The sequence below is a fragment of the Gluconobacter sp. ESL1110 genome (assembly GCF_058107395.1).
This window is the reverse complement of the sequence record NZ_JBYLUK010000001.1, coordinates 1-57,191: the sequence shown is the minus strand read 5'-3', so window position 1 is coordinate 57,191 and position 57,191 is coordinate 1. Positions and strand designations below refer to the sequence as shown.

Here is a 57,191-nt window from a genome sequence, read left to right as displayed (position 1 = left end):
CCTTTAGCGCCTGGTCAACATTATTGTCACGAACGAGTACCTGCACGGTGCCGTCAACTCCTTCTGGGCCCGCCTTTAGCGTCACCCGTGATATGGCAATCCAATTGGGATGGAGCCCTTAACACACTCTTTTGGCGGTGTGCAATTCATTCGATGGTTCTTGTGCGGATTTTTATCTGTGCGCAATCTGCCCGCGACTTATGCGTTAATAAGCTGTCACAGAGAAAGGAAGCTCATGGCTCTGCTTAAAATTGCCCGTATGGGTCACCCTGTCCTGCATCAGGTGGCCGAGCCCGTCAGTGATCCAAAATCGCCGGAAATCCGCCGTCTTGTAAGCGATATGCTGGAAACGATGGCAGATGCACGAGGTGCTGGACTGGCTGCCCCGCAGGTTCATGTTCCTTTGCGGGTGTTCGTTTATCACGTTCCTGCAAACAGGGTATCGGACCCGGAACAGGCAATGCTGCCCCGCGTTCTCATCAATCCGGAAATTACCCCTGTCGGTGATGAAATGATGGTGTGCAGTGAGGGATGCCTCTCGATTCCTGGCCTCAGAGGCGACGTACCGCGATACGCAAAAGTCCGGTATCGGGGGCTGGATGAAAACGGTGATCCTGTGGACGGCGAGGCCGTGGGTTTTCATGCCAATGTTCTTCAGCATGAGAATGACCATCTTGATGGCGTGCTGTATCCGCAGCGCATCCAGGACTTCACCCGCTTTGGTTATGTGGAGGAAATGGTTCGGTGACAGCGCGGCCGCCTGAAGGGCCTTCCTCTACCACAGCGCATCTTTACCTTCGTGAAGAACAAATCCGTCAGTCTTATGAATCACTCATGCTGGCCTGGCGGAGCCTGAATTCTGAATGTGAGGCTTTCCTGAGGGAAAATGGCCTTGGTGCCGCGCATCACAGAATTCTTTTTCTCGTTGCAGCACATCCTGGCATTACGCCGAGTGTTCTGCTCACCAGTCTTGGGATTACCAAACAGTCTCTTGGGCGCGCTTTGGGTGATCTGCGGGAGCGCAATCTTCTCATTCAGGAAGAAGACCGCCATGATCGACGTAAACGCCCTCTGAAACTGACACCTCACGGAGAGGCGATCGAGCGCCAGCTTTTCCAACTGATTCGTGAAGCCATGACGCGGGCTTACCGGGAGGCTGGAGTGACAGCCGTGGAAGGGTTCAAGCGCGTCCTCTCTCCTCTGCAGATGGCTCCAGGAGGGGGCTTCCGATGAGCGATGAACATATCCTCGTTGTCGATGACGACCAGCGTCTTCTAAGGCTTCTCCAGCGATACCTCGCTGAGAACGGCTATCGGGTTACCACCGCACAGGATGCCGTACAGGCACGGGACGTCCTGAAACTCATCCAGCCGGATGCTCTTGTTCTCGACGTGACCATGCCAGGAGAGGACGGTTTGTCTCTTACGCAGTCTTTGAGAGAAGAGGGGCTGTCTTTACCCATTCTTCTGCTGACAGCCCGCGGCGAACCGGCTGACCGGATTGATGGTCTGGAGTCTGGGGCAGATGACTATCTTGGAAAGCCTTTTGAACCGCGCGAACTGCTCTTGCGCCTGAGAGCGCATCTCAGGCGTGTGGTGCCAGCCTTGTCGCCTGTTATGGAGGTCCCATCCGTTCTCAGGCTTGGCCCTCTGGAGTTTGACGTCGAGCGCGGATTGCTGACTGGACCAGACGGGCCGGTTCATCTCACGGGTGGCGAGGCAGCCCTGCTGGGCGTCCTTACCACCAGACCGGGTGTCGTGATGTCCCGTGAAGACATTGCGAAAGCTCTGGATATGGACGAGATCGGCGAGCGCGCCGTTGACGTGCAGGTTACGCGTCTGCGTCGTCGTATTGAAGCTGATCCCAAGGAGCCCAGGTTCCTGCATACTGTGCGCGGAAAGGGTTATGTTCTCAAACCCGGACTCTGAGGAGCGCTGGAGCAAGCTGGACCGGCCGTTCAGGCGTGTGTTGCCCCGCTCCCTGCTGGGGCGCTCCATGCTGATCGTGCTGATCCCGCTCCTTGTGACGCAGGCCATCGTGCTGGTGCTGTTTTATGGAACGTACCTGAATGTCGTCTCCCGGCGCCTTTCAGATGGCATTACCGGTGAGATCTCGCTCGTCATTTCGATGCTGGAGCGTACGCCTGAAACAGACCGTCGCGAAGAACTCCTGAAAGACGCAGCGGCACGTACCCAACTCCAGTTCGTCTTTCACCCTCACACGACGTTGAAGCGGGAAGGGACCAATCATGTTCTCGGCCCGATTGACGATGATTTTGAACGTGCGCTCAAGCAGGGCCTTGGTCGCCCGTTCTTTGTGGACTGGTCTGCCGCACCGGAGACGGTCCGCGTCTCTATCGGCCTGCCAGATGGGATGCTGGACGTTCTGACGCCGCACAAAAGGCTGAGCATCGGACCAATCTGGATGTTCCTCGCCTGGGCATTTAGCAGCTCAGCGTTTTTATTCCTGATCGCCGGACTGTTCATGCGCAATCAGGTCCGTGCCATTCGCAGACTGGCAGAAGCAGCCGAGTTGTTCGGTCTGGGGCGTGATGAGGGGGCAATCCGCCCTCAGGGAGCCCGTGAGGTGCGCCAGGCGGCTATTGCCTTCAATCGTATGCAGGAACGCGTCAATCGCTTCGTAGCGCAACGGACGGCCGTTCTGGCCGGTGTTTCCCACGACCTTAGAACGCCACTCACCCGTTTGCGTCTGAGTATGGCCATGCTGCCCACTAAAGGAATGATCCGCGCGGAGGACATTCAGCCGGATGTTCATGATATGGTGGCGGATATTGAGGACATGGAGCGCCTGATTGGCAGTTACCTGTCCTTCGCGCGCGGCGAGGGGGCTGAGAAACCGGTTTTGACTGATATTCGCGCCCTGATCGAGGACGTCGCTGTCGCAGCTCGGCGCGCGGGTGGCCGGGTGCTGAGTGTAGAAGGCAAAGAAGGCGTAGAGGTGCCGGTGCGCCCGGATGCGCTGAAACGGGCTCTGACAAATCTTGCAGACAACGCACGACGACACGGCGGAGCCATGCGGTTTTCGCTCTGGGAAGGGGAGCGCCGGATCGAGATTACGGTCGAAGATGACGGCGGTGGTATCCCGGCGGACCGTCGAAAGACGCTTCTTGAGATTGGTAGTTCAGGAAATAACGGCGGTACTGGTCTGGGGCTGACCATCGTCCGGGACATTATTCATGCCCATGGTGGCACCATCAGGCTGCTGGAAAGCCCTCTTGGCGGACTAAGCGTGCTGCTCAGCCTGCCAAAATAGCCAGTCAGATCAGGGCAGCGTATTGCCTGCGCCGCCATTGCCGGTACCCTGGTTGCCCAGCGGTCCCTGGCTGCCGCCAAAGGTGCTGCTCATGTTGCTCATCGGGTTGTAACGGCCAACGTTGCCCAACAGCTGCTGGATGACAGAGGTTTTTGTTCCTGGTGTCGGGGTCTTTTCCCCGACCATGCCAACACGGATGCCATCTTTGCGATTCAGCGTATCCAATTTTCGCAGAACCCCAGAGTTGTCGAAATTCAGAACAACGACCTGCTGTTTGTCGACCGAAGGGAAACCAAGAGGCGTCGGAGACGTGATCATGGATACGTAAATCCATGTGTTATCGTCAAATGTTGCATGCGCCGTTGGAGAGCCCATGGAATCCAGAACATCTGAACGTGTGCTGGTTCCCGGAACGAGCTGAGCGTAATCCGTCTTCTCGATCAGCGATCCACGAGGTTCGGGAATCGGGCTGAAGAAGGAGCATCCTCCCAGAAGAAGCGGAGCACAGGCCATGCCGGACAGGCTCAGGCGACGCAGAATAGGTGTTCTGCTTTTTGCCGTCGGAAAAGATGCGTTATTCATGGAACCGGAAACTATCCTGTGCAAGAGAACCGCTCAACCCAGCGCGTGCCTTAAACGGAACCTGTCTGTCAACGATTTCCCCCATGATCATCGGGGATGGAGTGCTCAAATGTCCAATACTCCCGAATTTTCCCGCCGTATTCCCCTGAGTCGGCTGGGATCGGGTCTGGAAGAAACGATTACGGCAACAGAGCAGGAGCGTGAGGCTCTGGCTCGACGTTTCGGTATTCCCGCCATCCAGCATCTGGAATGCCGCTTCCTCCTGACGCCTGAAGACAAGAAGCACATTCTTGCCGAGGGGCGTCTGTCCGCGAAAGTGACACAGGTCTGCGTCATTACGGCAGAAAAATTTGATGACGTTCTCGCAGAGACGTTCATTCTTCGCTTCATTCCTGAATCGGAAATGCCGGAAGACGAGTTCGATATCGATTCCATTGACCTTGAAGGCCCTGACGAACTTCCACATGACGGCCGTGGCCTCGATATTGGTGAAGCTGCTGCCGAACAACTGGCGCTGATGCTGGACCCCTATCCTCGCAAACCGGGCGCGGGTCTCGAAAATGCTGTTGACGTTACACCCGCAGAAGGGGAAGAAGAGGTCGGTCATTCTGATGACCTGCCAGAGTCAGAGCGTCGTCCGAGCCCGTTTGCGGCGCTGGCGACCCTGAAGAACGGGGATAAAAAAGAATAAAATCCCCAGCTTTGGCTTGCGGGTTTCCGTTTGCTCTGCTAGAGCCGCCCGCCTGAACTCGGCGTAAATACGAGACGACGAATAACGGGGCACCGCATGCCGCTGGGAGCGGAGAGGGTGCCGACACAGAAGCAGAAAGAGGCATAAAAGCCATGGCCGTCCCCAAAAGAAAGACCACGCCGTCCCGTGCCGGTATGCGTCGCAGCCACCATGCCCTGCAGGCTGAAGCACATGCTGAATGCGCGAACTGCGGTGAGCTGAAGCGCCCGCACCACGTCTGCAGCCATTGCGGCCACTACGATGGTCGTGAAGTTGTTGCAGCAGGCAAGAGCCTGAAGACGGCCGTCCGCGCCTGATCTCTTCTGCGGGCACCCTCAAGGCGTGCCCGCATCTGCGATGCTGTCCGGGAAACTGTCTTAATGTCTAAAGCGCCTGTCGCGTCTGATCGTGACGTCGCGGCCGCAAGGCCCTACGCCCTCGCCGTCGACGCAATGGGAGGAGACAGGGCACCGGATATCGTTCTTGCTGGCCTCGAACTGGCCGCAGACCGGCATCCGACAGCCAGAGTGCTCCTGATCGGAAATGAGGCGGTTCTAAAGCCGGCTCTGGCACGATACCCAAAAGCTGCCCGTATCTGTGACATCCGTCACGCCCCTGCTAGCATTTCCATGGAAATGAAGCCGACCGCAGCTCTGCGCGTCCGCGGTTCATCCATGCGCCTTGCAATGGAAGCTGTCGCATCTGGTGAAGCACTCGGAGTAGTCTCCGCTGGTAACAGTGGTGCCATGCTTGCTCTCGCCAAAATTATCGTGAAAGCTCTTCCAGGTATCTCCAGACCTGCCATGGTGGCTGTGCAGCCATCATCGCGCGGTGATACCGTGATGCTGGACCTCGGGGCGAATATCGCCTGCGATGCCCGCAATCTGGTTGAATTTGCGGTTATGGGCGAGGCCTTTGCGCAGGCAGCGCTTGGTCTTCCAAAACCCACGATTGGCCTTCTCAACGTCGGCTCCGAGGATCTGAAAGGCGACGAGCGTCTCCGTCAGGCCGCTGAACGTCTACGTGAAAGTGTGCTGGCAGAGCAGTTCCACGGTTTCGTGGAAGGGCATGATATTACAGCCGGGACAACGGATGTCGTTGTGACAGACGGCTTTACTGGAAACGTGGCTCTTAAGACCGGTGAAGGTGCGCTCAAGCTGGCTTTCGGTCTGCTGAAAAATGTTTTCCAGACCAATCTTCTGACGCGCATCGGATACCTTCTGGTTCGTCCTGGACTGGAGCGCATGCGGGAGTGGATCGATCCGCGGCGCTATAACGGCGCAGTCTTTGTCGGGTTGAACGGCATTGTCGTGAAGTCTCATGGTGGAGCTGATGGCGAAAGCTTTGCCTCTGCCATTGATGTCGCTATGGACGCTGTTACCCATAACCTGAACGACAAGATCCGCGCCCGTCTGGATCAGCTTGGCATGCTCGGCGCCGACACCGACGCAACACCTGCCAATGCGGTCGCTCCAGAACCTGTGAGCTGAAAACTATGTCTGGTCCTCTTCGTGCCCGTCTGACAGGCGTTGGTGGATATCTGCCCCGCACGGTTGTCACCAATGACGATCTTGCCCAGAAAATCGACACGTCCGACGAATGGATCCGGGCCCGGACAGGCATCACTCAGCGGCATATTGTTTCAGGCGACGAAACAACAGCATCCATGGCCGCAGAAGCAGCCCGTCAGGCTCTTGAGCAGGCTGGTGTGAATGCCGAAGAGGTTGATGCAATTCTGGTGGCGACCTCGACGCCGGATCAGGTGTTTCCGGCTGTTGCCACACAGGTGCAAGCCCTCCTTGGCATCACCAAGGGCTTCGGCTTTGATATCAGTGCCGCCTGTTCCGGGTTTGTGTATGCGCTCGCATCCGCCAATTCGTTCATCCAGTCGGGGCTGGCGAAGAAGGTTCTGGTCATTGGCAGCGAAGTGTTCTCGCGCCTGCTGGATTGGAATGATCGTACAACCTGCGTGCTTTTCGGAGACGGTGCAGGTGCTGTCCTTCTGGAGGCTGGAGCCGAAGACGGTGAGGGTGTTCTCTCAACCCATCTGCACTCCGATGGGCGATCGGGCGATATTCTTTATGTGGACGGCGCTGTAGGCTGTTCGGGTACGACGCAGCACCTCAAGATGATGGGGCGCGAAGTGTTCCGTCATGCGGTCGTCAAGCTTTCACAAGCTGTTGATGAAGCGCTGGAAGCCAATAACCTGACGGGTCAGGATATTCAGTGGCTCGTCCCGCATCAGGCCAATCTGCGTATCATTGACGGGATGGCCAAGAAGCTGGCCCTGCCGTCTGATCGGGTCGTGGTGACAGTAGATCGTCACGCCAATACCTCGGCTGCGTCCATTCCGCTGGCCCTTAATGAAGCTGTCCGTGACGGACGTATCCAGAAGGGCGATCTCGTTCTGATGGAAGCTCTGGGCGGTGGTCTGACCTGGGGATCTGCGCTCGTTCGCATGTGAGTGCCTCCCGGTCTTTCAAGGTTAACGATTGATTCCTTTGACTGTTCTGAACGTCATGATACGCATGTGTCATGAGTACAGTCACGCGCGCGAATCTTGTCGAGCACATCTATAGCCGTGTTGGGCTGTCCCGGCACGATTCCTCCATGATTCTGGAAAGTGTACTGGAGAAAATCTCCGGGACGCTCGAGACCGGAGAATCCGTGAAGCTGAGTGGCTTCGGGACATTCTCTGTTCGCCAGAAAGGGGAGCGTATCGGGAGAAATCCCAAAACCGGCGTAGAAGTCCCCATTCTTCCCAGAGCCGTACTGGTCTTCCGACCGTCCCAAATTCTCAGGGACCGGATGAACGGTATCGTTAATGAGGCTCACGGAGTGGACGACGCGGATGACTGAAAATTTGTCGACTTCAGTCAATGAGGCTGAGCAGGATCAGGAAAACCTGAATCCTTCCAAGGCAAAAAAAGGTCCGGAAGCATACCGCACCATTAGCGAAGTTGCAGAAGAGCTCCACATTCCACAGCACCGTTTGCGCTCATGGGAAACCATCTATCCCGGTGTAAAACCTTTCCGCGGGGAAAGCGGTCGGCGGTACTACAATCCGGAGCACGTCGAAACGCTTCGGCTGATTTCCGATCTCCTCTACGTTCAGGGCTACAAGGGACAAGGTGTTCTGCGTGTCCTGCGAGAGCGCAAAGCGAGAAAAGCTGCTGAACATCCCGTTGCGGTTCCGCATCCGGTGGCATCGGCTCCAATTGAGCATTTTCCAGCCGTTGACGATCTGCCTGTAGAAACGACTACGGAAGACATTTCGGCCACTCCAGTTTCATCTGTTGATGATATTGCGTTTCCGGAAGCTCCTTCGGACCGTCTTCATGTCTCTGACCCAGTTGTGGATGAGGTTGTGGTCCTGTCCTTTCATGAAGAGAAGCAAGACTTGAATGCCTCGGAACCGGAGATGTCTCCGGAAGAAGAAAAAGCATCTCATGTGCTTGACGAATGCCTGACAGGAATTACGCCGCCCGAAGCCGAAGCCGAAGCCGAAGCCGAAGCCGAAGCCGAAGCCGAAGCCGAAGCCGAAGCCGAAGCCGAAGCCGAAGCCGAAGCCGAAGCCGAAGCCGAAGCCGAAGCCGAAGCCGAAGCCGAAGCCGAAGCCGAAGCCGAAGCCGAAGCCGAAGCCGAAGCCGAAGCCGAAGCCGAAGCCGAAGCCGAAGCCGAAGCCGAAGCCGAAGCCTTCTCAATTCGCGATACGGAAGAGGTTCTGGCGCTTCAGGATGCGAATCAGCATCTCTGCGCGTCTGTGAAGCATCTGGATGCCGAGAACGAATTTCTACGCGCCGAGCTTAGAGAAATTCTCGAAGAACTTCAGCTTCTGAGAAATCTTCTGCCTGTCTGAATCAGAGGCCCTTGCGGTGATGGCGCTACGCTGCTAAACCACCGCCACCGCAGGACAAACGGGCAGTAGCGCAGCCTGGTAGCGCACCAGTCTGGGGGACTGGGGGTCGTGGGTTCGAATCCCGCCTGCCCGACCAGTCCTGCGGTAATTTCCAAAAAATTAAGTTTGTTAAAAGGCCTAAGAGGCATTTTTCCTGTCTGTGCGCTCTTCAGTCCAGAGCGTCCACAGCAGGTGAAGCGCCGCCATGATTGCTGGCCCCAAAAATAGACCCAGAAGCCCCCAGGTTTCTGCTCCCCCAAGGATACCGAGCAGAACCCACAGGAAAGGCATCTTCGTGCTGCCGCCAATTAAAACCGGGCGAACAAAGTGATCTGCCACGAAGATCACGACTGACCCCAAAGCCATCACGACAATAGCGCCAATCATGCTGCTCTTGGCGAGGAGCAGCAAGGCGACCAGCCCCACGGTAGGCCATGCCAGAAAGGGAATCATCGCTGCGACTGCCGTCAGCATGGCAAAAAGGAGCGGCTGGGGTGCGCCTGTCAACATGTAGGCTACACCCATAATCGCGCCTTCTCCCAGTCCAACAAGAACCAGCCCTGCAAGTGTTCCGTGAACGGAAGAGATCATCTGCTTGGCCAGACTTTCCCCTTGAGCCCCAAACAGTCGATGGGACCCAACAAGCCCTTTACGGATGACGTAGTCGCCGTCCTTGAGCAGGAAGAAAAGCGTCAGCAGTGAGAACGCAAAGAGCGTTCCTCGTCGAGCCACCTGAGATCCGACCTGCTTTGTCATCTGCATACCATGACTGACGTCCACAGAATGAAGCAGGTGAGACAGGCGTTGAGGGCTGGTCATGTGGTTCTGCCACCAGGTCGTTGCCTGAGAAGCAATGAACGGAAGATGTGGCACCCACTCGGGCATTGGGATGCCATTATTGCGCACATCTTCAATCCATTCGAGCGCGCTTCTGATTTCGTCTGCCAGCTTCACGCCCACGAGGGAGACGGGAACGAGAAAAATAAGTGCAACTACGAGGGTGAAAACCATCGGAAGCCAGTCGTTTCGGCCAAAGCGTCGTTCGGCCCGCTGGTAAAGAGGCCAGAGGGAAATGGCGAAAACGCAGCCCCAGAGCAAGGCTGGCAAAAAATTTTTGAGCGTATAGAGACCGATAGCGACAAAAAAGAGCGCCAGAAATCCGCGAGCCCGCCGCTGGATGGTTCCGGTAGAATCAGACGCTTCTACCGGGATGACTTCAGGGGAGCGAGGAGGGAGCTGGTCGATCATGGGGATCCTGAAAATGGAAGCCTGCAAAGAAGATAGCGATGGCTACCTGCGTCGGATAAGTCCGATTTGCAGGCTCCGGGAAACGCTATGGCTGTCAGTTGAACAGAGAGCATCCGGATTGAATGGTGAGCCCAACGGCCTGTTGGGAGAATTGTTGCCGGTAAGCAGCCTGAATTGCACGAAGATTGTGTTGCAGGTTCTTGTCGGCCGGAACGACGACCCAGAGAATACGGGAAGGCTCACGGCCAACAATATGCGTCACCGTGTTCATCCATTGACCGTCAGCATTGAAAACGGTCAGGCCGCTCGGAAAGCGTGGAGTGATTTCCTTCGTCACGAAGTCCTGCCATTCCGTATCTGTAATCGGGAGACCGCCTGGGCGGGTCTGCCCGAACATCATCCGAATTTGTAAAGTATCCTGAGCGCGCATTTCGCGGCAGAGGTCGGGTGTGACACTTACGGGCACAACGCATCCTCCCAGAAGAGGAAGCGCGAGGATGAGGGCGGCCAGGCCAAGTTTTTTCATAATGTTTTTCGTGTCAGAGCATTTTGAAGAATGAGAGCCTCATCAGGCGTAAAAAGCCCCCGTCTGATGAAAAGGTCTATCAGAACAAGATTGACGTTGAATTTGAAATCATCCGTGTCTCGAACGCGTGCAAAAACGTCTGTCAGCGGAAGTAGATGGAAGCTCTCGACTTCGCCATCTTCTGCGATGGGGGTAAAATCGCGTGGCAGAATCAGGTCGTAGCAGTGCAGGACATCTCGCCTGAGTCCCTCAGGGCGCTCCATGGCGTATTGGAGGCGGCTGACCGGCTGAGCATGGCTTGCCAGGCTTTCAGGGATCCCAGCCTCTTCCTTCGCTTCCTTGATGACGGTTGTGTTCGGATCCAGCCCTGCACTCATGCCGCCAGCCACAAGATGGTCGAGTTTCCCCGGATCCAGTCGTTTGGTCATGCTTCTGCGCGCAATCCAAAGCATGGGGCCGGAAGGGTGGTCTTCAACCAGACCATTCAGATGCACGCCCTCGGCAGCGACCCCGAGAACTGGAATGGCACCTCGATCTACCTGACCAACGACAACGCCAAGATCGTTCCTGACGTCAAACGGCTCGTTATGGGAGGCGTACACACCCTGTTGGGCCAATGTCTGGGAAAGAGGGAAAAGCTCCTGTCCCGAAGCAACTCCGAAGCCTGTCTCGTCTTTCAGGCCTAAACCTTCCAGCAGATCTGCGATTTCAGGAGAGATCCATCCGATCTGCTTCTGGGTGCAGAAAAACGGAAGTCGGTTTCCTGGCAAGCGGGCACTGTTACAGGCCTCGATATGGCGAAGAAAACGAGAAAGGGACGGGGATATGGATTTATCGAACACGATGGAAAGTTTCGCATGTGCAGTAGAGATTGCAAAGCGAAGCCTCTCTTTCTCATAGTCCGGCATGTCAAAGAAATACGATTCGACGTCGGAAATGCTGCCGCTAGGGCAACTCTGGAAAAAAATCCGCCCCGAAAATCCTGTGCGTACCTTCTTTTGGGTCGGCGTAGCTCTTGTTCTTCTCCTTGTTGAAAGCGGAACGACTGTTGCAACGCCCTGGGTCTTCAGTCGCATGGTTGCTGCCCTGTCAGAGCATCAGGCGCTTCTCGCAATTCCTGTCTGGCTGATCGCACAATATACGATCATTCGGGTGGTCGCGGGGATTTCAACTCCTCTCCGCGAAATGCTGATTGCCCCACTTGAGGCCGATCTTCAGCGTCGGGTGGCTCTGGTCGGGCTTGAGCATCTTCATGCCATGAGTGTGCGGTTTCATCTGGATCGCCAGACCGGAGCACTGACAAGAACGCTGGATCGGGGCTCCGATGCCGTCGGAACGCTACTCAGCCTCGTACTTTTTAACGTGCTGCCCAATACGATTGAGTTAGTGATGACGCTTTTCGTCATCCTGCGTGTGTTTGACTGGCGATATGTCGCGATTGTTGTTGCCGGGATCGGCGTTTATGCGGCTGTCTCCTACGTTTTTACGCGGATGCGCATGACAGCGCGGAGGGCACGGAACACAGCCAACAGTCAGGCGCAATATCAGCTTGTCGACAGTATGTTGAATTTCGAGACTGTTCGAAGCTTTGCAAACAGTCGTCAGGAAATTCTGCGGTATGACCGCTCCAGGCAGGCGCTGAAAAGTGCGGAAATCCGGCTAAAAAGACTTGTTGGCTTTTCCCAGATGGCACGTAGCCTGCTGATTGCCTGTGCAACGACGGCTCTTCTGGGGTTGGCCGCACATGATATTGTGCTGCACCGGATTGGTGTCGCTCAGTTTGTCCTGATCGGAAGTTATCTGCGTGGATTATATAGTTCAGTGGGCGCGCTGAATTATGTGAGTGCCGGATGGCGCAATGCCCGGGTTGATCTTGAAAACTATCTTGAGCTTCTGGGGACGCGTTCTGAAATCGTCGAGGCAGCAAATCCTGTCCATCTTCCGGTCAGGCTGGCAGATGGTGGCGCCGCAAGGATTACATTCGATCATGTGTCCTTCAGCTACGATCCTGCTCGTCAGATTCTTCACGATATTTCACTGGAAATCCCTGCAGGCACATCTCTGGCCATCGTTGGGCATACGGGGTCTGGCAAATCAACCATGGGGCGCCTTCTGACGCGGGCCTATGATCCGACGTCAGGTGCGATCCGGATTGATGGTCATGATTTGCGGGATGTCGCTGTGGAAGATCTTCAGCGCGTCATCGGGACTGTTCCGCAGGATACGGTTCTGTTTAATGCAGGGATTGGAGAAAATATCGCTTACGGAGATCCCTCGGCTCCGGAAGGAGAGGTTCATCAGGCAGCCCGGAAAGCGCAAATTCATGACTTTATCGATGAACTGCCAGAAAAATATGAAACGGTTGTTGGCGAACGTGGGTTGAAACTTTCTGGTGGCGAAAAACAGCGTGCGGCGATTGCCCGTGTGCTGCTCAAAGACCCACGGATTTTGTTGCTGGATGAAGCGACCAGTGCACTCGATACGTGGACGGAAGCCGCAATCCAGCAGGAGTTGCGCGAACTGGCCCAATCACGGACGACCGTCATCGTAGCGCATCGTCTTTCAACGATTCAGGATGCGGATCAGATCGTTGTTCTTGATGCCGGGCGGATCGTTGAGCGCGGTACCCATTTTGAATTGCTCCGTAAAAACGGGTATTATGCCCGAATGTGGTCGGTTCAGGCGGGCGAAACAGTCATGAGGGCTTGACGAAAGGCCGATCGTTCGCCATAAGCCGCGCCTGATTTACGGAACACGCCGGGCCTCGCTGTCCTGCGTCATCCAGCATCGAGGAAAGTGCTACCATGTCTCGCCGTTGCCAGGTCACGGGCAAGGGCGTGCTGACGGGCAATAACGTCAGCCACGCCAATAACAAGTCCCGCCGTCGTTTTCTCCCCAACCTGCAGGAGACCACGCTGATCTCCGATATTCTTGGTGCTTCGGTGCGTATGCGCCTTTCCACCAACGGTATCCGTACGATCGAGCACAATGGTGGGCTGGATTCGTTCCTGCTGGGAACGCCGAACCGCAAGCTTCCTGAAGAAGCTCAGGTCATCAAGCGTCGTATCCTGCGCGTTCAGGAACGTAAGGCTGCACAGACTGCCTGAGAAATCTTTCCGGCTTTGGTCGGTTCATAAAGATTACTCTTGAAAACCATGGCGGTCTGGGTCATTCAGCCGCCACTGGGACAAATCAGGTTCGGCTTTAACGAGCCGCAGCGGAGGTGTTTCAGTCCAGACTGAAACACCTTTTATTGTTTTTTGGAGGTTCTCCGTGTCTGAAAGCGTTCAGGAAGCCAAATCGGCTCTCTCGAAGATCCGCAACATCGGTATTACCGCACATATCGATGCTGGTAAGACCACCACGACCGAGCGCATCCTGTACTACACGGGTGTCTCCCATAAGATCGGTGAAGTCCACGACGGCAACACCACCACCGATTACATGGCGCAGGAGCGTGAGCGCGGCATCACCATCACGTCCGCTGCCGTGACGTGTGAGTGGAACGACCACCGCATCAACATCATCGACACCCCGGGCCACATTGACTTCAACATCGAAGTGAACCGTTCGCTCCGCGTGCTCGATGGCGCCATCTTCGTGATCGAAGGTGTTGCAGGCGTGCAGCCGCAGTCCGAGACCAACTGGCGTCTTGCTGACCGCTATAACGTCCCGCGCATCATCTTCATCAACAAGCTCGACCGTACGGGTGCAGACTTCTACTACGCTTTCAGCACGCTGAAAGAGAAGCTGGACATCGTTGCAGTTCCGCTGCAGCTGCCAATCGGTGCTGAAGAAAACTTCGTTGGTGTTGTCGATCTCGTTGAGATGCGTGCCATCATCTGGGAAGGCGGCGAACTTGGCGCCAAGTTCCACTACGAAGAAATCCCGGCTGACCTGAAGGAAAAGGCTGAGGAAGCTCGCCAGACGCTTCTGGACACGGCGCTCGCCATGGACAACGAGGCCATGGAAGAGTACTTCGAGAAGGGTGACGTTGACGTTGCTACGCTGAAGAAGTGCATCAAGAAGGGTGCGATCTCCGGTGAGTTCCGTCCGGTCATGTGTGGTACGGCGTTCAAGAACAAGGGCGTTCAGCCTCTGCTCGATGCCGTTATCGACTACCTGCCGGCTCCTGACGAAGTTGAAGGTATCCGCATCGCTCCGCCGGAAGGTGAAGAGGTTGACGAGAACTTCCTGCCTATCGTCCCGGTTGATCCAGACGGAAAGTTTGCTGGTCTTGCGTTCAAGATCATCTCCGACAAGTACGGCACGCTGACCTTCGTTCGCGTCTACCGTGGCGTTCTGAACGCTGGTGACACGATCCTGAACACGACGAAGGGTCACAAGGAACGCGTCGGCCGCATGTTCCAGATGCATGCTGACAAGCGTCAGGAAGTGAAGTCCGTTGGCGCGGGTGACATTGCTGCGTTCGTTGGTCTGAAAGACACGGTCACGGGTGACACGCTGGCTGATGCCGCTGATCCGGTGGTTCTGGAGCGTATGCAGTTCCCGGTTCCGGTTATCGACATCTCCGTCGAGCCGAAGACCAAGGACGCCGTCGAGAAGATGACGCTGGCGCTGCAGAAGCTGACGGCTGAAGATCCGTCCCTGCACCTCAAGACGGATCAGGAAACGGGTCAGACCATCCTGTCCGGCATGGGTGAGCTTCACCTGGACATCATTGTTGACCGTCTGCGTCGTGAATACGGCGTTGATGCTAACATCGGTGCGCCTCAGGTGGCTTATCGTGAGACGATCACGAAGCCGCACGTTGAGACCTACACCCACAAGAAGCAGTCTGGTGGTTCGGGTCAGTACGCTGAAGTCAAGATCGAGTTCGCTCCGTCTGACAAGCCGGACGAGATCATCTTCACGAACAAGATTGTCGGCGGTACGGTTCCGAAGGAATACATCCCGGCAGTCGAAAAGGGTATCCGGATGCAGAGCACCACGGGTGTTCTGGCTGGCTTCCCGACGGTGGACTTCCAGTTCACGCTGCTCGACGGTAAGTACCATGACGTTGACTCGTCGGCTCTGGCCTTCGAAATCGCCGCCAAGGCCTGCTTCCGTGAAGGCATGAAGAACGCCGGTCCGGTGATCCTTGAGCCGATCATGGACGTGGAAATCACGACGCCGAACGACCACGTCGGTGACGTCGTGGGCGATCTTAACCGTCGCCGTGGCATCATCCAGAGCCAGGAAACGTCGGGTTCGACCGTGATGATCCGCGCACAGGTGCCGCTGAAGGAAATGTTCGGCTACATTTCCCATCTGCGTTCTGCAACGAAGGGTCGTGCATCCTTCACCATGCAGTTCCATCATTACGATCCGGTGCCGCGCAACGTGGCAGAAGAGATCATGGCGAAGTCTGCCTGATCTTTTCACCTCCGGTGAACGACAAACCCCGTCAGAGCAATCTGGCGGGGTTTTTTATTGAATATCAGTGGGCTGTGGATGCAGCTTCACAATAGAACTAACACTCAGTCCGTCATTGGCGTTTTTTCGGTTAGCTATATGGAAGAAGCCGAGAGCTTTTTTTGCGCTACATTTGTGAGAGCCGCATGATAACGCGCAAAATTACCGGATTTTGGTTTGTTAATGGTGATGAGCACCATTTGACGCAGGCTATGCCTTGGATGGGCGGCCTGATGGCAAGCGCAATCTATTTTGCCTCTGTTTCCGTCGGGCAGATATAAATTGTTTGGCTTAGATTTTCAGTGTCCGGTGCTCTGAAAACAATATGCTGCCGCTGAAGTTATAGGGAATGCATCCATTTGCTCTCAGGGGTCCGAATCATGTGTTGATCCGGATCGGGTGGCTGGCCGGTTCTCGCCGAATAAAAGACGGTGTCTGTAGTGGGAAATAAAATATTCTCCCACTACAGAGTTGTTAATCAGTGCAGGTTATCAGTACGGCGGATAAAGGCTGCAACATTGTCATGTAACTGTTGAAGAGCAGTGGGGTCCACGTAAACCATGTGTCCCGAAGAATACTGGGCGTATTCGATATTCTTCTGAAGGTTCAGAGGCATCGGCAGGTGCTTCATCTCGTAAATGCCCTCATAATAAGGCGTTGCGAGATCGTAGTAGCCGCCATTCAGCATGACATGCAGATTGGGGTTCGTCTTGATGGCCATGGCGAGATCGCTCATGACGTTCGGAACGCCCTTCGGCTGATACCCGTGGCCTGGCTGCGTGTGCTTGTTGTCCCAGTGATCTTCCGGGTTGAACAGGCGATAGGTCTCGTCCGTGCCGTACTTCAGCGTATTGCGGACATAGTCGTTGAAAACCGACACATAGGCCGAACTGATAGCGCTGGACTGTGGATCGTAATCTACTTCTTTGGACATTGGATCAAGCGTTGGGCTCGAATAGCGTGTATCGAGACGACCCGTCGCCATGCCCGTCTTGGCCTGGAGCTGCTGCTCGAACTGGCCGCCATTTACGCGAAGGTCTGACCGCAGGATATAATCAGTCGGAAGACCCGTGTAATCATGGAGCTTTTCGGCAATTGCCTGACGCTCATTCTCGGGCAGGTCTGCTCCCTGACGCAGAGCTACGGTGTAGTCCGTTACTGCAAAATGTTCGACTTCCTTCAGGAAGGCTTTCAGATCAGCATGCTGCTGCGGCAGGCAGTGGTGATACCAGGCGGTCCCGGCGTAAGTTGGAAGTGCAAGAACGTAAGGGTCGTCGACGCCGGGATTGAATTGCGGGCCATCAGCGCTGTTGTCGTAGTTCAGGATCTGGGAAAGAAGAATGACACCGTTGAAGTCGATGTTTTCTTCCTGCTCAAGATCATTGATGACGACTGCTGAGCGCATTGTACCGTAGCTTTCACCGAACAGATATTTCGGTGAGTTATAGCGATGGTACTTCGCTAAAAACTTGGAAATGAAGTGCGTGAAGGCTTCACCGTCTCCGTCGACGCCCAGAAATTCCTTGGCAGCATCTTTGCCTGCGATCCGGGAAAAGCCTGTCCCCGGTGCATCCACGAACACCACATCCGAAACATCAAGTAAGGACTGTGGGTTGTTGATCAGAGCGTATGGGGCGGCGGGAAGATGCTGGTCGCCCGGCGTATTTACGCGGCGTGGTCCGAACGTGCCCATATGAACCCAGACGGATGCTGAACCAGGACCGCCATTATACAGGAAGGTGATCGGGCGCTTGGCTGAGGGAACGCCTTCCTTGAAATAGGCTGTGTAGAACATGGAAGCGACAGGAGGATTTTTATCCTCATCATCCTTCCCGGCTTCAACCTTGACCCCGCGTTTGTTCAGAACGTCGTTTGAATCATTATAGCCAGCACCATGAACCAGAATGGTTCCCGCAACAGCCTGATAAGGGATGGTCATGCCATCAACGACGACCGTCGCGCGCGTGACGCTATCGGCATTCGGCGCGGGTATATCCTTCGCTGTCTCAGCGGCGAAAACAGGTGTTGCCATCATGGCAACACCGAGAAGAAGAGCCTTGCGTAGCATTCAGAAAGGGCTTTCTGCTGATTGTGTTGCTCTTCTCTAAGCGCATAGCTGCCTTGCAGACAAGACGTTGTTATAATGTTTCGTTTTTAGCCGAAAGCGCGGTTGGCGTGCATGATTGCAATGCCAATTTCCCTCAGCAGATTGAAGCAGCGTTCCAGTGGTTGAAAGATCTCACGATGTTCGCGTGCAAAGCCACTTTCTTCCCCGGCATCTCCTGGCTCCCCAAAATCCAGATTGGAAACGCTAAGGGCAGACATAGGGAACAGGTCATCCAGCAGTTCTAAGGAACGCGGAATATCAAGACACAGGATTAGGTTTGTGATGGAGTCGCGTGTCAGGTTATTTCGTGGTCCGAAATATGGGATGCGGGTAGAGAGAAGCCACAGCCGGTCAATGAGGGCAAACCGGATGGCGTGAAGCAGCTTTTCACAGGGTTCCATATGCGGTGCATCTGGCCATGCTGCCCGCAAGGCGATGTGGTCCGTCTGGATACGACGGAACATTGCAGGAGCGCTCGTCCAGAACTGTAGCACTTCGAGACCATGTGAGATGGTCAGATAATTCTGGCGCTCTTCTTCGTCTTCCGCTTTTGAAGCCCGATCAAGCCATGTTCCCGGATCAAGCTGGCGTATGGTTGCCCGCAGAACCTCCAGATCAGAATGGGCTAACGCCTGACGTGCAAAATCCATGGCCTCGCGGAAACGCGGCGAACTGGTTACGAAATGTTCGAAAGTTTCCGGATGACGCTGTGCGGCGTTGCCCAGGCCATGCAGAACATTCGCCCACCAGCCCAGTTGCTGGAGAATGGCGTTGTTCGGAATGGCCCGAAGCTGACTGGGGTGTGTGATACGGGTTACGGTTGCGGCATCAGACTGTCGCGCAGAAGGGCGCGAGCCTGTCTTGTCAATAAGAGATGGCCCGAAAGCGCTCAGAAGAGCCGCGTATCCTGGATCGTTGACGAGCGTGCCCATATCGAGCGCAATCGTGGAAAAGAAATCGGCGGCAAAATCCGGGCGATCATAGACCGGATCGTTTACGCTCGTGGGAACATGGGCGACATGTTCGGCTAGGGTTGCAATAGTGGACGCGGCAATACTGTTTGTCCCGAAGAGCGTGTAACCATCGCCGCCCTGAAAGGCTGTTTCCACCCGGCAACCCACACCTGCGTCGCGGAAAGCAATCCGTGTGCGGGCAGGGGAGAAGTAGTCGAGGCGTTGGCGCAGACTGAACGGGTGCGCACCACGGCCAATACTTTCACCGTGCGTATCGAACAGCGTCAGGGAGACATCTTCAAGGTCATGTTCCTTGAGAAGATCCAACGTACGCATCCGTAGGCGCTCAACAAGATTCGTTGCCGCCAACTGGCCAACGTAGCGCCCGGAGTCAGAATACCCGAACTGTAGGGACAGACGACCATTGGCGCGCAGATAGTTTCGCCAGTGTGGAGAGCGGAAGGCTTCTTCAAGAATTGTCTCGCCATTTTCCAGCGCGCTTTCTGTCTCGAAAAGCGGGGAAATTTCGATCTGATGGTCCTGAATGCCAAAGAGCCGTGCCAGCCAGAGTGTGGCGAGAAGAGTGTATCCACTTTCCGTCTCGGCAATCAGGAAGCGGATGGGCGAACCGGAATCGATATGCTTGAGGATCTGCGCCATCGTCATCATCAGGCGTGCAGCAGAAGCGGGCTCTACAAGCAGCGAACCAAAATCCACGTGACGGGGTGTCAGATCGTCGAGAGCATCATTGATGCGAGACAAGAGTACGCGGCGGCGGGACGGGAGTGCGGGGTCATCCGTCAGGCCAAGGCGCGTCCGGGCAACATTATAGATCTGAGCGGCATTGAGGCGTGTATGAATATGCGCGATGCCCAGACCATGGCTCATGAAGCCAGCACGAATGGTCCTCAGCGTCAGGGTTGCTGAAGCGTCCAGATCTGTGGCGGCATCGCGGAAGAGCGGAAGAAGCTCGCGTGCATCGAGGAGAGCTTTCTCGCGATGTGTGATCAGTGTCTGGGCAAAGTCACGAATGGTTTCAGGTGCGGCATGCTTTCCGGACGGGCAGGCTGCATGTTGCGTCTTGACGGCTTCCATGGCGCGACGGACGCGCATTGCCAGAGCTGACTCCTGCAGATTGAGGCCAGTAAGGCCTGTCTCAAGCCGCTCAAGCTGCGCAAGTTTGAGTTCCAGCCGAATGCGGATCGTGTCCCACCAGCCGATGTCGTTGCGCCCATCGGTATCAAAGCCGACCCAGCTTGCCAGAATAACGGGAGCGGGATCGATGTGATCGGCTTCATTCGCCCATCGGGAGGTCATGTGTTCGATAAGGGATGCGCTCAGGTCATCGAGTGCATCGCGGCCACGCAGAATTGCTGCAAGAGCCAGGGATTGTTCATGTGCGAGTGTCGGTGGCGTCGCGCGTCGGTGCGTTGTCAGGCATGGCAGGGGCAGTTCAGGATCTGAAGCCCGTTCAGCCAGAAGAGCATAGACATGATCTGCCAGAGCAAAAGTTGGGTGAGCCGTAAAAACGGCTGCAATGGCAGCTTTGGAGAGAGCTTCCGGAGAGGCTGCCTGTTCGATCAGGCGTGCTGCAACCTGTTCGAGACGCGTTGCAGGATTGGCGTCATCCAGGCCGACATACTGACGTAGATGAGCAGCACGCTGGATGAAATGTTCGTCGCGCAAGGCACGAACGGCCTGTTCCAACTCCTCGATCTTCTCGCCCTTACCGATAGACAGATCCTCACCAATGGAGGCAATCAGATCACCCAGACCATTACGCTCTTTAATAAGCTGCGTGGTCATGGTGTCGATGCGTGCGGAAAGGGATGTGTCGTGCCGGGAGGCGCAGTCAGACATCGGGAGCAGTCTCGCTTCTGCGGAAGGTAAATTGAAAACGGGCAAGTTATGTTCCATGCCCGGCCTGTAAGCGCAACCTTGTTGCGAGCGCGACAGGGCATGAGGATGATGCTATCGAGGCATACATGCATCCGGATATGAAGAAAGATGTCAGTCAGGCCAGTTCACAGCGGCCTAATTCGCCTTCCAGATTGGCTGGCGCTTTGCTGATCGGCATGGGGGCGCTCGCGACGGGGACGACCTATCTTGCGGCGCATCACCTCCATGAAGAGAGTTGGGCTCTCAGTATTCTTAGGGCTGGTTCAAAGGCCGGTGTCGTCGGCGGACTGGCGGACTGGTTTGCCGTAACGGCCCTGTTCCGGCATCCGTTGGGGCTTCCCATTCCGCATACGGCTATTCTACCACGTCAGAAAGTTCGTCTGGGCCAGGCTCTTGGAAAATTCGTCTCCGGTCAGTTTTTCACCGATGCCGATGTCCATCGCGCGCTCTCAAAAATCGACCTGCCTGGCCTGATCGCCGATGCTCTGAGCGAGTCTTCGACCCGTCTTACGTTGGTTGCGACTCTCAGGGCCAGTATTCCCAGCCTCTTTGATCGTCTTGAAGACGGTCGGGCAAGCTCCGCTTTGTCCCGGGCGTTGCCAGTTCTTCTGAACGGTGAAGAAATGGCTCCTCTGGTCTCGCGTGCCATGCGGGCCATGGTCGACAGCGAAATGCATCAGGAGGTGCTGTCTTTCCTGCTGGCCAAGCTCAAGATGACCGTGGCAGCCAAGGAAGGTGACTTAAGACAGTTTGTTGAAGACCGTGTCCGTGAGCAGGGTGGTCGTTTCCTCGGATGGGCCATTGGAGGCTCTGTCTCCAATCGTGTATTGACGGCTCTCCAAGCGGAAATCGAACGTATCGACCCCATGGATTCGGAAATCCGACATGGTTTTACGGCATGGGTGAGAGCCGAAATCGATCGTATGGAAACTGACCCCGAACGTCGTCAGGATATGACGCAGGCTATTGGCTCGGTTCTGACTCATTCCAGTCTCAAGGCGTGGAGCGGGGAACTTTGGGATCGGGTCCGTCGCATGGCGGAAGAAGATTGCGCTAAAGACGACGGCTGGAGCGCATCGGTTCTGGATGCTGCCATTATCGGGTTGGCAGGGTCAATGCGTGAAAACGATGCCCTGCGAGAGCGGATTAATCAGGCCGTGGAACGTATGGTTTCCAGGTTGCTTCCCGGAATAAGGGACAAGCTGGCCGGGTTCATTGCCAATGTCATGGCGAGTTGGGATGGCGACGATCTGGCTCAGCGTCTGGAGGCTCGTGTGGGACGGGATCTCGCCTATATCCGCGTCAACGGGACTGTCGTGGGTTTTCTGGCGGGAGCTGGCCTGGATGTCATTTCCCGTCTGTTTTTCGGTGTCTGACGGGCTTATACCGTCTCAGGATATCACAAACTTCTTGACCTTTGTGACAGCATGGGTCATCTGGAACCTAATCAGGACTTCCTAAGTCTTGAATGAATGCAATGTGAGTGTGCAAGCTATGCTGAGGCTCTCCAAACTGGCTGATTATGCCACCGTCCTTCTGGTCCATCTCGGGCAGCATGAGGGTCTGGCAACAGCCGCCGCTCTGGCCGGAGAGACTGGCGTCCCGGAACCCACCGTTGCGAAGCTCCTGAAAGGACTGGCCTCAAGCGGGCTTGTTATTTCCCATCGTGGAGCTCGTGGCGGATACCGCTTGTCCCGGCCGCTTGAAGAGATCACGATCGCCACAGTCATTGCTGTTGTTGATGGTCCGATCTCAATTACGGCCTGCTGTGACGGGCGTGAGTGCGAGCATAGCTCCCTGTGCGGTCTTTCAGGCCAGTGGGACATGGTGAATGACGCCATCCTGCGAACGCTCAACAGCATTACCCTTGCGGATATGGACAAACATTCCGCCCTGCATAGCGGGAAGGTTTCCAGGGAGCCTTCTCTCGACACGACCGGCGCTACGGCTACGCCCGTAGCGGATCCGGTGAACTGAGGACACGAGACGATGCCAGCCGTGACGGAGACCCGCGAGACAGTCGAGAAGCTTGCGAAGTCCAGCTACGAGTGGGGCTTCGAGACCGATATCGAGATGGATATCGCTCCCAAAGGCCTGAATGAAGAGACAGTCCGCCTCATTTCTGCGCGCAAGGAAGAGCCTGAGTGGATGCTGGAATGGCGTCTGAAGGCGTTCCGCATGTGGCTGGAAATGAAAGAGCCGGAATGGGCCAAGGTCAGCCATCCGCCGATCGACTATCAGGATGCCCATTATTTCGCTCAACCGAAAAAGAAGCCTGGCCCGAAGAGCTTGGATGAAGTCGATCCAGAGCTTCTGAAAACCTATGCAAAGCTCGGAATTCCCCTTCACGAGCAGGCTCTGCTGGCTGGTGTTGAAGGTGCGGAAGAACAGAAGCGGATGCCGGTTGCCGTGGATGCGGTGTTCGACAGTGTGTCTGTGGCGACGACGTTCCGTAAGACGCTGGAAGAGGCTGGGGTTATCTTCTGCCCGATTTCCGAAGCCATTCGCGAGCATTCGGATCTGGTCAAGCAGTACCTTGGGTCAGTCGTTCCCGCCGGTGACAATTTTTTCGCTGCGCTGAACTCCGCTGTCTTCACGGATGGATCTTTCGTGTACGTGCCCAAAGGCGTGCGCTGCCCGATGGAACTGTCTACCTATTTCCGCATCAATGCGCGGAATACCGGGCAGTTCGAGCGGACGCTGATCATCGTCGAAGAGCGCGCCAGCGTGTCCTATCTTGAGGGCTGCACAGCGCCGCAGCGTGATGAGAACCAGCTTCATGCTGCCGTTGTCGAGCTGATTGCGATGGATGACGCCTCCATCAAGTACTCCACGGTCCAGAACTGGTATCCAGGGGATGATGAAGGACGAGGTGGCATCTATAACTTCGTAACGAAGCGCGGTGCCTGCCGTGGTGCACGCTCCAAGATTTCCTGGACGCAGGTTGAGACAGGATCTTCCATCACGTGGAAATATCCATCCTGTGTTCTGGCTGGTGAAGGATCGGTTGGTGAGTTCTACTCCGTAGCCGTGACCAATAATCATCAGCAGGCCGATACGGGTACGAAGATGATCCATCTGGCGCCCAATACGCGCTCGACGATTATCGCTAAAACTATTTCGGCCGGCAAATCAGACAGCACGTATCGTGGTCTCGTTCGCATGCAGCCAAAGGCTCGCAACGCACGCAACTTCACGCAGTGCGACAGTCTTCTGATCGGTGACCAGTGTGGCGCACATACTGTGCCTTACATTGAAAGCCGGAACATGACGGCGCGCATTGAGCATGAAGCAACGACGTCAAAGATTTCCGAAGACCAGCTTTTCTACTGCCGCTCCCGTGGACTTTCTGAAGAAGACGCGGTTGGTCTGATCGTCAATGGATTTTGCCGCGAGGTGCTCAAGGAGCTGCCGATGGAGTTCGCGGTCGAGGCTCAGAAGCTGCTGCAGATCAGCCTCGAAGGAAGTGTGGGTTAAAGACATGAGTGATTTTCTGAAAATCCAGGGTCTCGAGGCCCGCATTGATGCCGACGGTACACCGAAGGAAATCCTCAAGGGGATAGATCTCGAAATTCCCAAGGGTGAAGTCCACGCCATCATGGGCCCGAATGGTTCCGGCAAGTCCACGCTGTCTTATGTGCTGTCCGGCCGTGAAGACTACGAAGTGACGGGCGGTAGCGCGACCTTCAAGGGTGAGGATCTGCTGGCGCTTGAGCCTGAAGAGCGTGCGGCGTTGGGCGTATTTCTGGCGTTCCAGTCCCCAGTCGAACTTCCGGGCGTGAATAACGCAAACTTCCTGCGGACAGCCGTCAATGCCGTTCGCCGGGCGCGTGGCGAAGACGAACTGGATGCCGTTGCTTTCCTCAAGGCCGTTCGTGCCGAGACGAAGCGTCTTTCCATGTCGGACGAAATGCTGAAGCGTGCCGTTAATGTTGGCTTCTCTGGCGGTGAGAAGAAGCGCAATGAAGTGCTTCAGATGCGCCTGTTGCAGCCGTCTTTCGCCATTCTTGACGAGACGGATAGTGGCCTAGACATTGATGCGCTGCGTATCGTTGCGGATGGCGTAAACTCGCTGCGTGGCCCTGATTTCTCCGCTCTGGTCATTACCCATCATCAGCGTCTGCTCGACTATATCGTGCCAGATCGCGTGCATGTGATGGCCAAGGGCAAGATCATTTATAGCGGCGGCCCGGAAGTGGCGAAGACGCTTGAAAAGCAGGGCTATACGCAGTTCCTCGAGGCAGCAGCGTGAACGTAGCGATAACAGTTCAGACTTCTCCAGGGCTGGAGGCTTTTGTCGGACGTTCCGCAGGGCAGGGAACTGCGCTCTCTGCCATGGGTATTCCGACGCGCCGTGTTGAGGCGTGGCGCTACACGCCACTTCGTGCGTTTGCTGATACAGTCTGGGCAGAGGCTCCGGCTTTTTCAGACGCGCAGGCGCAGACAATGCTTGCTGGTCTTCCTCTGCCAGAAGCCGGAAACCGTGTGGTTTTCGCCAATGGCCGGAAGGTCGAAGCGTTCAGCAGCCTGTCGGACAGCATTGTTTCGACGGCAGCAGAACCAGCAGACCCGCTTGAAGATCGCTTTTCGGCAGTTCTCAATGCAGCGCTTGTACAGGACGGCTTGGCAGTTCGCGTACCTGCGGGAACTGATGCCGGAATGCTGGCACTGGTGTCTCTGACAGTTGGCGAGAACATCTCCACGCACCTGCGTCATCGGATTGTACTTGAAGAGGGTGCGTCCTTGACGTTGTTTGACGTCAATGCGGGAGAGGGGCGTTATGTCACCAATCCACGTTTGGACATTGTCGTTGGCAAGGGCGCGCGTCTGACGCATGTGAAGCTGCAACAGGACAGTCTTACAGCAGGGCATCTTGCCATCGTTGCGGCTTCCGTCGACGGTAATGGCAATTATGATAGCTTCACCCTCAACAATGGGAGTGAACTGGCTCGTCATGAAGTTGTGGCCAAGCTGACAGCCGCTCATGCACAGGTCCATGTCAATGGAATCCAGATCGTCGATGGCAGCCGCCTGAACGACCTGACATCCATGATCCATCATGCCGCGCCAGATTGTGGTTCGCGTCAGACCGTCAAGACCGTGTTGTCCGAAAGCGGACAGGGTGTGTTCCAGGGCAAGATCCTCGTGGATCGCATTGCTCAGAAGACAGACGGCTACCAGATGAATCAGGCGCTTCTGCTATCGGAAAAAGCGCAGATCAACAGCAAGCCTGAGCTGGAAATCTATGCGGACGACGTCAAATGCAGCCATGGTGCAACCGTAGGCGCGCTGGACGACGAGCAGCTTTTCTATTTGCGCTCCCGCGGTATTCCGGAGGCTGAAGCGCGTGACATTCTGGTTCGCGCTTTCCTTCTGGATGCGCTGGATCTGATCACGGACGAGACACTGCGCGATCTGTTGCAGGGGAGCATTCGCGCATGACTCCGGCGGTGCGTTCCCAATTCCCGATCCTGTCCGAACGGGTGCATGGGCGCCCGCTGGTCTTTCTCGATAGTGCCGCGTCGGCCCAGAAGCCCGAACGTGTGATCGAGGCGATGCGTGAGGCGGCATATCATCAGTATGCCAACATTCATCGCGGCCTCCACTGGATGAGCGAGCGCACGACGGAAGCCTATGAAAGCACGCGTGATGCTGTCGGTCGGCTTCTGAATGCGCCGGACCGCCGTGAAGTCATCTTCACGCGAAACAGCACTGAAGCCATCAATCTGGTCGCTCATAGCTTAGGGTCGCTTCTGAAGCCGGGGCAGGCCGTCCTGATTTCCGAACTTGAGCATCATGCCAATATTGTTCCGTGGCTCATGCTGAAGGATCGTGCAGGGATCGAACTCCGTGTCGCTCCTATGATGGAGAATGGCGATCTGGATCTCGAAGCGTATGAAGCGCTTCTTGAAGATGGGAATGTTGCTCTCGTTTCCATCACGCATATGTCCAACGTGCTGGGAACAGTCACCCCTGCGAAAAAGCTGGCAGAAATTGCTCATGCTCATGGCGCGCGTATCCTGTTTGATGGATCGCAGTCTGTCGTGCATCGCAAAATCGATGTTCAGGACATTGGGGCCGATTTCTTTATCTTCACGGGTCACAAGCTCTACGGGCCCACAGGCATTGGTGTGCTCTGGGGCAAAAAAGAGCTTCTGGATGCGATGCCGCCTTTTCTGGGCGGTGGGGAAATGATCCAGAATGTCTCTTTCGAACGTGCGACCTGGGCAACGGTGCCGCATAAGTTCGAAGCTGGAACCCCTGCCATTCTCGAAACGATCGGCCTCAAAGCGGCGATCGAGTTTGTGGAAGATATTGGTTACGACACCATTGCCACCCATGAAACCGAACTGACCGTTTACGCGGAACAGCGGCTGGGTGAGGTTCAGGGTCTTAAAATCCTTGGATCTCCGGACGTGCGTGGCGGTGTTCTGTCGTTCACGCTGGATGGGGCGCATCCTCATGATCTGGCAACGCTGCTGGATCAACTGGGAATTGCCATTCGGGCCGGGCAGCACTGTGCAGAGCCGCTGATTCGTCGGCTTGGCCTGCATGCCACGGCTCGTGCCAGTTTTGGTATTTATACAACGCAGGACGAGATTGACGTTCTGATCACAGGCCTTGAACGGGCCCGGATGATGCTCACATGAGTGAAGCCATGACCGAAAATCCAGTAGAAGAAACAACCGTACCTGCACCTGACGGAACAGCTCCGGACCAGGATGCTGTTATTGCAGCAATTGCTACGGTCTATGACCCGGAAATCCCGGTTAATATCTACGAATTGGGCCTGATCTATGCCATCGATCTACACGACGATGGCCGGGTCAACGTGGAAATGACGCTGACGGCGCCAAACTGCCCCAGTGCTCAGGAACTGCCAGAAATGGTGCGGGATGCCATTCTGAAAGTTCCAAGCGTAACAATGGCCACGGTGGAAATCGTCTGGGATCCGCCTTGGGATATGAGTCGTATGAGTGACGATGCGCGACTTGCGCTCAATATGTTCTGATCTGAAAGGGCAAAACCATGTCCGAAACTCTGACGCGTCGGCCGCTTCCGGCACTTATGACAGTCTCTGACCGTGCTGCTCAAAGGCTACGGGTTCTCTATGCCGGGGCTCATCAAGGTGAACTGCTGCGGATCGGTGTAGGAACGCGGGGGTGCTCAGGCCTGTCCTACGAGATGACTTTCGTTAAGGAACCAGCTGACACTGATGAGCGTGTGGAAGATCAGGGCGTAACCCTGCTGGTGGACCGCAAAGCTACGCTGTTTCTGACCGGAACGGTGATGGACTACGAGGTCAAAGACCTCGAAGCCGGTTTTACCTTCAGGAATCCAAATGAGAAGGGGCGCTGTGGTTGCGGCGAGAGTTTTCACGTTTGATCCGTTTCGGATCGCGTGAGAACACCAGAACCGTTTCCACTTCCGTGGACCAGAGGAACTGGTCCACGACTGTCCAGTTCAGCAGGGAATATCCTGCTTCTTTCAAAGCACGACCGTCCTTTTCAAGGGCTGCCGGATTGCAGCTGATATAGACAATGTCCTTCACGCCAGACTTGGCGAGCGGGACTGTCTGTGCTCCGGCACCTGCATAAGGGGGGTCTAGAACAACAGCACGTGTCGATTTCAGATCATGCGGAAGAAGTGGCTGCCGCATAAGGTCACGCTGGTAACCTTCGACGCGACGCCCACCTGCAGCCGCCTTCAGGCAATTTGCGGCAGCGAGTTCGCCTTCATAAGCCAGAACACGCCCTTTTTCTGAGAGCGGGAAGGTTAAGGTGCCACAGCCAGCAAAAAGCTCTACGGTAATGTCTTTCTTGTTAAGGGATGGCAGTCCCTCAACAGCCGCTTGAACAATAGCATTTTCAGCGTCGCGTGTTGCCTGAAGAAACGCTGCAGGCGGTGGAGAAGTTTCCACCTCCCCAAAGCGTTCCTTGACGGGTTTTGTTTGAGAAACCGTTTCAATCGAACGGTCTTTCGGATTCTGCCACGATATTCTTGGAAGATTGTAAGCCCGACCAAAAGCCGCCAGCTTACTGCGATCAGCACTCGTCAGTTCCGCAGGGGTAGAGAGCGTCAGGTCCGGGCCACTGTCCAGAAGGTTCAGCACCAGGCTGCCGCGTCCCGTTAGGGCACCCAAGGTTCCAAGGACCTCTCGCAATGGCGAGAGAAGGGCAAACAGGTCCGGATGCAGAAGATGACATTCCGTCATATCAACGGGATCACCATTCCGGCGGTGTAGCCCCAGAATAATGCCTCCGGGAATACGCTGAATAGCGAGGTCCATCCGGCGACGCGTATAGGGTGCTGTCTGGTACTGGCCGGGAGTCGGAATATCCTCAAAGCCTGCGGCATCCAGAGCAGCGGAAACGCGGGCTGTCTTCCATTCCAGGAGGGCTGGAAGTGACATTTCCTGAATCGCACATCCGCCACAGTCGCCGAAAAGGCTACATGGGGGAGCAACGCGATCCGCAGATGGATGAGTAACTTCGATCAGTTCAGGACGAGTTCCTGAAAAGCGCGCAAGCACTTCTTCTCCCGGCAGTGTGCCGGGAAGAAAAAGAACATGCCCATCATGATGAGCAACGCCGTCACCCGCGGCGCCAAGACCTTCAATCCGGAGGGGGAATGCTCCGGTCCCCGGGTTATTCATCACCGTAATGACGAGCGTCATGCTGAACTGGAAGAGTCAGATCCGTCTCTTCGGAGACTGACAGACGGCGCCGACGGGGCACCAGCATGAATGCGGGAGTATCCCCGCCAAAGCCAGTTTTGGGCGTGTCGTTTTCAAAGGCTGGAGCCAGCTCAACAGATTTGCGATTCTGAACAGGCGCTGAAACAGGGGGGGCTTCTATAATGGTTACCCCTGTCTCAATGGTTTCATCCCGGCGGTTGCGTTTGCGGCCACCACGACGACGCTTTTTACGCTGCCCTTCCGATTCGTCGTCATTTCCGGCTTCGACTGCGTGCTGCTGATGAGGGAGAGGGTGCTTTGGAGCCACAATCGGACGACCATTTTCGTCTTCCTGTGCCCAATCCACAGAGCGGATTTCCGGAGCATCAAGACGTGCAATGGTTTTGCCCGTCAGAGTCTCGATGGCCTCAAGCAGACGACGGTCACGAGGGCCAGCAATGCTGAACGCATGTCCGTGTTTGCCGGCACGGCCTGTGCGACCGATACGGTGTACATAGTCTTCTGCATTGAACGGAAGATCAAAATTGAAGACGTGAGACAGGCCGCCAATATCGATTCCGCGTGCTGCAACGTCAGAGCAGACGAGAATTTTCAATTCGCCTGATTTGAAGTTGTCCAGCGTGGAAAAGCGCAATGACTGCGCGAGATCACCATGTAAATGACCTGCTGCGAAACCATGCTTCGTCAGGTAACGCTGGAGCATGTCCACGTCACGTTTGCGATTGCAGAATACGATTGCACTCTGCACATCCTGCGAGCGAAGCAGTTTGCGAAGAGCTCGACGTTTCTCGTCTTCGTCGACGATAATCAGACCTTCTTCAATCGTCGTCGCGACGGAAGAGGGACGGGAGACCGTAATCTCCACCGGATTTCTCAGAAATTCGTCTGCGAGTCGACGGATTTCAGGAGCCATCGTTGCGGAGAAAAACAGCGTCTGACGATTGCGGGGCAGAAGGCTGACAATTTTTTCAATATCGGGAATGAATCCCATGTCCAGCATACGGTCTGCCTCGTCGATCACGAGCGTGCTGGTTTGTGTCAGCAGCAGGCCGCCACGGCTGAAGAGATCAAGAAGGCGACCAGGCGTGGCAATCAGGACATCCACGCCACGGTTCAGAACATCCCGCTGTTCAGCCATGCTTTCTCCGCCAATCAGCAGCGCATGGGTCAGCCGGAGATGTTTGCCGTACAGCTTGAAGTTATCTGCAACCTGCAGGGCAAGTTCCCGTGTTGGCTCAAGAATGAGCGAACGTGGCATTCTTGCGCGCGCGCGGGAGCCTGACAGCTTTTCAAGCATGGGGAGTGTGAAGGACGCCGTTTTACCGGTTCCTGTCTGGGCAACGCCCAATACATCATGGCCTTTCAGGACTTCCGGGATAGCCTGGGCCTGAATTGGAGTCGGGTGTTCGTACCCCAGCTCCAGAATTGCCTGCATGATGGGATTTGAGAGGCCTAGATCTGCAAAGCGAGGTTGGTCGGCAGAGGTCTGCAATATCTCGGGAAGAGCAGAAGTTTCTGTCGGTGCCGCCTCAACGTCCACGATTACTGCGACATCCGCCACAGGTGTTTCTACAGGGACTTCGACGGGGAGAGGGTTCTTTCTAGGCCGACCACGACGTTTGGGGGCCTTGGGTAGCTGGTCTGGAGAGATTGTCAGAAGGTCAGGATTTTCCGGAATGACCGAGGTCGCTTCTTCTGCGACCGGCACGACTTCAGGGGCGACCTTAGGCTTTCGTCCGCGTTTTTTGGGCGTTGAAGGGGTAGCGTCTTCTACCGCAACCTCAGTCAATGCTTTGGGCTTGCGGCCACGACGCGGTTTGGCTTCTTCAACGACAGCCACGTCTTCGGCAGCCAGCGGTGCCTCGGTTGCTTCAATAGCGATTTTAGGCTTCCGTCCACGCTTCTTGGGAGCCGGTAGTGCAGTCTCTTCCGCGGCAGCTTCAACAACGACAGCCTTGGGCTTGCGGCCACGGCGCTTGGGTGCAGGAGCGTCGACAGTCTCTTCAGGAGCCGCTTCTGCGACCTTATCCATAAGGCTATCGGCTTTGCGCGTCCGGCGTCGGGGTGGGAGTGTTGAGTCTTCTATTTGCGCTTTTGTGCGTCGCGCACGGCGAACTGGTGTTGCCTCTACAGAATCGCTTTCCACTTCGGTCGCAACCGGTTCGGATATTTTGATTTGCGCGGCTCTGACGCGCGGCCGGGACGGTGCCGCGACTGTCTCAGTGGCAGTTTTTTCTGCCGCAGAACGACGGCCTCGCGTCTTCTTCTCGGTCACGACTGGTTGAGAGACAGCCTCATCAAGGCTCTCTGTTTCAGTCGATGAATTCTTGATTGCCTTTGCGCGAGCGCCAGCGGGACGGCCGCGCTTCGCAGGGGCAGAGGTACGGGACTTGGAAGGACCGGAGGTCGTTTTCGCGCTCAAATGACTCTCGAGACTCTCGTTGACGGTACAGGCCAGATAGACTGTGCCGGAGTTGAGGGCGGGCACGTGTCCCGCAACTTTAAAGTGGTGCGTTATCGGCTAAACGCTGGAAAGGCAAGCGATACAGCCCATAAAGCGCCATATCGCTACCACAATCACATGCCGTGCGCCATGGCTGCAATCAGAATGTTCAGAAGACCCAGTCCTGCCATCAGGACGGTCCGGTTCCGCAGGCTGTCAAAAACGGCTGGCTGTGGGCGAAGGGCCCGCCTTGCACGCAGGAAAGGCCCACGAGCTGTTGTGATGAAGACGATCGCCATTGCGATGCCGATTAACTGCATGGCGTTAATCGTCCAGTTGACGGCGCCAAAACCGCCCTCATGAATGACAAGTGCCCAGCCACTGACCAGCGAAAACGGAACAACCTGCCAGAGTCCTTTGAAGAACCGGGTATAATTCTGCAGCAGTACCGAAGCGCGCGGGCCTGGGTCGAGTAGGCCAACCGTGGAGCGGACAACCAGAGCCGAATAGATCGACCCGCCGATCCAGTAAGTCATGCAGAGAAGATGGATTGCGAGCACGAGGCTCCAGACAATTGAACCGGTCATTGATCCTCATCATGGTCAGGTGCGTAAAGGAAGGGCAGGGCGTATCCCTGACGTATCTTTGCAAGATTACCCGACCCCACCGGCAGAATGCCATAGGGAACGCGGAAGAGCTCTCTGCTTTCTGCAAACAGTGATCCCATCAGGAGAAACAGCGCCGTGTCTTCATATCCACTTGCCCTTCTGACACCACAGGAAAGCGATAGGATGGATCATGCGGCTTCAGCCGTTGTTCCTGTTTCACAGCTTATGGAAAGGGCGGGATGGGCAGTCGCACGTGCAATTCGCAAGCGGTTCGCACCCTGCCGTGTCGCAGTGGTGTGCGGCCCGGGAAATAACGGTGGGGATGGCTATGTTGCTGCCTGTTTTCTTGCTCAGTGGGGATGGTCAGTGCGTGTTGTGGCCATGGCGGCTCCTAGGGAGGGTAGCCCCGCCTATGATGCTGCCAGTCACTGGAATGGGCCGGTACTGCCGTTCGATGTCCACTCCGTCGAAGGGGTGGATATGATTGTGGATGCCGTTTTTGGTTCAGGTCTCAAGCGGCCTGTTCAGGATGATGTGGCAACAGTTTTGGGGGCTGTTCCGCTTCGGGTTGCCATTGATATGCCGAGTGGCGTGTCCGGGTTGACGGGGTGTGTGCTTGGGCACGCGCAGGCCTGTGCTTTGACGGTAACGTTTGTGCGTCCGCGCCCGGGGCATTTTCTTGAGCCCGGTAAAGGGCTGTGTGGCGAGCTAGTTTGTGCAGACATCAGTATGCCCGCCGAGGCCTGGGACGGCCTTGCTCCGAAAATCACTCTGAACTGGCCAGGGCTTTGGATGCTCCCTGTTTCCGGTGACGGGGATTACAAATATCGCCGGGGTGTTGTGAGTGTCTGCGGCGGAGCGGTCATGCCGGGAGCAACGCGGTTGGCCGCCAAAGCAGCGCGTCGGACAGGTGCGGGACTTGTGAGGATTGCTGCGGGCCACGCTGCGGAGTCATACCGACTCGGTGATCCCGGGCTGATTGTTGATGGCGGGCCGCTGTCAGACTTGCTGAAAGATCAACGACGGAAAGTCTGGATCTGTGGACCGGGACTTACGCCTGATGAAGTTTCTGCTGTGCTTCCTGAGTTGCTGGGTGCTGGTCGGACCGTTCTTGCAGATGCTGGAGCGCTCGCCTGGGGAGCTGAGGATCTGTCACGCCTGAACGGAGTTGCTGCCGTCACGCCTCATATTGGTGAGTTTAAAAAACTGTTCGGCCCGGTTGAGGGTAGTCGCCCGGATGCTGCTCTTGCTGCCGCGCAGAAACTCAATGCAGTCATGGTCATGAAGGGGCCGGATACCATCATTGCCGCCCCGGATGGACGCATTGCCATCAATGCCCATGCGACGTCCGCGCTGGCCACGGCAGGCTCCGGAGACACGCTGACAGGAGTTATTGCAACGCTTATGGCCGCGGGGATGGAAGTCTGGGAGGCCTGCTGTGCAGGTGTCTGGCTGCACGGAGAGGCCGGGATGCAGGCGGCGAGGCAGCATGGCGGGTGGCCTGTAGCAGAGGATCTGGACCTGCCGCTCGGTGCTGCCCGAAAGCTTGCAACAGAGCTTTCCAAGGGCGATTTAAGCAAAAACCCGGTGGCCGCCCTGTTGTGAAGTAGCGTGTCATGCGCTAAAGGCCGCGCTTCCAAGGTTCGGTAACACGAACCCCGGAGACGGGGCTGAGCGGGCGTGGTGGAATTGGTAGACACGCCAGATTTAGGTTCTGGTGGCGCAAGTCGTGGGGGTTCAAGTCCCTCCGCCCGTACCAACCCGGTTTCCTGAGAAGAGATTTTAACTTACCCGACCGAGAGGATCGCCTGGCTCATGCAGGTTACGCCCACGCTCAACGAAGGACTTAAGCGCGCCTTCACTGTCGTTGTCCCTTCTGCGGACCTGCAGGCCCGTCGTGCAGCCCGACTCGCTGAAGTTGCGCGCACGATCAAGCTTCCGGGTTTCCGTCCGGGCAAGGTTCCGGCCTCTCTCGTCAAGCAGCGTCACGGCGCTGCCGTCAACGCAGAGCTGATGGAAGAAGTCATCAACGATACGGTTGGCAAGCTGGTTCAGGAGCAGGACGTTCGTCCGGCCATGCAGCCGAAGGTCGAGCTGGTTTCCGCTCCTGATTCCGAAGGCGATCTTGAGTTCAAGATTGAGATGGAAGTGCTGCCGGCAATCGAAGTTCCGGATCTGTCCGGTCTGAAGCTGACGCGTCTGACCTCCAAGGTTGATGAAGAGGTCGTTAACAAGGCTCTGGCTGATCTCGCCCGTCGCAGCCGCAAGTTCGAAGCCATCGAAGAAGATCGTGCAGCCGTAAAGGGTGACGTGGTCTGCGTTGACTTCGTGGGCAAACTGGATGGCACGCCGTTCGACGGTGGCACGGCAGAAGACGTGAATGTCGAAATCGGCGGTGAAGGCTTCATCCCGGGTTTTGCCGAGCAGATGGAAGGCATGAAGGCCGGGGAAGAGCGCGTCATCAACGTGACGTTCCCGGAAGACTATCAGGCTGAAGAACTGGCCGGTAAGGCCGTGACATTCGACATCAAGGCGAAGTCCCTGAAGAAGCCTGTTGATCCGGAAATCAACGACGATCTGGCCAAGGACATTGGTCTCGACAGCATCGAGCAGATCCGTTCCCTGATCACGGAGCAGGCTGAAGGCGAGTACAAGCAGCTCTCCCGTCTGCGCATCAAGCGTGAGCTTCTGGATGCCCTGTCCGAGAAGACAGACTTTGAAGCTCCTCAGAGCATGGTTGATGCCGAGTTCGCGCAGATCTGGGCCCGCGTCGAGCAGGACCGTGAAGCCGGCCGCATGGACGAAGAAGATGCAGGCAAGGACGAAGAGACCCTGCGTGCAGACTACCGTCGTATTGCAGAGCGTCGTGTGAAGCTGGGTCTGCTGCTGGCTGAAATCGGCCGCAAGCAGGAAATCCAGGTTTCCCGCGAGGAACTTCTGGGTGCGATGCAGCAGGAAGCGCAGCGCTATCCGGGCCAGGAAAAGATGGTTTTCGAGTTCTTCTCCAAGAACCCGCAGGCTGTTGAAGGTCTTCGTGGCCCGATCCTGGAAAACAAGGTTGTCGATTATCTGATCGAGCTGGCTGATGTCACCGAAAAGGAAGTCACACCGGAAGAACTCGCAGAAATCCCGCCTGCAGAGCTCTGAGAGTACTGACGCAGAAAAGGCGGGCACTCTTCGGAGTGCCCGTTTTGCTGTCTGCTCCCTTTGACGGAACGCTCTGCCGGGTCCATGTTAAAGAATACAGACAGCCCATCGGGCATTGAGGAACAGACAGTATGACCATTGGGGACCGCGATCCCGTCGAGGTGTTCAACAACTCTCTGGTGCCGATGGTAGTCGAGCAGACTGCCCGCGGAGAGCGAGCTTTCGACATTTTTTCACGTCTCCTTCAGGAGCGTATCATCTTCCTGACCGGCCCGGTTTACGATCAGGTTGCTTCCCTGATCAGTGCACAGCTCCTTTATCTTGAGAGCGTGAACCCGACCAAGGAAATTTCTTTCTATATCAACAGTCCTGGCGGTGTCGTTTCTGCTGGTCTCGCGATCTATGACACGATGCAGTACATCCGTTGCCCGGTGAGCACGGTTTGCATTGGTCAGGCGGCGTCCATGGGGTCGCTGCTTCTGGCCGGTGGTGAGAAGGGGCATCGGTACTGTCTGCCAAATGCGCGCGTGATGGTGCATCAGCCTTCTGGTGGTGCGCAAGGTCAGGCGTCCGATATTGAAATTCAAGCTCGTGAAATTCTGCTGATTCGTCAGCGCCTGAATGAAATCTATCGTGAGCATACGGGGCAGACGCTGGAAGAGATTGAGCGCAAGCTCGAACGTGACAGCTATCTGTCTGCTGAAGAAGCTAAAGAGTTTGGTCTGATTGATGCGGTCGTGCGCCGTCATCCGGCAGTTCAGTCTGCTCAGGACTGACCGGTTTCAGAACGCAGGAGGAGTTTTTCTCCTCTTGGAAAAGAAAAGCGGCATCCCGATATGCCGCTTTTCATGTCTTGGAGTTACGTGCTCCGGGGTTGCCGAAGGCTGAGACCTCGGCCTAGAGTTTTAAGTGCTTCAGCATGTCTGCTGCCGAAAAGCGGTCGGTGCGTGTGTGAGGGGAAAGAGGAACAGCGATGAGCAACAAATCCGGCGATTCAAAGAACACCCTGTATTGCTCGTTCTGTGGGAAATCCCAGCACGAAGTTCGCAAGCTGATCGCTGGTCCAACAGTTTTCATCTGTGATGAGTGTGTTGAACTCTGCATGGACATCATTCGCGAGGAGCATAAGACGCACCTTGTGAAATCCCGCGACGGTGTTCCGACGCCCAAGGAAATCTGCAAGGTTCTGGACGATTATGTCATCGGGCAGTTCGAGGCCAAGCGTGCGCTGTCGGTCGCCGTTCACAACCATTACAAGCGTCTGGCCCATGCGCAGAAGAACAGCGATATCGAAATCGCGAAATCCAACATTCTTCTGATTGGTCCTACAGGTTCGGGTAAGACGCTGCTTGCGCAAACGCTGGCTCGTATTCTTGATGTACCATTCACGATGGCAGATGCCACAACGCTGACTGAAGCCGGTTATGTGGGTGAAGACGTTGAGAACATCATCCTGAAGCTGCTTCAGGCCGCTGATTATAACGTTGAGCGTGCGCAGCGCGGCATTGTCTACATCGACGAAATCGACAAGATCTCGCGGAAGTCCGACAATCCATCCATCACCCGTGATGTTTCAGGCGAAGGCGTACAGCAGGCGCTTCTGAAGCTTATGGAAGGGACGGTTGCGTCCGTGCCGCCGCAGGGTGGTCGCAAGCATCCGCAGCAGGAGTTCCTGCAAGTTGACACCACGAACATGCTGTTCATCTGTGGCGGTGCTTTTGCGGGGCTGGACAAGATCATTTCGGCTCGTGGCAAGGGATCAGGCATCGGCTTTGGCGCGGATGTGCGTTCTGAGGATGAGCGTCGTCTAGGGGCAATTCTTCAGACAGTAGAGCCTGAAGATCTGCTCAAGTTCGGTCTTATTCCGGAGTTCATTGGGCGTCTGCCGGTTATTGCAGCGCTGAATGATCTTGATGAAGCTGCCCTGATCCAGATTCTCAGTAAGCCGAAAAATGCTTTGACCAAGCAGTATGGGCGCCTTTTCGAGATGGAAGGGGTCAAACTGTCCTTCACGGAAGACGCACTTTCCGGCATCGCCAAGCGGGCTATCGAACGCAAGACCGGTGCCCGTGGCCTTCGTTCCATTATGGAGAACATCCTGCTTGGGACGATGTTCGATCTTCCAGGACTGGAAGGCGTTGAGGAAGTCGTCATCAACCGTGAAGTGGCGGAGAGCAAGGCCAACCCGGTTTATGTGTACGGGAAGGGCAAAAGCGAACCGACGGAACAGTCTGCTTGATGATGTCGAAAAGGCCGTCTTGTCAGTCGGCCTTTTTGTCACAACATTGAAGACAGACGCTGTCTGAATTCGTGCCTTTTCTGCATGAAGAGACATTACGGTGCTCGCGCTGCCAAGCGGGCGGGGGCCGTAAGATCGTCCCTACGGAGATCAAGTGAATGACTGACGATACAAAACCCAAGACGCGTCGCCGCACAAAAAAAGTGGACGATGCTGCGGTCGTTGAAAAAAAGACCGTCCGCAAACCTCGTGCGACAAAAGCGGCTAAAGAGGCTGTGCCTGCAGAAATTGTGACGGAGGCTGCTCCGGCTGCTCGTCATGATGTCATGGCGGTTCTTCCGCTGCGGAACATCGTCGTTTTCCCGCATATGATTGTTCCGCTCTTCGTTGGGCGTGAGAAATCTGTAAAGGCTCTTGAGGCAGTTACGCGGGACAGCAAACAGATCCTTCTTGTCGCGCAAAAAGACGTTTCGCAGGATGATCCATCTGTTGACGATATCTATCGCTACGGAACGGTCTCCACCATTCTGCAGCTTCTCAAGCTGCCAGATGGAACAGTAAAGGTTCTCGTCGAAGGCACGCGTCGGGTTCACATCACGCGACTGTTTGATGTGGACGGGCATTTCGAGGCCGAGGTTGAAGAAATTGCAGATGCGCCGCTCTCCGCGACGCCAGGCAGCGATCTCGAAGCACTTGGGCGCTCGACGGTTTCCCAGTTTGAGCAATACATCAAACTCAACAAGAAGATCCCGCCTGAGGTCATGGTCTCGATCAATCAGATCGATGATCTCTCCAAGCTTGCGGATACGATTGCGAGCCACCTGAACCTCAAGATTTCTGAAAAGCAGGAAATTCTTGAGATGCCGTCCGCTGAGCAACGTCTCGAACGAGTGTTTGCTCATATCGAGACGGAAATCGGGGTTCTGCAGGTTGAGAAGCGCATCCGGAACCGTGTAAAGCGGCAGATGGAGAAGACGCAGCGTGAGTATTATCTCAACGAGCAGCTCAAGGCGATCCAGAAGGAACTTGGAGAAGGCGAGGACGGCAAGGACGAACTTGCCGAGCTTGAAGAGAAGATCAACAAAACGCGGCTGAGCCGTGAAGCCAAGGAAAAGGCCCATGCGGAGCTGAAGAAGCTGCGCGGTATGAGCCCGATGTCCGCAGAGAGTACGGTGGTCCGGAATTATCTGGACTGGCTGCTGGGTATTCCGTGGAAAAAGCGTTCCAAGATCACCAAGGAATTCACGCACGCTGAAGGTGTGCTTGAAGCCGAACATTACGGCCTTGAGAAGGTCAAGGAGCGCATCCTTGAATATCTTGCCGTGCAGACGCGTTCCCAGAAGATCAAGGGACCAATCCTGTGCCTCGTTGGGCCGCCGGGTGTCGGTAAAACGTCTCTGGCACGCTCGATCGCCAAGGCAACGGGCCGTCAGTACGTTCGTATGTCACTTGGTGGTGTGCGTGACGAATCGGAAATCCGCGGTCATCGCCGGACGTATATCGGTTCCATGCCTGGGAAAATCATTCAGGGCATGAAAAAGGCGAAAACGTCTAATCCGTTGTTCCTGCTGGATGAGATCGACAAGCTGGGGGCTGACTGGAGAGGCGATCCGTCTTCCGCGCTTCTTGAAGTGCTGGACCCGGAGCAGAACTCCACCTTCGCCGATCACTATCTGGAGGTCGACTACGATCTTTCAGACGTCATGTTCGTGACGACGGCCAACAGTCTCAATATGCCTCAGCCTCTTCTGGACCGCATGGAGATCATCAATCTCTCGGGCTATACGGAAGACGAGAAGGTCCAGATTGCGCGTCGACATCTGCTCTCCAAGCAGGCGGAAGCTCACAATCTCAAGCTTGATGAGTGGACCGTTTCTGACGAGACGCTTCTTGAGTTGATCCGGTCTTATACCCGTGAGGCAGGTGTCAGAAATCTCGAGCGCGAAATTGCCCGTCTGGCCCGCAAGGTTGTGAAGGAAATCATCACGACCGGCGTAACGCACGTTGAAATTACACCAGAGAATCTTGGTAAATACGCAGGCGTACGTCGTTTCCGTCACGGAGAAACCGAGACGGAGGATATGGTTGGTGTCGTAACCGGCTTGGCCTGGACACAGGTTGGCGGTGAGATCCTGACCATCGAAAGCGTTATGGTTCCCGGTAAGGGGCAGGTGAAGCAGACGGGTAAACTGGGTGATGTGATGCAGGAAAGCATTGCAGCAGCCCTGTCTTATGTCCGCTCACGGGCACAGGATTTCGGTATCCGGCCGCCGCTCTTTGAAAAGCGGGATATTCACGTTCATCTTCCGGAGGGAGCAACCCCGAAGGATGGTCCGTCCGCAGGTATTGCGCTTGCAACGTCTCTCGTCAGCATCATGACGCAGATCCCCATTCGCCGGGATGTTGCGATGACGGGCGAAATTACGCTTCGTGGGCGTGTGCTGGAGATTGGCGGCCTGAAAGAGAAGCTGCTGGCTGCATTGCGAGCTGGAATCAAGACGGTTCTCATTCCGAAGGACAATGAAAAGGATCTTGCAGAGGTTCCTGAAAATGTCCGTCATGCGCTCAAGATCATTCCAGTAGCCCATGTCGATGAGGTTCTGAAAATTGCCCTCACGCGCATGCCTGAGGCAATTGAATGGGATGAAAGTGTGGACCCGATAGGTGGAATTGCTGGCGAGAAAGCCTCTCCGGCGGCACTTCCACACTAACGGTTGGGTCCTTCTGCGATTCTTACAGTTGACGCGGCCAAAAAGCGCTTCATAGTGCGGCCGCAGATCGAACAAGCACCTGAGCCGCAAGACTCTTCGGAGGATGGCTCGGGTGCTCTAACACCAGAAAGGCACATCATGGAGAAGCCCCTCAACAAGCAGGAACTGATCGCCGCCGTTGCAGACGCCGCCGATCTTCCGAAGGCAAAGGCCAGCGAAGTTGTCGATGCGGTGTTCAGCACGATCGAGAAGACGCTCGCCAAGAAGCAGGAAGTCCGTCTCGTGGGCTTCGGTAGCTTCGTGACCGCTACGCGTAAGGCTGCCAAGGGCCGCAACCCGCGCACGGGCGAAGAGATCGACATTCCGGCATCTACCTCTGTCCGTTTCAAGCCGGGCAAGGGTCTTAAGGACGCCGTAAGCGAATAAAAATTCGCTTTTATGGTTCTGGGTGTCTTTACGGGCGCTCAGAACCGTGTATATAGGCCACGTGTTTTCTGAGGGCGATTAGCTCAGCGGTAGAGCGTCTCGTTTACACCGAGAGGGTCGGCAGTTCAATCCTGTCATCGCCCACCACATGAAGACTGACTGTACATATGGCCTGGCGTTTCGAATTGTATGAGACGTTGGGATCGACTTCCGATCTCTGTAAAGAAAAAGCTGAGGCTGGAGCGCAAGAAAAGCTCGCCATTCAGGCTTTTGCCCAAACCTCTGGGCGCGGAACTCGTGGTAGAAGCTGGGTCGATCCTGGCGGTAATCTGGCAATATCCCTTCTTTTTCGACCTGTGAACGCAACAGATTTTCTGGCTGCTATTCCTTTTCTGACGGCTCTGAGCCTCTACGAGACTGCGCGGCAGTTCAGTACGGGTGAAGCTGATTTCATGTTGAAATGGCCGAATGATCTTCTGCTCTCTGAGCGCAAGATGGCAGGCGTTCTGATCGAAGTAGGGGGACGCGCAGATCATAAATGGATCGTCGTTGGCATTGGAGCCAATCTCCGGAAAGCTCCCGAAATTGAGGGCCGCAAATTATCCGCATTGTCCGAAGTGGCTGCGTCCCCTGATCCCGTGGTTTTTGGTCGTAACCTGACCCTTCAGATGGATCATTGGGTCGGTGTCTGGGAGGCTGCGGGATTTGCTCCCATTCGGGAGGCATGGCTTGAACGTGCGCATCCTGTCGGACGTCATCTTGCGGTTCAGCGCCGTGAAACATATATATCAGGTTCATTTTCAGGATTGGACGAGCAGGGACGTCTACTTCTTGCGCTTCCAAGTGGTGAAATCATACCGGTTGTAACCGGCGATATCTTGCTGGACTGAAGGACCGGATTGAAACGTGCTTCTCGTCATTGATGCTGGCAACACGAATGTTGTGTTTGCAGTTCACGATGGATCGTCGTGGGTCGGTCAATGGCGCATGTCCACGAGCGACTCCCGTACTGCTGACGAATACGCTGTCTGGCTTCTGGGCCTGTTTGATCGCATTGGGCTGAATGCTGGCTCCATCACACGTGCTATCATCGGAACGGTTGTTCCTGCGGCGCTTTACGATTTGCGTCGTTTCTGCAGGCAGTGGCTGGATGTTGAGCCGCTTGTAGCGAATGCGGGGCTGGACTGGGGTATTGAGGCACTGGTTGATAACCCGGCAGAACTCGGGGCAGACCGTCGTTTGAATGGCCTTGCTGCTCAGCACTTTTACGGTGGCCCCCTCATTGTTGTTGATTTTGGCACGGCAACGACGTTTGATGTCGTGAATGAATACGGCCAGTACTGTGGCGGAGCGATTGCTCCGGGCGTCAATCTTTCCATCGATGCCTTGCACAGAGCGGCTGCCCGTTTGCCACGTATGAGCATCGGGCGTCCTCTGAACGCGATTGGCCGAAGCACAAGCGTTGCCATGCGTTCCGGACTCTTCTGGGGCTATGTTGGCCTGGTTGAAGGGATCGTGGGCAGAATTTCCGAAGAAATGGGCGGTCGCCCCAAGATTATTGCAACGGGTGGTCTCGCGCCTCTGTTTTCAGAGGGCACCAACCTGTTTGACGTGATGGCCCCGGATCTGACCCTGGATGGCCTCCGTCTTCTGGCTGATCGTAATGCGATGGCTCAGCACACCCATTCCCCCGAAGGCATGTAGGCTTTCGGCAATGAATATCACTGATGATGTTAACACATGTAAGGAACAACTATGACGGATACACCTGACGGTTTGTCCTTCCTGCCTCTGGGCGGGACGGGCGAGATCGGCATGAATTTCAATCTTTATCGTCTCACGAAAAACAACAAGGAAACCTGGCTCGCTATCGACTGTGGCATTGGCTTTTCGGGCAACGATACGCCTGAAGCCGAAGTTCTGATGCCAGATCCGACATTTATTGCGGATCGAGCAAAAGACCTCTGCGGCCTCGTGATTACCCATGCGCACGAAGATCACCTTGGTGCTGTCGCGCATCTGTGGCCTTATCTGCGTTGCCCGGTTTATGCGACCCCGTTTGCTGCGGCTGTTCTGCGTCGGAAGCTGCATGAGGCTCATCTGGTCAATCAGGTGAAGATTCATGTCGTGATGCCAAGCTCGCGGTTCCACGTCGGACCTTTCGATCTTCAGTTTGTCGCTGTCACCCATTCTGTGGCTGAAGCGCAGGCTGTTGCTCTCCGGACGCCGCATGGTCTCATTGTGCATACGGGCGACTGGAAGCTCGACGAGAACCCGCTGGTCGGCCCTAAGACGGATCTTGAAGAATTCGGTCGCCTCGGAGACGAGGGCGTTCTGGCGATGGTGGGTGACAGCACCAACGTCATGAAGGAAGGGCGTTCAGAGTCTGAGGCTGATGTTCGCAAGGGCCTGACGGATCTGATCACGAGCCTTCATGGCCGTGTGGCCGTGACGTGCTTTGCCAGTAACGTGGCGCGCGTTGAGAGTATTGCGAAGGCTGCCATGTCCGCCGGTCGTGCGGTCATGATCGTGGGGCGTTCCCTGCGTAATCTTGAAACGGCTGCCCGTGAGTGCGGTTATTTCAGTGATCTGCCGCCATTCCTGACGGAGCAGGATGCACGCGATATCCATGATGATAATCTTCTGATGATCATCACGGGAAGTCAGGGCGAACCTCGTTCTGCGCTGTCTCGCATCGCCTCGGATACCCATCCGAATATTTCTCTCGGTGAGGGCGATACGGTTATTTATAGTTCACGCGTCATTCCGGGGAATGAGCAGGCTGTCATGGCTGTGCAGGACAATTTGTCCCGTCGTGGCGTGACTGTTCTGACGGACAAGGATGCTAAGGTTCATACGTCCGGCCATGCAACGGGCGATGACATTCGCGTACTGTACGGGATTGTCCGCCCGAAATACAGCATTCCGACCCATGGTGAATGGCGTCATCTGACAGCTCATGCAGCTCTGGCGCACGAGATGGGTTCTGAACCGATCCTGCTAGAAGATGGTGACATTCTGAACCTGTCTCCGGGTGATGTCCGGGTTGTCGACACGGCGCCGACTGGTCGTCTGGCACTGGATGGTGGGCGCCTTCTGCCGATGACGGGTGGCGTTCTGGCGGCCCGTCGCAAGATGCTGTTTAACGGCATGGTCATTGCGAGCTTCGCTGTAGATGACGAAGGCTATGTCATTGGCGAGCCCAAGATCAGTGCACCTGGTCTGCTTGAGGCGGAAGACCCGGAAAGCATTCGCATTCAGGAAGAATTCGCTGATTCCATTGACGAAATCCCGGATGAGCTGCGACAGGACGACACGGCCTTCCGTGACGCAGCCAAGACGGCTCTGCGCCGTGCGCTGGGGCGGAAGCTTCAGAAGCGCCCGCTTGTCGATGTTCATTTGCTGCGCGTCTAAGAGAAGAAATAGAGTATGCGTCTGAGTAAAGCCTTTCAGCCGACGCTGAAGGAAGTCCCGGCGGAGGCGCAGATTGCGTCTCATCGCCTTATGCTGCGTGCAGGTCTGGTTCGTCAGACATCGTCCGGTATTTACGCCTGGCTGCCAGCTGGTCTGCGCGTTCTGCGGAACATCGAGAAGATCATTCGCGAAGAGCAGGATGCCATTGGGGCTCAGGAAGTCCTGATGCCGACGCTTCAGTCTGCTGATCTGTGGCGCCGTTCGGGGCGTTATGACGCTTACGGTCCGGAAATGCTCCGTATTCAGGATCGGCATGGTCGTGAACTGCTGTATGGACCGACCAATGAGGAAATGATCACGGATATCTTCGGATCGTCCGTCAGTTCCTACAAGCAGCTTCCGAAGGCGCTATATCACATCCAGTGGAAGTTCCGTGATGAGGTTCGCCCGCGCTTCGGTGTGATGCGTGGTCGTGAATTCCTCATGAAGGATGCCTACTCCTTCGATGCAGACTATCAGGGCGCGGTTAACAGCTATCGCCGCATGATGCTGTCCTATCTGCGGATTTTCCAGCGTCTTGGCGTTCGCGCTGTGCCAATGGTTGCAGATACGGGACCGATCGGTGGTGATCTCAGCCATGAGTTTCTGGTTCTGGCCCCGACAGGTGAAAGCGGCGTGTTCTTCGATGCGGCTCTTGAAGAGCAGGATTGGCTGGGCCGTCCGGTGGACTGTGACAACGAAGAAGATCTCGCTGCATTCTTCTCTTCCGTAACGGATCACTACGCCGCAACGGATGAGAAGCATGATGAGGCTGCCTGGGCAGAAGTGCCGGATGACCGGAAGCGGGAAGGGCGTGGCATCGAAGTGGGCCACATCTTCTACTTCGGCACCAAGTACACGGAATCCATGGGCATTGAAGTCAGCGGCGCCGATGGGGCGAAGTTCTCGCCTCATATGGGTTCTTATGGCGTCGGTGTGTCCCGTCTGGTTGGCGCGATCATCGAGGCCTCGCATGACGAGGCTGGGATCATCTGGCCGGATTCCGTCGCACCGTACAAAGCTGCGATCCTGAATTTGCGCCCGGGTGACGAAGCCTGCGATGCAATCTGCGAAGAGATCTACGGGTCCAATCCTGAGAACTTCATGTACGATGACCGCTCCGAGCGTGCAGGCGTGAAGTTTAATGATGCGGATCTGATGGGGCATCCCTGGCAGATCATTGTTGGTCCGCGCGGTGCCAAGGAAGGTAAGGTTGAACTGAAGCGCCGTGCAGACGGCGAGCGGTTCGAGCTGCCGGTGGCTGAAGCGCTGGCCAAGATCGGAGCAGTCTGATGTTTGGCCGCTTCGAGCGTATGGTGGCGGGGCGCTATCTGCGTGCCCGCCGTGGCGAACGCTTCGCCTCGATCATTGCAGTTTTCTCATTGGTCGGCATTGCGCTCGGGGTGGCCACGCTCATCATCGTCATGTCGGTGATGAACGGGTTCAAGGCTGATCTGATGGGGCGGATCCTTGGCTTGCACGGGGATCTCACCGTGTTTGGCTACGGGCGGCCTATCGAGGCCTATCAGAACGACGTCGAGGCTATTCGTTCTGTGCCGGGCGTGAAGTCAGTCATTCCCATGGCGCAGGGGACTGTACTTGTCGAAGCTGGTCGGTATTCGACTGGCGCAGAGGTTCAGGGTGTCGCCCAGCAGGACCTTCGGGATTGGCGTGCTCTGAGTAGTGGTGTCATCGCCGGCTCGATTGATCGTTTCACTGGAGACGACGCGGTTGCCATCGGGACGACGATGGCAGATCGTGCTGGCTTGACGATCGGCTCCCCCATTACGCTCCTGTCCCCGGATGGTCAGGCAACCGGATGGTCAGGCAACGCCGTTTGGCACAATGCCGCGTGTAAAAACATATCATGTGGCCGCGATCTTCGATGCCAACTGGAACGACTATAATTCAAACATTGTTCTGGTACCGCTTCCTGCTGCACAGAAATTTCTGATGCTTGGGAATGCCGTTTCCCTGATTCAGGTCTCGACCAACGATCCGTCGAACGTCCAGCCTACACGTCAGGCCATTGCGCAGCGCCTTGATGACCCACGTCTTCGGGTTCTGGACTGGACGCAGAGCGCAAACGGTTTTCTCGATGCCGTCACGGTCGAGCAGAACGTCATGTTCCTCATCCTGACGCTCATCATTCTGGTTGCGGCCTTCAATGTGATTTCGTCCCTCATCATGATGGTGAAGGATAAGACGCGCGATATCGCTGTGCTTCGTACGCTTGGTGCAAGCCGCGGCGCGATCATGCGAATCTTCCTGATGAATGGTGCATTTGTCGGGATTGTTGGAACCGCGGCAGGGTCGGCACTGGGTATCGCGTTTGCGCTCAATATTGAGCGTATCCGCCAGTGGCTCCAGTCTTTGACGGGAACCAATCTTTTCAATCCGGAAGTCTATTTTCTTGAGCGGCTGCCAGCCAAACTTGTCTGGTCGCAGGTTGGAGAGGTGATTGCCATGTCATTGGTGCTGTCGCTCTTGGCCACACTGTATCCGTCCTGGAGAGCTGCGCGGACTGATCCAATCGAGGCTCTGCGCCATGAGTGAAGCCCGCGTGACAGCCCTAAGGCTCGAAAATCTGGCCCGTCGTTTCAAATCTGGCGAAGAAACTCTGGAGATTCTCTCTGGAGCATCGCTCTCTCTTTATCCAGGCGAAATCGTAGCTCTTGTAGCGCCGAGCGGTACTGGTAAATCCACGCTGCTTCATTTGGCTGGCCTGCTTGAGGCGCCGACTGAAGGCGCAGTTTATATTGATGAAAAGCCAGTCAGTGGCCTGAGCGATACAGTGCGGACTGCTGTGCGCCGGGATCAGATTGGTTTCGTGTACCAGTTTCATCATCTTCTTGGTGAATTCACGGCTTGTGAGAACGTGATGCTGCCTCAGTTGGTGGCTGGCGTTTCTGCAAAAGCCGCAAAAGCGCGTGCAGAGGATCTGCTAGGTCGTTTTGGCCTGTCTCATCGCCTCAATTCCCTGCCTGGACGTCTTTCTGGTGGAGAGCAGCAGCGAACCGCGATTGCTCGTGCGCTTGCCAATCGTCCAAAGCTTCTTCTGGCGGATGAACCGACAGGCAATCTGGACATCGCGACTTCCGATCATGTTTTTGACGAACTCCTGCGTGTGGTGCGTGAGGAGGGCGTTGCAGCCCTTATCGCAACCCACAACAAGGAACTCGCAGCACGCATGGATCGCACGGTTACGTTGCGGGATGGAAAGCTCGTTCCTTTCTGAATTGCCCTGAACTGGCGAGAAGGGCGCTGTATCTGCTCGTCGGTCCTGATAGAATGATCGCATGTCTCATGCCGATTTCGTTCATCTTCGCAATCATTCCGCATACTCCCTGAGTCAGGGAGCCATTCGCATTGCAGATCTCGTCGGGCTCGCCACCAAAAATGCCATGCCTGCCGTTGCTTTGACGGATAGTGGCAATCTTTTCGGGGCGTTGGAATTTTCCCTCTACTGTCGCAATGCCGGTGTTCAACCTATCGTGGGCTGCCAGCTCTCCCTACCATCGCGTAGCACAAAACCTGGCGCGCCTTCCGAGCCGCTGGTGGTTCTGGCACGGAACGAAACGGGTCTTGCCAATCTGCAGATCCTGTCCTCGCATGGCTTCCTGAACGGTGATCCGGCTGACCCGACTGTTGCTGTAGATGTTCTGTGCCAGCATGCGGATGGTCTTTTTCTGCTCACCGGGGGTAATCGTGGGCCGATCAATCGCCTGATTTATGATGAACAGAAAGACGAGGCGGAAGTTCTTCTGCGCCGTTTGATGGAGGCATTTCCCCAGAACATTGCAGTCGAACTGAATCGTCTGGGTGAGGCTGGCGAGCGGGAAATTGAGAGTATTCTTGTGCCTTTGGCCGATAAGCTCGACATTCCTCTTGTCGCGACCAATGAATGCTTCTTTCCCACGCCGCAGATGCATGAAGCGCATGACGCGCTGATCTGTATCGCACAGGGGCGGACCATGGCGGAGGCTGACCGCTGGCATGTTTCACCGCAGGCATGGTTCAAGACGCCTGCCGAAATGCGTGAGCTTTTCAAGGATCTCCCGGAAGCCTGTGATAACACGCTGATTATTGCGCAGAAATGCGCTGTGGCCGCCTGTACCCGCAAGCCACTGCTGCCCATCTGTCCCAAGGTTCGCGAAGGTTCAACGGAAGAAGAAACGCTGCGAGCCATGGCGTGGGAAGGGCTGGAAAAGCGGCTTGAGGCGATCAATGCCGATGAAGATAAACGGAAAATCTATTCCGAACGTCTTCAGACGGAACTCGACATCATCGCGAAGATGGGATTCCCAGGTTACTTCCTGATCGTTGCCGACTTTATCCAATGGGCCAAGGCTCATGATATTCCCGTGGGGCCAGGACGTGGATCGGGCGCTGGATCACTGGTCGCTTACGCTCTGACCATTACCGATATCGATCCGCTTCCATTCGGGCTCCTGTTTGAGCGCTTCCTGAACCCGGAACGCGTCTCGATGCCTGACTTTGATATCGACTTCTGTCAGGATCGCCGTGACGAAGTGATCCGATATGTCCGCGAAGAGTACGGCGGCAGTCGCGTCGCTCAGATCATTACTTTTGGAAAGCTGCAAGCGAAGGCGGCTGTCCGGGATGTCGGGCGTGTGCTGGGTCTGCCTTACGGCATGGTTAATCGCGTTGCCGAGCTTATCCCGAACAATCCCGCGAAACCTGTTACGCTGGCGCAGGCGATCGAAGGAGAGCCGCGCCTGCAGGAAATGCGGGACAGTGATGAAGCCCTGAAGCGTCTTTTGGAAATCGCGCTCCAGCTTGAGGGGCTCTACCGCCATGCCTCAACCCATGCTGCGGGTGTGGTGATCGGGGATCGTGAACTGGTCGAACTTGTACCGCTCTATCGCGATCCGAAGAGCGATATGCTGGTTACCCAGTACAACATGAAGTTCGTTGAGCAGGCTGGGCTGGTGAAATTCGACTTCCTTGGCTTAACGACCCTGACAATTTTGAAAAGAGGTCTAGATTTCCTTAAAGAACAAGGTGTTATAGTCGATCTCTCACGTATTCCTCTGGATGACGCTAAGACCTTCGAAATGCTGGCCAAAGGGGATACGGCCGGTGTCTTCCAGTTCGAAGGCGCGGGTATGCGGGACATGCTCAAGCAGATGGCTGCCAGCCGTCTGGAAGATCTGATTGCAGGCGTGTCTCTGTATCGCCCGGGACCAATGGCCAACATTCCGGATTACTGCCGCCGCAAACATGGTGAACCATGGGAGCCGCCGCACGAAGAGATCCGTGACATCCTTGAAGAGACCTATGGCATCATGGTCTATCAGGAACAGGTCATGCAGATCGCCCAGAAGATGGCAGGCTACAGTCTGGGTGGCGCTGATCTTCTAAGACGCGCCATGGGCAAAAAGATCGCGTCCGAAATGGAGAAGCAGCGCGAGATCTTTACGGAAGGTGCAACAGCCAGAGGAATTCCTCAAGACAAAGCCGTCGAAGTCTTTGATCTTATGGCTCGTTTTGCTGATTATGGCTTCAACAAGTCTCACGCTGCGGCCTATGCGCTGGTTTCGTATCAAACAGCGTGGATGAAGGCGAACCATCCTGTAGCTTTCCTTGCGGGCTGCATGTCGCTCGCGCGGGAAAAGACAGATAAGTTGGCAGCCCTCTGTCAGGAAGCGCGGCGGATGAACATTAAAGTTCTCCCTGTCGACGTCAACAAGTCCATGGCAGATTTCTCGATCGAGACACTTGAGGATGGTCGTCAAGGAATTCGATACGCCCTATCCGCCATCAAGCGTGTTGGTGCAGCCGCAATGGACTCTGTCGTTGCCGCCCGCGGTAATAAGCCTTTCCAGGATCTAACGGATTTTGCAGAGCGTTGTGATCCCAAAAGCCTGAATAAGATACAGATAGAAAGTCTTGCAAAATCAGGGGCTTTCGACAGTCTTCTTAAGGATCGTCATACTGTTTTTTCGAGTGCAGACATTCTGTTACGTCGGGCGCAGTCGCGGGCTCAGGAGCAGCAGATGGGCCAGTCAGGATTGTTTGGCGGTAGCGGCCAGGATCGTGAGATTCTGCGGTTGAATGAAGGGCGTCCGTGGCCGGATTTCGAGCGCTTGTCGCTTGAGGCCTCGGCCATTGGCTTTCACATGAGTGCTCACCCGTTGGATGCTTATCGTACGGTTCTTAGAAGGCTTGGTGTCACACCCTCTAACGCTCTGGAAAATGCAGCAAAAACAGGCACTATGCGCGTTAAGATAGCGGGGTGCGTTGTTGATAAGAAAGAGCGTCCGACCCGCACTGGCAAAAAGATGGCCTGGGTCAATCTTTCGGACAGCGGTGGCGGGTGTGAAGTTACGCTTTTCGCGGAAACTCTGATTTCGTGCCGGGATCTTCTGGTGGCTGGACAGGCTATTCTGGTGACAGCAGAGCTTAAACTGGATGGAGATGCACTGCGGATTACGGCGCAAAGCGTCATGGATCTCGAAACCGCTGCTGCGGCTGAACGGTCTGAAATGCGCGTATGGCTGAAGCAGATGGATGCGCTTCCCACGCTTTCTGAAATGTTGGCGGAGATGCGGGGAGGACACGGGAAAGTTGTTTTCCTGCCCTCTCTCGAAGAAACAAGAGATGTGGAAATCGCCCTTCCAGGCACATATCGCGTCACACCACGTCTGGCTGAACGCCTACGGACTGTTCGGGGAGTCGAGAAGGCTGAACAGCGCTGATCTGGCGGAAAACCCTTGCAATCTGACCAAAGATCGGCCATATCGCGCTCGTCCGCTGGCATCCCTCGTGGGAGAAGGCGGTCAATCCGCACGCATGGCCCTGAGGTTTTCTGGTGTTCCGCAAGGGACGTCGCCATGCGGAGGTCCAACCAGATGCTAGGAATTTGAATCATGGCAATGCCAGAATTCACCATGCGCCAGCTGCTCGAAGCCGGTGTTCACTTCGGTCACCACACCCGTCGCTGGAACCCGGCCATGGCGCCGTACCTGTTCGGTGTTCGCAACCAGGTCCACATCATCGACCTGCAGCAGACGGTTCCGCTGCTCGACCGCGCTCTGAAGCTGGTCCGCGAGACGGTTGCCAACGGTGGCCGCGTTCTGTTCGTTGGCACGAAGCGCGCTGCTGCTGAGCACGTTGCTGAAGCTGCACAGCGTTGCGGTCAGTACTATGTGAACCATCGCTGGCTCGGCGGCATGCTGACGAACTGGAAGACCATCACGGGCTCCATCAAGCGTCTGCGCCAGATCGATGAAATGCTTGCTGGTGACACGGCTGGTCTGACGAAGAAGGAAGTTCTCGACATCACGCGTGACCGCGAGAAGCTCGAGCGTTCCCTCGGCGGCATCAAGGAAATGGGCGGCCTGCCTGACCTGATTTTCGTGATCGACACGAACAAGGAAAAGCTGGCTGTTGAAGAAGCCAACAAGCTGGGGATCCCGGTCATCGGCATTCTGGACAGCAACTCCAACCCGGCTGGCGTTACGTTCCCGATCCCGGGCAACGACGATGCAATCCGTGCGATCACGCTGTATTGCGACCTGATCTCCGGCGCAGTTCTGGACGGTATTTCCGCTGAACTGGCTGCTTCGGGTCATGACATCGGTGCTGAAGAAGAACTGCCGGCTGAGACGGCTGTTCTGGAAGCCGCTGAAGAGCAGGCTCCAGCCGCCAACTGAGACAGCGTGCCGTGTCATCATCTGAAGATGCGGTAACTGGAAGAAACATGCATGCGGTCGGGCGTTTACGCTCGGCCGCATGATCTTTTCGAGGGATAAGAGAACATGGCAGAAATCACCGCAGCCCTGGTTCGCGAACTGCGCGAGAAGACCGGCGCAGGCATGATGGATTGCAAGAAGGCTCTGACGGAAGCCGCTGCTGACATGGAAGCAGCCATCGACTGGCTTCGCACCAAGGGTCTGTCCCAGGCTGCCAAGAAGTCCGGTCGTACAACGGCTGAAGGTCTGGTTGGCGTTGTCTCCGGTCCGAACCGCGCCGCTATGGTTGAAGTCAACGCTGAGACGGACTTCGTTGGCCGTAACGAAGCATTCCAGGCTTTCGTTGAGCAGGTTGCTCAGGTTGCTCTGGAAGTTGGCGAAGATCTGGAAGCCATCAAGGCAGCCAAGGTTCCGTCCGGCCGTACGGTTGCTGACGAACTGACGCATCTGATCGCTACGATCGGCGAAAATATGTCGATCCGTCGCGCTCGCGTTCTGTCTGTTGAGTCCGGTGTTGTCGCCAGCTACGTCCACAGCGCACTGCGCCCGGGCATTGGCAAGATCGGCGTTCTCGCAGCTCTTCAGGCTCCGTCCGAGTCCGACGCTCTCCTGACGCTCGGCCGTCAGATTGGCATGCACGTTGCTGCAACCCGTCCGGCTGCTCTGGATGTTGCAAGCGTCGATCCGGAGTCTCTGGAGCGTGAGCGTACGGTTCTGATCGAGCAGGCCCGTGATTCCGGCAAGCCGGAAGCCATCATCGAGAAGATGGTCGAGGGTCGTATCCGCAAGTTCTACGAAGAAGTCGTTCTTCTGGAGCAGGTCTGGGTTCTCGATGGCGAAAGCCGCGTGGCCAAGGTTGTGGAAAAGTCTGGCGCGAAGCTGGTTGGCTTCGAGCGCTTCCAGCTTGGTGAAGGCATCGAGAAGGAAGAAAACGACTTCGCTGCCGAAGTGGCTGCCGCTGCTGGCACCAAGTAAGATCTTTTTCCATTTGACCAGGCAGGCTTGTCTGCCTGGTTGAAACTGAAAGAGATTGGAAACTCCCGCACGGTACTCGTGCGGGAGTTTTTCTGTTTTTGGTCTTTGTCGGGAGCATCGTGCTGTGATGGAGTGGGAAGCGGCTGCACTGGTCCTGTCTGTTCGTCCTTACGGAGAAGGCAGTGCTCTTGTTCATCTGCTGAGCGAAGAGCATGGCGTTTCACACGGAATGGTGCGCGGTGGCGGGTCCAGAAAACAGGCCCCTCTTTGGCAAACAGGTAATCTTGTTATGGCGCGCTGGCGTGCCAGACTGTCAGATCAGCTTGGTGCCATTACAGCTGAACCTGTTCAGAGTGTAGGGGCAAGACTGCTTGATCTTCCTCTTCAACTGGCCATGGTGAGTAGTGCGTGCGCTCTGGCGGATGGTGCTCTACCCCAAGGGGAAGCTCATCCCGAACTTTTCATGCGCCTGATCCGGCTTCTGACGTTGATAGGAATCGCGCCTAAGCCGCCTCCTATAGCGGCCTATCTGCGCTGGGAACGAGAATTACTGGGCGAACTGGGTTACGGACTGGATCTTTCTGCCTGTGCCGTCACCGGAGGGTGTGACAACCTGAATTTTGTCTCCCCAAAGTCCGGGCGCGCCGTGAGCGACGAGGGTGCTGGTGCCTGGCGCGACCGGCTGTTGGTGCTTCCTGCGTTTCTGGCCAATGAAACGGAAGAGGGTAGCCCCGAAGACTGGTTGGCAGGAATGACGCTGACCGGCCACTTTCTTTCACGGTGGGTTTTTGGCGTGCGGCACCAGCCCTTGCCTGCGGCGCGCGAAAGGCTATTCGAGCGTATTCGCAGGTTGGCTGGAAAAGATGAGGCTACCGAAGATCTCAATATCGAACCTGCACAGGACCCGGACGAACTCCGCTGACGACATCCGGGTCGGCAGTCCAGTTCCAGACGGACCAGTCCCATCCCGGATGCTGGTTAATTTCCGCTGTCATGCGCTGCTCATCATCGGCGGAAACAGGGTGGCTGAGTTGATAGGCATGATAGGCCACCATATTGCCCATATAGACGCACCCGCATGCGGTCGGGTCCGCATAGAGCATCACGGCGACATTGCCCTGCATGCGATAGGTCATGGTGTTCGGAGGCAGCAGGTTCATCATCTGCCATCGGGCTGTGGTATTAGCCTCATGGGCGACAAAGCCGTTGCGGGCCAGCGTGTCTTCTTCATGAAGGATCGGCCGGTATGGCGAACAGCCTGAAAGAAGAACGAGCGCAACGCTGGACAGGAGCGGGCGCCAGTGTCTAAGTCCTGCTGAGAAAAGGGGAAGTGCATGGGCGTTGATCTGGCGGGTCATATTGAGGATACCAAGCTCGCGGAGGCTCTGAGTGAGCGATATATTGCGTATGCGATGTCGACGATCATGTCGCGGTCCCTTCCGGATGTGCGTGATGGTCTCAAGCCGGTGCACCGGCGCCTCCTCTATGCGATGCAGCAGCTACGCCTTGATCCCACATCAGGGTTTAAAAAGTGTGCACGTGTCGTCGGTGACGTGATCGGTAAGTTTCACCCGCACGGTGATGCGTCCGTTTACGAAGCACTGGTGCGTCTGGCGCAGGATTTCGCCGTTCGGTATCCGCTCGTCGAAGGACAGGGCAATTTCGGCTCCATCGACGGCGATGGCGCAGCGGCCATGCGTTATACGGAAAGCCGCCTGACCGAGATCGCGCAGACGTTGCTGGACGGTATCAATGATGATGCCGTGGATTTCCGTCCGACGTACGATAACGAAGACCACGAACCTGTCGTCCTGCCAGGCACATTCCCGAACCTGCTGGCCAACGGAGCAGCTGGCATCGCTGTCGGCATGGCGACGAGTATTCCGCCTCATAATGCCGCGGAAATTTGTCGTGCGGCGAAGTATCTGATTGAAAAGCCTGATGCGACCGTCGCTGAACTGGTCGATTTCATTCCCGGTCCGGATTTCCCGACCGGCGGTATTCTGGTTGAAGATCGCGAGTCGATCATTCGTTCCTATGAAACCGGTCGTGGCAGCTTCAGGACGCGTGCGCGCTGGGAAGTGGAGCAGGGCAGGTTTGGAACCTGGTGTATCGTTGTCACGGAAATTCCCTATCAGGTTCAGAAGTCCCGTCTGATCGAACAGATCGCCGAGCTGATGGAGCAGCGTAAGCTGCCGCTGCTCGGAGACGTGCGGGATGAGAGCACGATGGATATCCGTCTGGTGCTGGAACCCAAGACCAAGGGGTGTGACCCTGAAGTCCTGATGGAGACGATGTTCCGCAATACAGCGCTGGAAAACCGCTTCAGCCTGAACATGAATGTTCTCGGCGGAGACCGCGTGCCGGGTGTGCTATCAATCAAGCAGGTCATTCAGGCCTGGCTGGCGCATGTCCATGAAGTGCTGGTGCGTCGGTCCAATCATCGTCTTGCGGCCGTTCTGCGTCGTCTGGAAATCCTGGATGGTTTTCTGGCGGTTTATCTTAATCTGGATGAAGTCATTCGCATCATCCGGGAAGAAGATGAGCCGAAGGTCAGCCTGATGAAGACGTTCAGCCTGACGGATATTCAGGCGGAAGCCGTTCTCAACATGCGTCTGCGCTCGTTGCGTCGGTTGGAAGAAATGGAGATCCGCAAGGAGCGGAATGCCCTTGCGGATGAGCGCAAGTCTCTTGAGACCCTTCTGGGATCTGAAAAGCGCCGCTGGACCCGGATTGGCAAGGATCTGGATGCAACGATCAAGAAGTTCGGAAGTGGCCCGCTGGGCGATCGACGGACGCAGATTGCACAGCCCCCTAAAGCTATCGATATTTCGGCAGCACTTGAAGTGGATCGCGAACCACTGACCATTCTTCTGTCTCGCGAGGGCTGGATCAGGGCCATGAAGGGACATGGGCTGGACCCACAGGGGCATCGCTTCAAAGAAGGGGACGAAGCCGGTCTCATGGCAGAATGTCAAAGCACGGATCGGATCTGTCTGATTGCCAGTGGAGGCAAGGCGTTCACGCTCAAAGCCGCGGATCTGCCCCGTGGACGTGGCTTTGGTCAGCCTGTTCGGACGCTTGTGGATATTGCACAGGAAGAGCGTGTGGTTGCGATGTTCCCTGTCATGGAAGACGGCAAGCGCCTGATCGCGTCTGAGAGTGGGCGTGGCATGATTGTTTCTGAAGCTGGGATCGTGGCGGAGAAGCGGACCGGTAAGCAGGTCTTCAACGTCAAGGAGGGCGAAAGCATCTTCGCCTGCATCCCGGCTGTTGGAACGCATGTGCTAGCTCTAGGACAAAACAAGCGTGCCCTGATCTTCCCAATGGAGCAGGTGCCGGAGATGAGCCGTGGATCGGGCGTCTCCTTCCAGAAGCTTGGAGAGAGCACACTGCGTGATCTCCGGGCTTTCACGCTTGAGGATGGACTTCTGTGGCAGGAGGGACAGCGCGTCCGCCCGGCTGCCGATCTGGCACCGCTGGAAGGGCGCCGTGGGGCGGTTGGGAAGGCTGCACCGCAATGGATGCTGCGCAAACCGAACTAATCCTTCAGGGGGATATAATCAGGGGGGTCCAGTGACCACCCTGAAAAATCTCGGCAGGCTGGAAGGTGGCTTTGTAAGCCATTTTCTGACTGCCAGGGACATAATACCCCAGATAGAGGTGAAGATGTCCGCGCTGTTTGGCTAGGTGGAGCAACCACAGAATCGAGAATGTTCCCCAGGACGCAGCAGGGGTCGTGGGGTCGTAAAAGGTGTACACGGCGGACAGCCCGTCCGACATGACATCGATAAGAGACACACAGACGAGTTGGTCTGCCGACGTGCGAAACTCTATGACAATGGTTTCGACTGGCGTGTTTGAGATCAGATCGGCGTAGTCCTGCCAGGACATATGGGCCATATCCCCATCTGTATGGCGGCTTTTCTGATACGCCTGAAACAGTGCAAACTGTTCCGGCGTTGGAATTGGCGCTGTGATGGCAGCCTTGACGTCCTGATGGCGTTTCCAGATGCGTTGCTGTGTGCGGGACGGCCGGAAAAGAGCCACAGGCAGGCGCATCGGTTTGCAGGCCCGGCAGTCCATGCAGACGGGGGCATAGGCAATCGTGTGGCTGCGTCTGAACCCGGCCTGGGAAAGAC

Annotated in this window: 49 protein-coding genes, 3 tRNA genes and 1 pseudogene (1 of these 53 running past the window's edge); 41 read left to right on the top strand and 12 right to left on the bottom strand. The window is 56.0% G+C overall.

What is annotated here, in order from left to right:
* Nucleotides 1-46, bottom strand: the 5' end (the start) of a protein-coding gene (gene rpsU / locus AC3B6F_RS00265) for a 30S ribosomal protein S21 (protein ID WP_007283570.1). 158 nt of this gene lie to the left of the window's left edge; the window shows 46 of its 204 coding nt (coding positions 1-46); the start codon lies at nucleotides 44-46; its stop codon lies off the left edge, out of view.
* Between the two features lie 189 nt (nucleotides 47-235).
* Here rpsU and def point away from each other — a divergent pair, with 189 nt between their 5' ends.
* Genes def through AC3B6F_RS00245 form a run of 4 tightly spaced genes read left to right on the top strand, consistent with a single transcriptional unit; the run spans nucleotide 236 to nucleotide 3,273 of the window.
* Nucleotides 236-748: a peptide deformylase gene (gene def / locus AC3B6F_RS00260; protein WP_211568633.1), complete on the top strand. Its 513-nt coding sequence runs from the start codon at nucleotides 236-238 to the stop codon at nucleotides 746-748.
* On the top strand, nucleotides 745-1,233 hold the full coding sequence (locus AC3B6F_RS00255; RefSeq protein WP_023942766.1) for a MarR family winged helix-turn-helix transcriptional regulator: 489 nt from the start codon (nucleotides 745-747) through the stop codon (nucleotides 1,231-1,233). The genes def and AC3B6F_RS00255 overlap by 4 nt, the downstream gene beginning before the upstream one ends.
* Entirely contained in the window at nucleotides 1,230-1,928 is a 699-nt protein-coding gene (locus AC3B6F_RS00250; protein WP_489822958.1) for a response regulator, read from the top strand. The genes AC3B6F_RS00255 and AC3B6F_RS00250 overlap by 4 nt, the downstream gene beginning before the upstream one ends.
* Entirely contained in the window at nucleotides 1,906-3,273 is a 1,368-nt protein-coding gene (locus tag AC3B6F_RS00245; RefSeq protein WP_489822957.1) for an ATP-binding protein, read from the top strand. Before AC3B6F_RS00250 ends, AC3B6F_RS00245 begins: the two co-directional genes overlap by 23 nt.
* Nucleotides 3,274-3,282: 9 nt before the next feature.
* On the opposite strand, the gene AC3B6F_RS00240 is transcribed toward AC3B6F_RS00245, so the two are convergent.
* Nucleotides 3,283-3,855, bottom strand: coding sequence for an outer membrane protein assembly factor BamE (locus AC3B6F_RS00240; RefSeq protein WP_489822956.1), 573 nt, complete (start codon nucleotides 3,853-3,855; stop codon nucleotides 3,283-3,285).
* A 109-nt stretch (nucleotides 3,856-3,964) separates the two neighbouring features.
* On the opposite strand from AC3B6F_RS00240, the gene AC3B6F_RS00235 reads away from it, so the two are divergent.
* The 7 genes from AC3B6F_RS00235 (at nucleotide 3,965) to AC3B6F_RS00205 (ending at nucleotide 8,580) form a co-directional block, all read left to right on the top strand.
* Entirely contained in the window at nucleotides 3,965-4,546 is a 582-nt protein-coding gene (locus AC3B6F_RS00235; RefSeq protein WP_211568636.1) for a YceD family protein, read from the top strand.
* A 152-nt stretch (nucleotides 4,547-4,698) separates the two neighbouring features.
* Nucleotides 4,699-4,902, top strand: a complete 204-nt coding sequence (gene rpmF / locus AC3B6F_RS00230; RefSeq protein ID WP_010503912.1) for a 50S ribosomal protein L32 — start codon at nucleotides 4,699-4,701, stop codon at nucleotides 4,900-4,902.
* Between the two features lie 63 nt (nucleotides 4,903-4,965).
* Nucleotides 4,966-6,075 carry a phosphate acyltransferase PlsX gene (plsX, locus tag AC3B6F_RS00225; protein ID WP_489822955.1) on the top strand — a complete coding sequence of 370 codons (1,110 nt, stop codon included), beginning with the start codon at nucleotides 4,966-4,968 and terminating at the stop codon, nucleotides 6,073-6,075.
* A gap of 5 nt (nucleotides 6,076-6,080) precedes the next feature.
* Nucleotides 6,081-7,049, top strand: coding sequence for a beta-ketoacyl-ACP synthase III (locus AC3B6F_RS00220; protein WP_023942753.1), 969 nt, complete (start codon nucleotides 6,081-6,083; stop codon nucleotides 7,047-7,049).
* 71 nt (nucleotides 7,050-7,120) lie between these two features.
* Nucleotides 7,121-7,444, top strand: coding sequence for an integration host factor subunit alpha (locus AC3B6F_RS00215; RefSeq protein WP_010503906.1), 324 nt, complete (start codon nucleotides 7,121-7,123; stop codon nucleotides 7,442-7,444).
* Nucleotides 7,437-8,444, top strand: coding sequence for a MerR family transcriptional regulator (locus AC3B6F_RS00210; RefSeq protein ID WP_489822954.1), 1,008 nt, complete (start codon nucleotides 7,437-7,439; stop codon nucleotides 8,442-8,444). Before AC3B6F_RS00215 ends, AC3B6F_RS00210 begins: the two co-directional genes overlap by 8 nt.
* Before the next feature lie 59 nt (nucleotides 8,445-8,503).
* A tRNA-Pro gene (locus tag AC3B6F_RS00205) sits at nucleotides 8,504-8,580 on the top strand.
* A 41-nt stretch (nucleotides 8,581-8,621) separates the two neighbouring features.
* On the opposite strand, the gene AC3B6F_RS00200 is transcribed toward AC3B6F_RS00205, so the two are convergent.
* The 3 genes from AC3B6F_RS00200 to AC3B6F_RS00190 form a co-directional block, all read right to left on the bottom strand.
* Nucleotides 8,622-9,731 carry an AI-2E family transporter gene (locus AC3B6F_RS00200; protein ID WP_489822953.1) on the bottom strand — a complete coding sequence of 370 codons (1,110 nt, stop codon included), beginning with the start codon at nucleotides 9,729-9,731 and terminating at the stop codon, nucleotides 8,622-8,624.
* A 94-nt stretch (nucleotides 9,732-9,825) separates the two neighbouring features.
* Nucleotides 9,826-10,257, bottom strand: coding sequence for a DUF3574 domain-containing protein (locus AC3B6F_RS00195; protein ID WP_062018739.1), 432 nt, complete (start codon nucleotides 10,255-10,257; stop codon nucleotides 9,826-9,828).
* A complete protein-coding gene (locus AC3B6F_RS00190) occupies nucleotides 10,254-11,099 on the bottom strand; it encodes an NUDIX hydrolase (protein WP_489822952.1) in 846 nt (281 codons plus the stop codon). The genes AC3B6F_RS00195 and AC3B6F_RS00190 overlap by 4 nt, the downstream gene beginning before the upstream one ends.
* Nucleotides 11,100-11,163: 64 nt before the next feature.
* Between AC3B6F_RS00190 and AC3B6F_RS00185 the strand changes: the two genes are divergently transcribed.
* The 3 genes from AC3B6F_RS00185 to fusA all read left to right on the top strand — a co-directional run bounded on the left by AC3B6F_RS00185 (nucleotide 11,164) and on the right by fusA (nucleotide 15,633).
* The gene (locus AC3B6F_RS00185) at nucleotides 11,164-12,966 is read left to right on the top strand and encodes an ABCB family ABC transporter ATP-binding protein/permease (protein WP_489822950.1); all 1,803 of its coding nucleotides are present in this window, start codon (nucleotides 11,164-11,166) and stop codon (nucleotides 12,964-12,966) included.
* 95 nt (nucleotides 12,967-13,061) lie between these two features.
* Nucleotides 13,062-13,364: a 50S ribosomal protein L28 gene (rpmB, locus tag AC3B6F_RS00180; RefSeq protein ID WP_010501379.1), complete on the top strand. Its 303-nt coding sequence runs from the start codon at nucleotides 13,062-13,064 to the stop codon at nucleotides 13,362-13,364.
* 166 nt (nucleotides 13,365-13,530) lie between these two features.
* The gene (fusA, locus tag AC3B6F_RS00175) at nucleotides 13,531-15,633 is read left to right on the top strand and encodes an elongation factor G (RefSeq protein WP_023942740.1); all 2,103 of its coding nucleotides are present in this window, start codon (nucleotides 13,531-13,533) and stop codon (nucleotides 15,631-15,633) included.
* 517 nt (nucleotides 15,634-16,150) lie between these two features.
* Here the strand turns inward: fusA and AC3B6F_RS00170 are convergent.
* Together AC3B6F_RS00170 and AC3B6F_RS00165 are read right to left on the bottom strand one after the other, a co-directional pair.
* Entirely contained in the window at nucleotides 16,151-17,740 is a 1,590-nt protein-coding gene (locus AC3B6F_RS00170) for a S10 family peptidase (protein ID WP_489822948.1), read from the bottom strand.
* Nucleotides 17,741-17,826: 86 nt separating this feature from the next.
* Nucleotides 17,827-20,649, bottom strand: a complete 2,823-nt coding sequence (locus AC3B6F_RS00165; RefSeq protein ID WP_489822947.1) for a phosphoenolpyruvate carboxylase — start codon at nucleotides 20,647-20,649, stop codon at nucleotides 17,827-17,829.
* Nucleotides 20,650-20,717: 68 nt separating this feature from the next.
* On the opposite strand from AC3B6F_RS00165, the gene AC3B6F_RS00160 reads away from it, so the two are divergent.
* From AC3B6F_RS00160 to AC3B6F_RS00125, 8 genes are all read left to right on the top strand, one after another.
* Nucleotides 20,718-22,007 (top strand): DUF445 domain-containing protein, encoded by a 1,290-nt coding sequence (locus tag AC3B6F_RS00160; protein WP_489822946.1) that lies wholly within the window; start codon nucleotides 20,718-20,720, stop codon nucleotides 22,005-22,007.
* Between the two features lie 118 nt (nucleotides 22,008-22,125).
* Complete coding sequence (locus tag AC3B6F_RS00155; protein WP_062024088.1) at nucleotides 22,126-22,608, top strand: SUF system Fe-S cluster assembly regulator; 483 nt, start codon at nucleotides 22,126-22,128, stop codon at nucleotides 22,606-22,608.
* A 12-nt stretch (nucleotides 22,609-22,620) separates the two neighbouring features.
* Nucleotides 22,621-24,108 (top strand): Fe-S cluster assembly protein SufB, encoded by a 1,488-nt coding sequence (gene sufB / locus AC3B6F_RS00150; protein WP_010501390.1) that lies wholly within the window; start codon nucleotides 22,621-22,623, stop codon nucleotides 24,106-24,108.
* 4 nt (nucleotides 24,109-24,112) lie between these two features.
* Complete coding sequence (gene sufC / locus AC3B6F_RS00145; RefSeq protein WP_489822944.1) at nucleotides 24,113-24,883, top strand: Fe-S cluster assembly ATPase SufC; 771 nt, start codon at nucleotides 24,113-24,115, stop codon at nucleotides 24,881-24,883.
* A complete protein-coding gene (gene sufD / locus AC3B6F_RS00140) occupies nucleotides 24,880-26,073 on the top strand; it encodes a Fe-S cluster assembly protein SufD (RefSeq protein ID WP_489822943.1) in 1,194 nt (397 codons plus the stop codon). The genes sufC and sufD overlap by 4 nt, the downstream gene beginning before the upstream one ends.
* Nucleotides 26,070-27,281: a cysteine desulfurase gene (locus AC3B6F_RS00135; RefSeq protein ID WP_489822941.1), complete on the top strand. Its 1,212-nt coding sequence runs from the start codon at nucleotides 26,070-26,072 to the stop codon at nucleotides 27,279-27,281. Before sufD ends, AC3B6F_RS00135 begins: the two co-directional genes overlap by 4 nt.
* Complete coding sequence (locus tag AC3B6F_RS00130) at nucleotides 27,278-27,643, top strand: SUF system Fe-S cluster assembly protein (RefSeq protein ID WP_010501398.1); 366 nt, start codon at nucleotides 27,278-27,280, stop codon at nucleotides 27,641-27,643. The genes AC3B6F_RS00135 and AC3B6F_RS00130 overlap by 4 nt, the downstream gene beginning before the upstream one ends.
* Nucleotides 27,644-27,660: 17 nt before the next feature.
* Nucleotides 27,661-28,017 carry a HesB/IscA family protein gene (locus tag AC3B6F_RS00125; protein WP_010501400.1) on the top strand — a complete coding sequence of 119 codons (357 nt, stop codon included), beginning with the start codon at nucleotides 27,661-27,663 and terminating at the stop codon, nucleotides 28,015-28,017.
* Here the strand turns inward: AC3B6F_RS00125 and AC3B6F_RS00120 are convergent.
* The 3 genes from AC3B6F_RS00120 to AC3B6F_RS00110 all read right to left on the bottom strand — a co-directional run bounded on the left by AC3B6F_RS00120 (nucleotide 27,962) and on the right by AC3B6F_RS00110 (nucleotide 32,359).
* Nucleotides 27,962-29,308, bottom strand: coding sequence for a class I SAM-dependent RNA methyltransferase (locus AC3B6F_RS00120; RefSeq protein WP_489822940.1), 1,347 nt, complete (start codon nucleotides 29,306-29,308; stop codon nucleotides 27,962-27,964). The genes AC3B6F_RS00125 and AC3B6F_RS00120 overlap by 56 nt on opposite strands.
* Nucleotides 29,280-31,817 carry a DEAD/DEAH box helicase gene (locus tag AC3B6F_RS00115; protein WP_489822939.1) on the bottom strand — a complete coding sequence of 846 codons (2,538 nt, stop codon included), beginning with the start codon at nucleotides 31,815-31,817 and terminating at the stop codon, nucleotides 29,280-29,282. The genes AC3B6F_RS00120 and AC3B6F_RS00115 overlap by 29 nt, the downstream gene beginning before the upstream one ends.
* A gap of 89 nt (nucleotides 31,818-31,906) precedes the next feature.
* Nucleotides 31,907-32,359: a hypothetical protein gene (locus AC3B6F_RS00110; RefSeq protein ID WP_023942720.1), complete on the bottom strand. Its 453-nt coding sequence runs from the start codon at nucleotides 32,357-32,359 to the stop codon at nucleotides 31,907-31,909.
* A gap of 156 nt (nucleotides 32,360-32,515) precedes the next feature.
* On the opposite strand from AC3B6F_RS00110, the gene AC3B6F_RS00105 reads away from it, so the two are divergent.
* The 18 genes and pseudogenes from AC3B6F_RS00105 to recO all read left to right on the top strand — a co-directional run bounded on the left by AC3B6F_RS00105 (nucleotide 32,516) and on the right by recO (nucleotide 53,971).
* The gene (locus tag AC3B6F_RS00105; protein ID WP_489822938.1) at nucleotides 32,516-33,985 is read left to right on the top strand and encodes an NAD(P)H-hydrate dehydratase; all 1,470 of its coding nucleotides are present in this window, start codon (nucleotides 32,516-32,518) and stop codon (nucleotides 33,983-33,985) included.
* Nucleotides 33,986-34,054: 69 nt separating this feature from the next.
* Nucleotides 34,055-34,139, top strand: a tRNA-Leu gene (locus AC3B6F_RS00100).
* Nucleotides 34,140-34,195: 56 nt separating this feature from the next.
* Nucleotides 34,196-35,527 carry a trigger factor gene (gene tig / locus AC3B6F_RS00095; protein WP_023942716.1) on the top strand — a complete coding sequence of 444 codons (1,332 nt, stop codon included), beginning with the start codon at nucleotides 34,196-34,198 and terminating at the stop codon, nucleotides 35,525-35,527.
* 131 nt (nucleotides 35,528-35,658) lie between these two features.
* On the top strand, nucleotides 35,659-36,303 hold the full coding sequence (locus AC3B6F_RS00090) for an ATP-dependent Clp protease proteolytic subunit (protein WP_010501413.1): 645 nt from the start codon (nucleotides 35,659-35,661) through the stop codon (nucleotides 36,301-36,303).
* A gap of 197 nt (nucleotides 36,304-36,500) precedes the next feature.
* A complete protein-coding gene (gene clpX, locus AC3B6F_RS00085) occupies nucleotides 36,501-37,766 on the top strand; it encodes an ATP-dependent Clp protease ATP-binding subunit ClpX (protein WP_010501414.1) in 1,266 nt (421 codons plus the stop codon).
* 158 nt (nucleotides 37,767-37,924) lie between these two features.
* Nucleotides 37,925-40,477, top strand: a complete 2,553-nt coding sequence (gene lon / locus AC3B6F_RS00080; RefSeq protein ID WP_489822937.1) for an endopeptidase La — start codon at nucleotides 37,925-37,927, stop codon at nucleotides 40,475-40,477.
* A 138-nt stretch (nucleotides 40,478-40,615) separates the two neighbouring features.
* Complete coding sequence (locus AC3B6F_RS00075) at nucleotides 40,616-40,903, top strand: HU family DNA-binding protein (protein WP_007282110.1); 288 nt, start codon at nucleotides 40,616-40,618, stop codon at nucleotides 40,901-40,903.
* Nucleotides 40,904-40,975: 72 nt separating this feature from the next.
* Nucleotides 40,976-41,050, top strand: a tRNA-Val gene (locus AC3B6F_RS00070).
* A 20-nt stretch (nucleotides 41,051-41,070) separates the two neighbouring features.
* Nucleotides 41,071-41,793, top strand: coding sequence for a biotin--[acetyl-CoA-carboxylase] ligase (locus tag AC3B6F_RS00065; protein WP_489822936.1), 723 nt, complete (start codon nucleotides 41,071-41,073; stop codon nucleotides 41,791-41,793).
* 16 nt (nucleotides 41,794-41,809) lie between these two features.
* A complete protein-coding gene (locus AC3B6F_RS00060; protein ID WP_489822935.1) occupies nucleotides 41,810-42,607 on the top strand; it encodes a type III pantothenate kinase in 798 nt (265 codons plus the stop codon).
* 51 nt (nucleotides 42,608-42,658) lie between these two features.
* Nucleotides 42,659-44,317, top strand: a complete 1,659-nt coding sequence (locus AC3B6F_RS00055; RefSeq protein ID WP_010501430.1) for a ribonuclease J — start codon at nucleotides 42,659-42,661, stop codon at nucleotides 44,315-44,317.
* A 15-nt stretch (nucleotides 44,318-44,332) separates the two neighbouring features.
* Nucleotides 44,333-45,649 carry a proline--tRNA ligase gene (gene proS / locus AC3B6F_RS00050; RefSeq protein WP_489822934.1) on the top strand — a complete coding sequence of 439 codons (1,317 nt, stop codon included), beginning with the start codon at nucleotides 44,333-44,335 and terminating at the stop codon, nucleotides 45,647-45,649.
* Nucleotides 45,649-46,912, top strand: a pseudogene (locus tag AC3B6F_RS00045) (lipoprotein-releasing ABC transporter permease subunit). The gene proS and the pseudogene AC3B6F_RS00045 overlap by 1 nt, the downstream one beginning before the upstream one ends.
* Nucleotides 46,905-47,594 carry an ABC transporter ATP-binding protein gene (locus AC3B6F_RS00040; protein ID WP_489822932.1) on the top strand — a complete coding sequence of 230 codons (690 nt, stop codon included), beginning with the start codon at nucleotides 46,905-46,907 and terminating at the stop codon, nucleotides 47,592-47,594. The pseudogene AC3B6F_RS00045 and the gene AC3B6F_RS00040 overlap by 8 nt, the downstream one beginning before the upstream one ends.
* Before the next feature lie 61 nt (nucleotides 47,595-47,655).
* Nucleotides 47,656-51,078: a DNA polymerase III subunit alpha gene (gene dnaE, locus AC3B6F_RS00035; RefSeq protein ID WP_489822931.1), complete on the top strand. Its 3,423-nt coding sequence runs from the start codon at nucleotides 47,656-47,658 to the stop codon at nucleotides 51,076-51,078.
* A 171-nt stretch (nucleotides 51,079-51,249) separates the two neighbouring features.
* Nucleotides 51,250-52,035: a 30S ribosomal protein S2 gene (rpsB, locus tag AC3B6F_RS00030; protein ID WP_010501435.1), complete on the top strand. Its 786-nt coding sequence runs from the start codon at nucleotides 51,250-51,252 to the stop codon at nucleotides 52,033-52,035.
* 105 nt (nucleotides 52,036-52,140) lie between these two features.
* Nucleotides 52,141-53,049 (top strand): translation elongation factor Ts, encoded by a 909-nt coding sequence (tsf, locus tag AC3B6F_RS00025; RefSeq protein ID WP_010501436.1) that lies wholly within the window; start codon nucleotides 52,141-52,143, stop codon nucleotides 53,047-53,049.
* 127 nt (nucleotides 53,050-53,176) lie between these two features.
* Nucleotides 53,177-53,971, top strand: coding sequence for a DNA repair protein RecO (recO, locus tag AC3B6F_RS00020; protein ID WP_211568756.1), 795 nt, complete (start codon nucleotides 53,177-53,179; stop codon nucleotides 53,969-53,971).
* Here the strand turns inward: recO and AC3B6F_RS00015 are convergent.
* Nucleotides 53,931-54,407 (bottom strand): hypothetical protein, encoded by a 477-nt coding sequence (locus AC3B6F_RS00015; RefSeq protein WP_211568655.1) that lies wholly within the window; start codon nucleotides 54,405-54,407, stop codon nucleotides 53,931-53,933. The genes recO and AC3B6F_RS00015 overlap by 41 nt on opposite strands.
* Here AC3B6F_RS00015 and parC point away from each other — a divergent pair.
* Nucleotides 54,384-56,594 carry a DNA topoisomerase IV subunit A gene (gene parC / locus AC3B6F_RS00010; RefSeq protein ID WP_211568656.1) on the top strand — a complete coding sequence of 737 codons (2,211 nt, stop codon included), beginning with the start codon at nucleotides 54,384-54,386 and terminating at the stop codon, nucleotides 56,592-56,594. The two genes, AC3B6F_RS00015 and parC, sit on opposite strands and share 24 nt — an antisense overlap.
* A 4-nt stretch (nucleotides 56,595-56,598) precedes the next feature.
* Here the strand turns inward: parC and AC3B6F_RS00005 are convergent.
* Nucleotides 56,599-57,191 (bottom strand): arginyltransferase (locus tag AC3B6F_RS00005; protein WP_489822930.1); only part of this gene is annotated, 593 nt, incomplete at its 5' end.

What these genes read in the sequence shown, in the direction of transcription:
- def (WP_211568633.1), top strand. Translation starts at nt 236, where the DNA reads ATGGCTCTGCTTAAAATTGCCCGTATGGGTCACCCTGTCCTGCATCAG.
- AC3B6F_RS00250 (WP_489822958.1), top strand. Translation starts at nt 1,230, where the DNA reads ATGAGCGATGAACATATCCTCGTTGTCGATGACGACCAGCGTCTTCTA.
- AC3B6F_RS00245 (WP_489822957.1), top strand. Translation starts at nt 1,906, where the DNA reads ATGTTCTCAAACCCGGACTCTGAGGAGCGCTGGAGCAAGCTGGACCGG.
- AC3B6F_RS00240 (WP_489822956.1), bottom strand. Translation starts at nt 3,855, where the DNA reads ATGAATAACGCATCTTTTCCGACGGCAAAAAGCAGAACACCTATTCTG.
- AC3B6F_RS00235 (WP_211568636.1), top strand. Translation starts at nt 3,965, where the DNA reads ATGTCCAATACTCCCGAATTTTCCCGCCGTATTCCCCTGAGTCGGCTG.
- rpmF (WP_010503912.1), top strand. Translation starts at nt 4,699, where the DNA reads ATGGCCGTCCCCAAAAGAAAGACCACGCCGTCCCGTGCCGGTATGCGT.
- plsX (WP_489822955.1), top strand. Translation starts at nt 4,966, where the DNA reads ATGTCTAAAGCGCCTGTCGCGTCTGATCGTGACGTCGCGGCCGCAAGG.
- AC3B6F_RS00220 (WP_023942753.1), top strand. Translation starts at nt 6,081, where the DNA reads ATGTCTGGTCCTCTTCGTGCCCGTCTGACAGGCGTTGGTGGATATCTG.
- AC3B6F_RS00215 (WP_010503906.1), top strand. Translation starts at nt 7,121, where the DNA reads ATGAGTACAGTCACGCGCGCGAATCTTGTCGAGCACATCTATAGCCGT.
- AC3B6F_RS00210 (WP_489822954.1), top strand. Translation starts at nt 7,437, where the DNA reads ATGACTGAAAATTTGTCGACTTCAGTCAATGAGGCTGAGCAGGATCAG.
- AC3B6F_RS00200 (WP_489822953.1), bottom strand. Translation starts at nt 9,731, where the DNA reads ATGATCGACCAGCTCCCTCCTCGCTCCCCTGAAGTCATCCCGGTAGAA.
- AC3B6F_RS00195 (WP_062018739.1), bottom strand. Translation starts at nt 10,257, where the DNA reads ATGAAAAAACTTGGCCTGGCCGCCCTCATCCTCGCGCTTCCTCTTCTG.
- AC3B6F_RS00185 (WP_489822950.1), top strand. Translation starts at nt 11,164, where the DNA reads ATGTCAAAGAAATACGATTCGACGTCGGAAATGCTGCCGCTAGGGCAA.
- rpmB (WP_010501379.1), top strand. Translation starts at nt 13,062, where the DNA reads ATGTCTCGCCGTTGCCAGGTCACGGGCAAGGGCGTGCTGACGGGCAAT.
- AC3B6F_RS00170 (WP_489822948.1), bottom strand. Translation starts at nt 17,740, where the DNA reads ATGCTACGCAAGGCTCTTCTTCTCGGTGTTGCCATGATGGCAACACCT.
- AC3B6F_RS00165 (WP_489822947.1), bottom strand. Translation starts at nt 20,649, where the DNA reads ATGGAACATAACTTGCCCGTTTTCAATTTACCTTCCGCAGAAGCGAGA.
- AC3B6F_RS00160 (WP_489822946.1), top strand. Translation starts at nt 20,718, where the DNA reads ATGCATCCGGATATGAAGAAAGATGTCAGTCAGGCCAGTTCACAGCGG.
- AC3B6F_RS00155 (WP_062024088.1), top strand. Translation starts at nt 22,126, where the DNA reads ATGCTGAGGCTCTCCAAACTGGCTGATTATGCCACCGTCCTTCTGGTC.
- sufB (WP_010501390.1), top strand. Translation starts at nt 22,621, where the DNA reads ATGCCAGCCGTGACGGAGACCCGCGAGACAGTCGAGAAGCTTGCGAAG.
- sufC (WP_489822944.1), top strand. Translation starts at nt 24,113, where the DNA reads ATGAGTGATTTTCTGAAAATCCAGGGTCTCGAGGCCCGCATTGATGCC.
- AC3B6F_RS00135 (WP_489822941.1), top strand. Translation starts at nt 26,070, where the DNA reads ATGACTCCGGCGGTGCGTTCCCAATTCCCGATCCTGTCCGAACGGGTG.
- AC3B6F_RS00130 (WP_010501398.1), top strand. Translation starts at nt 27,278, where the DNA reads ATGAGTGAAGCCATGACCGAAAATCCAGTAGAAGAAACAACCGTACCT.
- AC3B6F_RS00125 (WP_010501400.1), top strand. Translation starts at nt 27,661, where the DNA reads ATGTCCGAAACTCTGACGCGTCGGCCGCTTCCGGCACTTATGACAGTC.
- AC3B6F_RS00120 (WP_489822940.1), bottom strand. Translation starts at nt 29,308, where the DNA reads ATGACGCTCGTCATTACGGTGATGAATAACCCGGGGACCGGAGCATTC.
- AC3B6F_RS00110 (WP_023942720.1), bottom strand. Translation starts at nt 32,359, where the DNA reads ATGACCGGTTCAATTGTCTGGAGCCTCGTGCTCGCAATCCATCTTCTC.
- tig (WP_023942716.1), top strand. Translation starts at nt 34,196, where the DNA reads ATGCAGGTTACGCCCACGCTCAACGAAGGACTTAAGCGCGCCTTCACT.
- AC3B6F_RS00090 (WP_010501413.1), top strand. Translation starts at nt 35,659, where the DNA reads ATGACCATTGGGGACCGCGATCCCGTCGAGGTGTTCAACAACTCTCTG.
- clpX (WP_010501414.1), top strand. Translation starts at nt 36,501, where the DNA reads ATGAGCAACAAATCCGGCGATTCAAAGAACACCCTGTATTGCTCGTTC.
- lon (WP_489822937.1), top strand. Translation starts at nt 37,925, where the DNA reads ATGACTGACGATACAAAACCCAAGACGCGTCGCCGCACAAAAAAAGTG.
- AC3B6F_RS00075 (WP_007282110.1), top strand. Translation starts at nt 40,616, where the DNA reads ATGGAGAAGCCCCTCAACAAGCAGGAACTGATCGCCGCCGTTGCAGAC.
- AC3B6F_RS00065 (WP_489822936.1), top strand. Translation starts at nt 41,071, where the DNA reads ATGGCCTGGCGTTTCGAATTGTATGAGACGTTGGGATCGACTTCCGAT.
- AC3B6F_RS00055 (WP_010501430.1), top strand. Translation starts at nt 42,659, where the DNA reads ATGACGGATACACCTGACGGTTTGTCCTTCCTGCCTCTGGGCGGGACG.
- proS (WP_489822934.1), top strand. Translation starts at nt 44,333, where the DNA reads ATGCGTCTGAGTAAAGCCTTTCAGCCGACGCTGAAGGAAGTCCCGGCG.
- AC3B6F_RS00040 (WP_489822932.1), top strand. Translation starts at nt 46,905, where the DNA reads ATGAGTGAAGCCCGCGTGACAGCCCTAAGGCTCGAAAATCTGGCCCGT.
- dnaE (WP_489822931.1), top strand. Translation starts at nt 47,656, where the DNA reads ATGTCTCATGCCGATTTCGTTCATCTTCGCAATCATTCCGCATACTCC.
- rpsB (WP_010501435.1), top strand. Translation starts at nt 51,250, where the DNA reads ATGGCAATGCCAGAATTCACCATGCGCCAGCTGCTCGAAGCCGGTGTT.
- tsf (WP_010501436.1), top strand. Translation starts at nt 52,141, where the DNA reads ATGGCAGAAATCACCGCAGCCCTGGTTCGCGAACTGCGCGAGAAGACC.
- recO (WP_211568756.1), top strand. Translation starts at nt 53,177, where the DNA reads ATGGAGTGGGAAGCGGCTGCACTGGTCCTGTCTGTTCGTCCTTACGGA.
- parC (WP_211568656.1), top strand. Translation starts at nt 54,384, where the DNA reads ATGGGCGTTGATCTGGCGGGTCATATTGAGGATACCAAGCTCGCGGAG.
- AC3B6F_RS00015 (WP_211568655.1), bottom strand. Translation starts at nt 54,407, where the DNA reads ATGACCCGCCAGATCAACGCCCATGCACTTCCCCTTTTCTCAGCAGGA.